This window comes from Pseudomonas sp. PDM13, assembly GCF_025685765.1.
In the GTDB taxonomy this organism is placed as follows: Bacteria; Pseudomonadota; Gammaproteobacteria; order Pseudomonadales; family Pseudomonadaceae; genus Metapseudomonas; species Metapseudomonas solani.
Map to the genome: position 1 here is coordinate 1 of NZ_JAOTQU010000007.1, position 54,790 is coordinate 54,790.

The 54,790-nt window shown below is 67.7% G+C and carries 55 protein-coding genes and 1 pseudogene (1 of these 56 cut by a window edge); 23 read left to right on the forward strand and 33 right to left on the reverse strand.

What is annotated here, in order from left to right; all coding sequences use genetic code 11:
* Positions 1-269: 269 nt before the first annotated feature.
* From OEJ36_RS09410 to OEJ36_RS09425, 4 genes are all read right to left on the reverse strand, one after another.
* A complete protein-coding gene (locus OEJ36_RS09410; RefSeq protein ID WP_263401291.1) occupies positions 270-632 on the reverse strand; it encodes a hypothetical protein in 363 nt (120 codons plus the stop codon).
* 115 nt (positions 633-747) lie between these two features.
* Positions 748-1,083: a DUF2388 domain-containing protein gene (locus tag OEJ36_RS09415; RefSeq protein WP_263401292.1), complete on the reverse strand. Its 336-nt coding sequence runs from the start codon at positions 1,081-1,083 to the stop codon at positions 748-750.
* Positions 1,084-1,160: 77 nt separating this feature from the next.
* Complete coding sequence (locus tag OEJ36_RS09420; protein WP_263401293.1) at positions 1,161-1,739, reverse strand: cupin domain-containing protein; 579 nt, start codon at positions 1,737-1,739, stop codon at positions 1,161-1,163.
* 95 nt (positions 1,740-1,834) lie between these two features.
* Entirely contained in the window at positions 1,835-2,158 is a 324-nt protein-coding gene (locus OEJ36_RS09425; RefSeq protein ID WP_263401294.1) for a hypothetical protein, read from the reverse strand.
* 340 nt (positions 2,159-2,498) lie between these two features.
* On the opposite strand from OEJ36_RS09425, the gene OEJ36_RS09430 reads away from it, so the two are divergent.
* From OEJ36_RS09430 to OEJ36_RS09460, 7 genes are all read left to right on the forward strand, one after another.
* Positions 2,499-3,332 carry an STAS domain-containing protein gene (locus tag OEJ36_RS09430; RefSeq protein WP_263401295.1) on the forward strand — a complete coding sequence of 278 codons (834 nt, stop codon included), beginning with the start codon at positions 2,499-2,501 and terminating at the stop codon, positions 3,330-3,332.
* 12 nt (positions 3,333-3,344) lie between these two features.
* Positions 3,345-3,770: an STAS domain-containing protein gene (locus OEJ36_RS09435; RefSeq protein WP_263401296.1), complete on the forward strand. Its 426-nt coding sequence runs from the start codon at positions 3,345-3,347 to the stop codon at positions 3,768-3,770.
* Entirely contained in the window at positions 3,730-4,128 is a 399-nt protein-coding gene (locus tag OEJ36_RS09440; RefSeq protein WP_263401297.1) for an anti-sigma regulatory factor, read from the forward strand. The genes OEJ36_RS09435 and OEJ36_RS09440 overlap by 41 nt, the downstream gene beginning before the upstream one ends.
* Positions 4,119-5,102, forward strand: a complete 984-nt coding sequence (locus OEJ36_RS09445; protein WP_263401298.1) for an ATP-binding protein — start codon at positions 4,119-4,121, stop codon at positions 5,100-5,102. Before OEJ36_RS09440 ends, OEJ36_RS09445 begins: the two co-directional genes overlap by 10 nt.
* The gene (locus OEJ36_RS09450) at positions 5,095-6,852 is read left to right on the forward strand and encodes an ATP-binding protein (protein ID WP_263401299.1); all 1,758 of its coding nucleotides are present in this window, start codon (positions 5,095-5,097) and stop codon (positions 6,850-6,852) included. The genes OEJ36_RS09445 and OEJ36_RS09450 overlap by 8 nt, the downstream gene beginning before the upstream one ends.
* On the forward strand, positions 6,842-7,957 hold the full coding sequence (locus OEJ36_RS09455) for a response regulator (protein ID WP_263401300.1): 1,116 nt from the start codon (positions 6,842-6,844) through the stop codon (positions 7,955-7,957). The genes OEJ36_RS09450 and OEJ36_RS09455 overlap by 11 nt, the downstream gene beginning before the upstream one ends.
* Positions 7,958-8,220: 263 nt before the next feature.
* Complete coding sequence (locus tag OEJ36_RS09460; RefSeq protein WP_263401301.1) at positions 8,221-8,682, forward strand: hypothetical protein; 462 nt, start codon at positions 8,221-8,223, stop codon at positions 8,680-8,682.
* A 206-nt stretch (positions 8,683-8,888) separates the two neighbouring features.
* Here OEJ36_RS09460 and OEJ36_RS09465 read toward each other — a convergent pair whose 3' ends face one another.
* The 6 genes from OEJ36_RS09465 to OEJ36_RS09490 form a co-directional block, all read right to left on the reverse strand.
* On the reverse strand, positions 8,889-10,016 hold the full coding sequence (locus tag OEJ36_RS09465) for an acyl-CoA dehydrogenase family protein (protein ID WP_263401302.1): 1,128 nt from the start codon (positions 10,014-10,016) through the stop codon (positions 8,889-8,891).
* 11 nt (positions 10,017-10,027) lie between these two features.
* Positions 10,028-11,221 (reverse strand): acetyl-CoA C-acyltransferase, encoded by a 1,194-nt coding sequence (locus OEJ36_RS09470; RefSeq protein ID WP_263401303.1) that lies wholly within the window; start codon positions 11,219-11,221, stop codon positions 10,028-10,030.
* A 10-nt stretch (positions 11,222-11,231) separates the two neighbouring features.
* Positions 11,232-11,999, reverse strand: a complete 768-nt coding sequence (locus OEJ36_RS09475) for a 3-hydroxyacyl-CoA dehydrogenase (RefSeq protein WP_263401304.1) — start codon at positions 11,997-11,999, stop codon at positions 11,232-11,234.
* 19 nt (positions 12,000-12,018) lie between these two features.
* Positions 12,019-13,656 (reverse strand): AMP-binding protein, encoded by a 1,638-nt coding sequence (locus tag OEJ36_RS09480; RefSeq protein ID WP_263401305.1) that lies wholly within the window; start codon positions 13,654-13,656, stop codon positions 12,019-12,021.
* Positions 13,657-13,773: 117 nt separating this feature from the next.
* Positions 13,774-14,808 carry an AraC family transcriptional regulator gene (locus tag OEJ36_RS09485; protein ID WP_263401306.1) on the reverse strand — a complete coding sequence of 345 codons (1,035 nt, stop codon included), beginning with the start codon at positions 14,806-14,808 and terminating at the stop codon, positions 13,774-13,776.
* Between the two features lie 100 nt (positions 14,809-14,908).
* The gene (locus tag OEJ36_RS09490) at positions 14,909-15,265 is read right to left on the reverse strand and encodes a VOC family protein (RefSeq protein ID WP_263401307.1); all 357 of its coding nucleotides are present in this window, start codon (positions 15,263-15,265) and stop codon (positions 14,909-14,911) included.
* A 123-nt stretch (positions 15,266-15,388) separates the two neighbouring features.
* Here OEJ36_RS09490 and OEJ36_RS09495 point away from each other — a divergent pair, with 123 nt between their 5' ends.
* The 3 genes from OEJ36_RS09495 to OEJ36_RS09505 all read left to right on the forward strand — a co-directional run bounded on the left by OEJ36_RS09495 (position 15,389) and on the right by OEJ36_RS09505 (position 17,880).
* Positions 15,389-15,766 (forward strand): hypothetical protein, encoded by a 378-nt coding sequence (locus tag OEJ36_RS09495; protein WP_021221042.1) that lies wholly within the window; start codon positions 15,389-15,391, stop codon positions 15,764-15,766.
* Positions 15,763-15,960, forward strand: coding sequence for a helix-turn-helix transcriptional regulator (locus OEJ36_RS09500; protein WP_263401308.1), 198 nt, complete (start codon positions 15,763-15,765; stop codon positions 15,958-15,960). The genes OEJ36_RS09495 and OEJ36_RS09500 overlap by 4 nt, the downstream gene beginning before the upstream one ends.
* 114 nt (positions 15,961-16,074) lie before the next feature.
* Positions 16,075-17,880: a monovalent cation:proton antiporter-2 (CPA2) family protein gene (locus OEJ36_RS09505; protein WP_263401309.1), complete on the forward strand. Its 1,806-nt coding sequence runs from the start codon at positions 16,075-16,077 to the stop codon at positions 17,878-17,880.
* Between the two features lie 18 nt (positions 17,881-17,898).
* Here OEJ36_RS09505 and OEJ36_RS09510 read toward each other — a convergent pair whose 3' ends face one another.
* The gene (locus tag OEJ36_RS09510) at positions 17,899-18,819 is read right to left on the reverse strand and encodes a pyridoxal-phosphate dependent enzyme (protein ID WP_263401310.1); all 921 of its coding nucleotides are present in this window, start codon (positions 18,817-18,819) and stop codon (positions 17,899-17,901) included.
* 152 nt (positions 18,820-18,971) lie between these two features.
* Here OEJ36_RS09510 and OEJ36_RS09515 point away from each other — a divergent pair, with 152 nt between their 5' ends.
* Together OEJ36_RS09515 and OEJ36_RS09520 are read left to right on the forward strand one after the other, a co-directional pair.
* Entirely contained in the window at positions 18,972-19,289 is a 318-nt protein-coding gene (locus OEJ36_RS09515; protein WP_263401311.1) for a hypothetical protein, read from the forward strand.
* A gap of 123 nt (positions 19,290-19,412) precedes the next feature.
* A complete protein-coding gene (locus OEJ36_RS09520) occupies positions 19,413-21,605 on the forward strand; it encodes a putative bifunctional diguanylate cyclase/phosphodiesterase (protein WP_263401312.1) in 2,193 nt (730 codons plus the stop codon).
* A 75-nt stretch (positions 21,606-21,680) separates the two neighbouring features.
* On the opposite strand, the gene OEJ36_RS09525 is transcribed toward OEJ36_RS09520, so the two are convergent.
* From OEJ36_RS09525 to OEJ36_RS09540, 4 genes are all read right to left on the reverse strand, one after another.
* Entirely contained in the window at positions 21,681-21,884 is a 204-nt protein-coding gene (locus OEJ36_RS09525; RefSeq protein ID WP_043244323.1) for a hypothetical protein, read from the reverse strand.
* 461 nt (positions 21,885-22,345) lie between these two features.
* Positions 22,346-23,563 (reverse strand): MFS transporter, encoded by a 1,218-nt coding sequence (locus tag OEJ36_RS09530; RefSeq protein WP_263401313.1) that lies wholly within the window; start codon positions 23,561-23,563, stop codon positions 22,346-22,348.
* Between the two features lie 112 nt (positions 23,564-23,675).
* Positions 23,676-24,569 (reverse strand): LysR family transcriptional regulator, encoded by an 894-nt coding sequence (locus OEJ36_RS09535; RefSeq protein WP_263401314.1) that lies wholly within the window; start codon positions 24,567-24,569, stop codon positions 23,676-23,678.
* An 85-nt stretch (positions 24,570-24,654) separates the two neighbouring features.
* A complete protein-coding gene (locus OEJ36_RS09540) occupies positions 24,655-25,518 on the reverse strand; it encodes a sterol desaturase family protein (protein WP_263401315.1) in 864 nt (287 codons plus the stop codon).
* 67 nt (positions 25,519-25,585) lie between these two features.
* Here OEJ36_RS09540 and OEJ36_RS09545 point away from each other — a divergent pair, with 67 nt between their 5' ends.
* The gene (locus OEJ36_RS09545) at positions 25,586-26,542 is read left to right on the forward strand and encodes an AraC family transcriptional regulator ligand-binding domain-containing protein (RefSeq protein ID WP_263401316.1); all 957 of its coding nucleotides are present in this window, start codon (positions 25,586-25,588) and stop codon (positions 26,540-26,542) included.
* Between the two features lie 55 nt (positions 26,543-26,597).
* Here the strand turns inward: OEJ36_RS09545 and OEJ36_RS09550 are convergent, their stop codons facing one another.
* Positions 26,598-27,248, reverse strand: coding sequence for a helix-turn-helix transcriptional regulator (locus OEJ36_RS09550; protein WP_263401317.1), 651 nt, complete (start codon positions 27,246-27,248; stop codon positions 26,598-26,600).
* A gap of 231 nt (positions 27,249-27,479) precedes the next feature.
* Here OEJ36_RS09550 and OEJ36_RS09555 point away from each other — a divergent pair, with 231 nt between their 5' ends.
* The 3 genes from OEJ36_RS09555 to OEJ36_RS09565 all read left to right on the forward strand — a co-directional run bounded on the left by OEJ36_RS09555 (position 27,480) and on the right by OEJ36_RS09565 (position 29,460).
* On the forward strand, positions 27,480-27,947 hold the full coding sequence (locus tag OEJ36_RS09555; protein WP_263401318.1) for a protein activator: 468 nt from the start codon (positions 27,480-27,482) through the stop codon (positions 27,945-27,947).
* A gap of 109 nt (positions 27,948-28,056) precedes the next feature.
* Positions 28,057-28,686, forward strand: coding sequence for a LysE family translocator (locus tag OEJ36_RS09560; protein WP_263401319.1), 630 nt, complete (start codon positions 28,057-28,059; stop codon positions 28,684-28,686).
* 153 nt (positions 28,687-28,839) lie between these two features.
* Positions 28,840-29,460: a ferric reductase-like transmembrane domain-containing protein gene (locus tag OEJ36_RS09565; RefSeq protein ID WP_263401320.1), complete on the forward strand. Its 621-nt coding sequence runs from the start codon at positions 28,840-28,842 to the stop codon at positions 29,458-29,460.
* Positions 29,461-29,520: 60 nt separating this feature from the next.
* On the opposite strand, the gene OEJ36_RS09570 is transcribed toward OEJ36_RS09565, so the two are convergent.
* Entirely contained in the window at positions 29,521-30,723 is a 1,203-nt protein-coding gene (locus OEJ36_RS09570) for an NAD(P)/FAD-dependent oxidoreductase (RefSeq protein ID WP_263401321.1), read from the reverse strand.
* Between the two features lie 358 nt (positions 30,724-31,081).
* Here OEJ36_RS09570 and OEJ36_RS09575 point away from each other — a divergent pair, with 358 nt between their 5' ends.
* On the forward strand, positions 31,082-31,630 hold the full coding sequence (locus tag OEJ36_RS09575) for an RrF2 family transcriptional regulator (protein WP_263401322.1): 549 nt from the start codon (positions 31,082-31,084) through the stop codon (positions 31,628-31,630).
* A gap of 12 nt (positions 31,631-31,642) precedes the next feature.
* Here the strand turns inward: OEJ36_RS09575 and OEJ36_RS09580 are convergent, their stop codons facing one another.
* The 5 genes from OEJ36_RS09580 to OEJ36_RS09600 all read right to left on the reverse strand — a co-directional run bounded on the left by OEJ36_RS09580 (position 31,643) and on the right by OEJ36_RS09600 (position 38,338).
* Positions 31,643-34,006 (reverse strand): DNA polymerase II, encoded by a 2,364-nt coding sequence (locus OEJ36_RS09580; protein ID WP_263401323.1) that lies wholly within the window; start codon positions 34,004-34,006, stop codon positions 31,643-31,645.
* 71 nt (positions 34,007-34,077) lie between these two features.
* Complete coding sequence (locus OEJ36_RS09585) at positions 34,078-34,389, reverse strand: DUF2845 domain-containing protein (protein ID WP_263401324.1); 312 nt, start codon at positions 34,387-34,389, stop codon at positions 34,078-34,080.
* 20 nt (positions 34,390-34,409) lie between these two features.
* On the reverse strand, positions 34,410-35,231 hold the full coding sequence (locus tag OEJ36_RS09590; RefSeq protein ID WP_263401325.1) for a class I SAM-dependent methyltransferase: 822 nt from the start codon (positions 35,229-35,231) through the stop codon (positions 34,410-34,412).
* A 43-nt stretch (positions 35,232-35,274) separates the two neighbouring features.
* Positions 35,275-36,432, reverse strand: a complete 1,158-nt coding sequence (locus OEJ36_RS09595) for a murein transglycosylase A (protein ID WP_263401326.1) — start codon at positions 36,430-36,432, stop codon at positions 35,275-35,277.
* A 370-nt stretch (positions 36,433-36,802) separates the two neighbouring features.
* Positions 36,803-38,338, reverse strand: a complete 1,536-nt coding sequence (locus OEJ36_RS09600) for a nucleobase:cation symporter-2 family protein (protein ID WP_263401327.1) — start codon at positions 38,336-38,338, stop codon at positions 36,803-36,805.
* A gap of 298 nt (positions 38,339-38,636) precedes the next feature.
* On the opposite strand from OEJ36_RS09600, the gene OEJ36_RS09605 reads away from it, so the two are divergent.
* Together OEJ36_RS09605 and OEJ36_RS09610 are read left to right on the forward strand one after the other, a co-directional pair.
* On the forward strand, positions 38,637-38,903 hold the full coding sequence (locus OEJ36_RS09605; protein WP_021221063.1) for a hypothetical protein: 267 nt from the start codon (positions 38,637-38,639) through the stop codon (positions 38,901-38,903).
* A 240-nt stretch (positions 38,904-39,143) separates the two neighbouring features.
* A complete protein-coding gene (locus OEJ36_RS09610; RefSeq protein WP_263401328.1) occupies positions 39,144-39,374 on the forward strand; it encodes a hypothetical protein in 231 nt (76 codons plus the stop codon).
* A gap of 6 nt (positions 39,375-39,380) precedes the next feature.
* Here the strand turns inward: OEJ36_RS09610 and OEJ36_RS09615 are convergent, their stop codons facing one another.
* Positions 39,381-39,746 (reverse strand): hypothetical protein, encoded by a 366-nt coding sequence (locus OEJ36_RS09615; protein WP_263401329.1) that lies wholly within the window; start codon positions 39,744-39,746, stop codon positions 39,381-39,383.
* A gap of 335 nt (positions 39,747-40,081) precedes the next feature.
* Between OEJ36_RS09615 and OEJ36_RS09620 the strand changes: the two genes are divergently transcribed.
* A complete protein-coding gene (locus OEJ36_RS09620) occupies positions 40,082-40,309 on the forward strand; it encodes a hypothetical protein (RefSeq protein WP_263401330.1) in 228 nt (75 codons plus the stop codon).
* Between the two features lie 9 nt (positions 40,310-40,318).
* On the opposite strand, the gene OEJ36_RS30610 is transcribed toward OEJ36_RS09620, so the two are convergent.
* The 3 genes and pseudogenes from OEJ36_RS30610 to metC all read right to left on the reverse strand — a co-directional run bounded on the left by OEJ36_RS30610 (position 40,319) and on the right by metC (position 43,279).
* Positions 40,319-41,182, reverse strand: coding sequence for a methyl-accepting chemotaxis protein (locus OEJ36_RS30610; protein WP_411860988.1), 864 nt, complete (start codon positions 41,180-41,182; stop codon positions 40,319-40,321).
* A pseudogene (locus OEJ36_RS30615) lies at positions 41,174-41,950 on the reverse strand (CHASE3 domain-containing protein); the annotation flags it as partial. The pseudogene OEJ36_RS30615 and the gene OEJ36_RS30610, both read right to left, overlap by 9 nt.
* A gap of 147 nt (positions 41,951-42,097) precedes the next feature.
* Entirely contained in the window at positions 42,098-43,279 is a 1,182-nt protein-coding gene (gene metC, locus OEJ36_RS09630) for a cystathionine beta-lyase (RefSeq protein ID WP_263401332.1), read from the reverse strand.
* A gap of 595 nt (positions 43,280-43,874) precedes the next feature.
* Here metC and OEJ36_RS09635 point away from each other — a divergent pair.
* A complete protein-coding gene (locus OEJ36_RS09635; RefSeq protein WP_021221068.1) occupies positions 43,875-44,066 on the forward strand; it encodes a hypothetical protein in 192 nt (63 codons plus the stop codon).
* A 22-nt stretch (positions 44,067-44,088) separates the two neighbouring features.
* Here the strand turns inward: OEJ36_RS09635 and OEJ36_RS09640 are convergent, their stop codons facing one another.
* On the reverse strand, positions 44,089-45,033 hold the full coding sequence (locus OEJ36_RS09640; protein ID WP_263401333.1) for a p-hydroxyphenylacetate 3-hydroxylase reductase component: 945 nt from the start codon (positions 45,031-45,033) through the stop codon (positions 44,089-44,091).
* A gap of 68 nt (positions 45,034-45,101) precedes the next feature.
* Complete coding sequence (locus OEJ36_RS09645) at positions 45,102-46,274, reverse strand: p-hydroxyphenylacetate 3-hydroxylase oxygenase component (RefSeq protein WP_263401334.1); 1,173 nt, start codon at positions 46,272-46,274, stop codon at positions 45,102-45,104.
* A gap of 277 nt (positions 46,275-46,551) precedes the next feature.
* On the opposite strand from OEJ36_RS09645, the gene OEJ36_RS09650 reads away from it, so the two are divergent.
* Positions 46,552-47,763, forward strand: a complete 1,212-nt coding sequence (locus OEJ36_RS09650; protein WP_263401335.1) for an MFS transporter — start codon at positions 46,552-46,554, stop codon at positions 47,761-47,763.
* A 145-nt stretch (positions 47,764-47,908) separates the two neighbouring features.
* Here the strand turns inward: OEJ36_RS09650 and OEJ36_RS09655 are convergent, their stop codons facing one another.
* The 4 genes from OEJ36_RS09655 to OEJ36_RS09670 all read right to left on the reverse strand — a co-directional run bounded on the left by OEJ36_RS09655 (position 47,909) and on the right by OEJ36_RS09670 (position 52,049).
* Positions 47,909-49,081 carry a Bcr/CflA family multidrug efflux MFS transporter gene (locus OEJ36_RS09655; RefSeq protein WP_263401336.1) on the reverse strand — a complete coding sequence of 391 codons (1,173 nt, stop codon included), beginning with the start codon at positions 49,079-49,081 and terminating at the stop codon, positions 47,909-47,911.
* 91 nt (positions 49,082-49,172) lie between these two features.
* Positions 49,173-50,495: a TRAP transporter large permease gene (locus OEJ36_RS09660; RefSeq protein ID WP_263401337.1), complete on the reverse strand. Its 1,323-nt coding sequence runs from the start codon at positions 50,493-50,495 to the stop codon at positions 49,173-49,175.
* Positions 50,492-51,025 carry a TRAP transporter small permease gene (locus tag OEJ36_RS09665; RefSeq protein ID WP_263401338.1) on the reverse strand — a complete coding sequence of 178 codons (534 nt, stop codon included), beginning with the start codon at positions 51,023-51,025 and terminating at the stop codon, positions 50,492-50,494. Before OEJ36_RS09665 ends, OEJ36_RS09660 begins: the two co-directional genes overlap by 4 nt.
* A 4-nt stretch (positions 51,026-51,029) precedes the next feature.
* Positions 51,030-52,049 carry a TRAP transporter substrate-binding protein gene (locus OEJ36_RS09670; protein ID WP_263401339.1) on the reverse strand — a complete coding sequence of 340 codons (1,020 nt, stop codon included), beginning with the start codon at positions 52,047-52,049 and terminating at the stop codon, positions 51,030-51,032.
* 339 nt (positions 52,050-52,388) lie between these two features.
* On the opposite strand from OEJ36_RS09670, the gene OEJ36_RS09675 reads away from it, so the two are divergent.
* On the forward strand, positions 52,389-53,645 hold the full coding sequence (locus tag OEJ36_RS09675; RefSeq protein WP_263401340.1) for an OprD family porin: 1,257 nt from the start codon (positions 52,389-52,391) through the stop codon (positions 53,643-53,645).
* A 417-nt stretch (positions 53,646-54,062) separates the two neighbouring features.
* Here OEJ36_RS09675 and hpaA read toward each other — a convergent pair whose 3' ends face one another.
* On the reverse strand, positions 54,063-54,790 hold the 3' portion of the coding sequence (gene hpaA / locus OEJ36_RS09680; protein WP_263401341.1) for a 4-hydroxyphenylacetate catabolism regulatory protein HpaA. It continues 166 nt past the right edge of the window; the window shows 728 of its 894 coding nt (coding positions 167-894); the start codon falls outside the window, past its right edge — the gene reads right to left on this strand; the stop codon is at positions 54,063-54,065.

Genomic DNA, 54,790 nt, shown 5'->3' on the forward strand with positions numbered 1-54,790 from the left:
AGGGAACCCGACGCAGTCGGGCCGGATGATGGGGCAAGCCCTTTTGGTTCCTTTTGAGGCGACTGTCAAAAGGAATTCGCCCGGGGGGGCGAAACCAAAAGCACCAGCAAAACTCGGAAATCAGCTGGGCTCATATCCTCTAGCAACACTTAACGCAGACAGAGCCAATTCATTCGCCAAGCGATGCGCAGCATCGCCGCCCCATCACCGTCTCCACGCCGGCCAGGAACAAAAAGGCCCCGCCTGAGCGGGGCCTCGTTCCTCCTCGATCACCAGCGGCGCGGGCCGCCGCCGTGCCAGTGACGCGGCGGGCCGTAGTAAGGGCCGGGGCCGTAGTAGACGGGTTGGGCGACCACCGCCGGCTGGTAGTACACCGGTTGTGCCGGGTAGTAATAGACCGACGGGGGCGGCGGCGGTGGAGGCGCATAGACGACCGGAGGCGGTGCCACGTACACCGGGGCGGGCTGCACATAGACCGGGGCCGGGCGCGACGCGACGATGGCACCGCCGACAACGGCCCCCACGACCGCCCCGATCACGGCCGGGCCGGCATCATGCCCGTGGGCCGAAGCCTGGCCGGCCAGGGCGGCGGCTCCCAGCAACAGGGCAACCTGGGGCAAACGACGAAACATGACTCCTCCTGCGCCCGGTGAAGGAATGGACCGGGACACAGGATCAGACAACGTCGCGGAATCGCCGCTCACTGGCGCTGGGTAAAGGTTGTGTAAGGCTGACCGATGGTTGGCGTCAGGGCCTCGCCGCGATGGCCTGGGCCCAGGCCATGTCGCTAGTGGCCGAACCATCGCGCAGCAGCCCCAGGGCCTGCTCCAGGTGTGGCCCGCGGATGATCCCGGCAGACGCGACGAAGGCCAGGGCATCCCCACGGGCACGGCTCAGCTTGAGCTGCTTCTCGTCACTGCTGAGGTCGGTGGTGGCGATGATGCTGATCATCGGCGAGACCAGGGTCATGGAGAACGCCGCCTCGAAGGCGTTGGCCGGTTGCTTGCCGTCCGGTGGCGGCTCGGCAGCCTGCACCTGGGCGGCCAGCAGCACGGGCAACAGGGCCAGGGGCCTGGTCAGCATGGGGTCCTTCCTCGGTCGCGGCGCTCAGGGGCGATGGCCGAGGGTGCACCGATGGCAACGGCCGATCAAGCCCGGCGTCAGGCCACGCGCCACGCCTGGGTCAGCACGCCGTCGCGCCCGGTCAGCGGGTCGGCCACCGGGGTCGGCACCTGGGCGATGCGCCGCACCGAGGCCAGGTAGCGGTCGGAGCCGGCGCGCTGGATGTCATAGTCCTCCTGCCCGCGCGGGTAGGCGCCCACCACGAGGAAATCCCCGCTGGCTTCCAGGCAGCAATGACCGGTACCGGCCGGCAGCACCAGAGCGTCGCCGGCACGGACGCGAACCTCGCGCCCGGCTTCGCCGCCAAGCATCAGCCGGGCATGGCCGCTGGCAATGCCCAGGGCTTCGTGGGCACTGGCGTGGTAGTGGTGGTAGTCGAACACCCCGGCCTGCCAGAGGGGCGACCAGCGATGGGCGGCAAAGCGCTGCTCGAAGGCGGCGGCGCGGTCCGGCTCGCGCCAGAGCACGCCCCGGTAGAGCAGCACCGGGAAGCGGCTGTTGGGAGTGCGACCGTCACCCTCGAAGAACAGCAGTTCGGGTTCGGCGGGCCCCACGGCGGCGGAAATCAGGGGGCGGCGTGTGGGGCGAGCGGCGAAGTGGGTCAGGCTGGCTGGCATCTGGCGGTCCTCCGACTCGGTGTTATCTGATCGGTGTTAAAGGGTGGGAGCCCCGTCATCGCCCTGGGTTCCCTTGCATCGACCGGGCGGTGCGTTCAATCCAGCCTCAGATCATCGTCGTAGCCGCACAACAGAGGGATGCGGAAGATTGCGCGACGCTCGGCCAAGCGCAGGCGTGCCAGTGGCAGATCGATGGGGTTGTCGCACATGAAGGCCAGGAAGGGCCGGTCGATCCGGTAGGTCCCGCAGTCGGGGCAATCGACGTGGGCATAGGCGTCGGTGAGCAGCAGTCCGGGCGCCGGGCTGCCGCAGATCGGGCAAGCGTCGCCCAGGACGCCAGGCCACTCTATTTCGATGTCGGAGCGGCTTATGGCTGGCCTCCCCTTACAGCCGATGACGATATTGGAAAGGCGTGGCAACAGACGTGGCGCATGGCGTTCTCCTCCGGCTTTCGAACTGAGTCCGCACCGTGCGCCACTCGTTCAACCTTTGAGACGCGCAGGCCAGGGCGAATTACACGCCTCCCGCTAAGCTGGCAGTCAGCCATCGCAATTTATTCACCTGTACATCGCACCAAAACGCCGCGCTGCAATCCTATTGCCAGAGCGGGCGGCGGCGTGTCGCGAAAATTGCGCCAACACCCGAGAAACTTCGCCGTTCCGTGTTCTTTTTACCCGTGCACCTTGCTAGTGTTGGGCACTTTTTTTGGTCGAGAAACCTCACGCTCGTCAAACGAGCCATTGCGACAGGGAGATACCGATGTCCACCGCCGTTCTAGCCGATCTGCTCAAGCAAAACGAAAAATCCATCCTTGACGAATGGATGGCCGCCCAGCGCAACGCTGGCATCCGCACCGACCTGATCGATGACCGCACCGTGCAGGAGAACTCCCGGGAGCTGCTCAAGGCCCTGATCGCCGCCATCACCGAAGGCGGTGACGACCTCCAGGCAGCCAGCTGGAAGCCCGTACGCTCGCTGCTGGAGCGCCTGTCCCAGACCCAGAGCCGCCAGGGCTTCACCCCGTCGGAAACCGCCACCTTCGTGTTCTCCCTGAAGGAACCGCTGTTCCAGCGCATCCAGGATCGCGGGGAGAACGCCATCGAGCTGGTCTGGACCACCACGCGCCTGCTCGACAAGCTCGGCCTGTACAGCATGCAAGCCTTCGTTTCCAGCCGTGAAACGGTGATCCGCGAGCAGCAGGAAAGCATGCTGGAACTATCCACCCCCGTGGTGCAGCTGTGGAAAGGCGTGCTGGCCATCCCGCTGATCGGCTCCCTGGACAGCAACCGCACCCAGGTGGTGATGGAAGCGCTGCTGCAGAAGATCGTCGAGACCGAATCCGACATCGCCATCATCGACATCACCGGCGTGCCCACCGTCGACACCATGGTCGCCCAGCACCTGCTCAAGACCATCACCGCCGCCAAGCTGATGGGCGCCAAGTGCATCATCAGCGGCATCCGCCCGCAGATCGCCGCCACCATCGTCCACCTCGGCGTGGAACTGGGTGACGTGCTGACCAAGGCATCCCTGGCCGACGCCTTCCAGCTGGCGCTCAAGGAACTGAACGTCCGCCTGGTCAGCGGCCGCTAAGGGGAACGCACCATGGTGGACAGAATCCCGATCCTGAAGATGGGCAAGTACCTCATGCTGACCATCCAGGTGGACATGCATGACCAGCTCGCCCTGGACCTCCAGGAAGACCTCACCGAACAGATCGTGCGGCACAACGCCAAGGGGGTGCTGATCGATATCTCCTCCCTGGAGATTGTCGACTCCTTCATCGGCCGAATGCTTTCCCACATCGCCAACGTTTCCCGCATCCTCGACGCCAAGGTCATTGTCGTCGGCATGCAGCCCGCCGTGGCCATCACCCTGGTGGAGCTGGGCCTCTCGCTGGAGGGCATCGCCACCGCGCTGAATGTCGAGAAAGGCATGCGCTGGCTGGAAAAAACCGTGGCACACGACGACCTGATCCTGGAGCAAGAGCGTGACGAAGACCGAAACGCTTCCGCTGAAGCAGGAGACTGACATCGTCGTCATCCGCCAACGCGTGCGCAAAGCCGCCGAGGAAGCCAGGCTCGGCCTGGTGTCCCAGACCAAGGTGGTGACGGCTGCCAGCGAGATCGCACGTAACGCCCTGATCTATGGGGGCGGTGGCGAATGCGTGATCGAGAGCTGCCTGCGCGATGGCCGCGCGGCGGTGCGCCTGAGCATCAGCGACCAGGGCCCCGGCATCGCCGACCTGGATCGCGCCATGGTGGATGGCTACACCTCCGGCGGCGGGCTCGGCCTGGGCCTCAGCGGTGCTCGGCGACTGGTGGACGAGTTCGCCATCGACACCCGCCCCGGCGAAGGCACGCGGGTGGAGCTGTGGAAATGGAAGTGATCCCCAGCTGCCACCTGCTGCTCGAAGTTTCCGACAGCGCCCATGTGGATGCCGTGCGCCGCACCGTGGTGCGCCACGCCAGCCAGCTGACCCGGGATGAAACCCTGCTCGGCCGCCTCACCGTGGTGGTGCAGGAAATGGCCCGCAACCTGATCAACCATGCCGGCCAGGGCGAGCTGCTGTTCCGCTGCGACGAAGCCGGCCTGGAGGTCACCGCGGTAGACCGGGGCCCCGGCATGACCAACGTGGCCCAGTGCCTGAGCGACAACTACTCCACCACCGGCACCATGGGCGCCGGCCTCGGTGCCATCCAGCGCATGTCCGATGGCTTCGACCTGTTTTCCCAGCCCGGCCTCGGCACCGTGGTGCAGGCCCGCTTCCACCTGGGACCGCGCCCGGCCGCTGGCGCCCTGCAGGTGGGCGCCGTGTGCACGCCCTACCCCGGCGAGACCCTCAGCGGCGATGCCTGGGCCGTGCTTGGCAATCGCGTGCTGGTCTGCGACGGCCTGGGCCATGGCCATGCTGCCAGCGCCGCCAGCCAGAAGGCGCGCGAGGTGTTTCTCGGCCACGACCCGCACATGCCCCTGCAGGCGCTGATGGAACAGCTGCACCGCGCCTTGATGTCCACCCGGGGCGGTGCCGCTGCCATCGCCGAGGTCCAGCCCGCGCAACGCCAGGTGCAGTTCTGCGGCATCGGCAACATCGCCGGCAGCCTGCTCACCGACAAGGCGCGCAGCATGGCATCAAGCAATGGAACGGTCGGCTACCGCATCGGTCGTATCCATACCTTCAGTTATCCCTGGGATGACAGCTCGATCATGATCCTCGCCTCGGACGGCATCAGCACCAAACTCGACCTCAACGCCTATCCTGGCCTGCGCGTTCGTCACCCGGGGGTGATCGCCGCGCTCATCCACCGCGATCACAAGCGCCTCAACGACGATGCGACCGTGGTGGTGGTGAAGCATGGCTAGCGACAAACGCCGCATAACCAGTGTCAGCATCATCAACGAAGTGGACGTGGTCAGCTGCCGCCAGAGCGCCAAGCAGATCGCCGCCTGGCTGGGCCTGTCGCCCCTGGAACAGATCCGCCTGGCCACTTCGGTTTCCGAACTGGCACGCAACGTCTACCAATACGCCGGCAGCGGGGTGTTCAACTTCGACCTGCGCCTCGACAGCCGTGGCCTGGTCAAGGGCATCTGCTTCGATGCGCTGGACCAGGGCGGCGGTATCGCCCATATCGACCGCATCCTCGATGGCAGCTATGTCTCGCCCACCGGCATGGGCGTCGGCCTGCGCGGGGCCCAGCGGTTGATGGACGAGTTCCAGATCGACACCTCGCCCCGCGGCACCCACATCCGCGCCTGCAAGGCCGTTTACCCACCCCGCGAGATGCCTAGTGAGACCTCGATCCAGCAGATCCGCCGCCAGCTGCAGGCCGAAGGCGCGGCCGACCCCTACCTGGAGCTCCAGGTGCGCGGCTCCGAACTGCTGCTGACCACCGCCGAGCTGCAGGGCAAGCAGCAGGAGCTGGAAGCCACCAACCTCGAGCTGGAGAACACCAACAAGGGCGTGGTGGCGCTCTATTCGGAGCTGGAGAAGGCCTCCTCCGAACTTAAGGATGCCAGCGAGGCGCGCAGCCGCTTCTTCTCCAACATGACCCACGAATTCCGCACGCCGATCAACATCATCGAGAACATCTCCAAGCTGTTGCTCAGTGGCGTGGACGGCACCCTCAACACCGAGCAGCACAAGCAGATGCGCTTCATCGCCGACGCTGCCAGTGACCTGTCGCAGCTGGTCAACGAACTGCTGGACCTGGCCGAGACCGAATCCGGGCGCATGGAAGTGGTGCCCGAGCGCTTCCAGCTGAGCGACTTCCTCGACCAGTTGCGCCAGTTCACCGGTGCCCTGGCCATGCGCTACCCGGAGCTGACCTGGGAGATTGTCGAGCCCGCCTTCGACCTGCCCCTGGATACGGACCGCAACCGCCTGTTCCAGATCATGCGCAACCTGATCAGCAACGCCTTCAAGTACACCCCCAGGGGCAGCGTGACCCTGCGCTGCTTCCAGCCCGACGAACACAACCTGGAGTTCGTCGTGGAAGACACCGGCCTCGGCATCTCGGTGGAGAACCAGTCGCGCATCTTCGAAGAGTTCGCCCGCATCCGCGCACCCGGCATGCAGGTCCACGGCAACGGCCTGGGCCTGCCCCTGGCGCTGCGCCTGGCCAACCTGCTCAAGGGCGACATCCACCTGAGCAGCGAGCCTGGACGCGGCAGCCGCTTCCACGCCCAGGTGGCACGCGAGTACAACCAGCGCCAGCCGGTGCTGGCCAGCCTGGCCGGCACCACCATCCTGGTCATCGACGACAGCCCGGCCGACCGCTACCTGATCAGCCACCTGCTGCAGCCCTACGAGCCGGTGATCATCGAGGCCGAGAACGCCAGCTCCAGCATCGACAAGCTGCATGCCGTGCGCCCGGACATCATCATCCTCGACCTCGACCTGCCGGACATTTCCGGCGAGGACCTGCTGGAAAGCATGGACTGGAGCATGCACTCACGGGTGCTGGTCAACACCGCCAAGCAGATGAATGACGACGAACGCGCCCTCCTCGGCAGCCGCTGCCAGGCGATCCTCAACAAGTCCCATCCCAACCATGCCGAGACGCTCCTGCACCATGTGCAGCGCCTGGCAGGGAGATACCACGATGCGAACTAGGCGAATCCTCATCATCGACGACATGGATGCCAACCGTTACGTGCTGCGCAAGATCCTCGGCGTCGAGCCCCATTACGAGGTGCTCGAAGCCGCCAACGGCGCCGACGGCCTTGCGCACCTGGAAAGCGGCGTGGACCTGGTGATCCTCGACATCAACCTGCCGGACATGAGCGGCTTCGAGCTGATCCAGAAGGCCGAGCAGCGGCTCGGCCACGACAAGCTGCCGGCGATCATCAACATCTCCGCCACCTTCATGAGCGGCAAGGACAAGGCGATGGGGCTCAACACCGGTGCCCGCGCCTACCTGACCCACCCGATCAACCCCGACGAGATGCTCGCCACCATCGCCAGCCTGATGAAGTCGGACATCAAGCTCGAACACGTCGAGAAGCAGCGCGAGGTGGCCGAGGCGCAAAGCGAGCATCTGCGGGCGGAGAAGATCATGCTGGAGCGCTTCATGCGCTCCTTCAGCCACGACCTGCGCTCGCCCCTGGCCGCCGCCGTGATGGTGGCAGGGCTGATGCAGAAGAACCCGGCGCGGCGCACCGAAGAGATGATCACCCTGCTGGAGGACAACCTCCGGCGCATCGACAAGATGGTCGCCAACGTGCTCGACATCTCCCACGTCAGCATGGGCGGCGGCATCCGCCTGATCGGCGAGCAGATGCCCCTCTCGCCATTGCTCGACGAGGCCGTGGCCAACCTCAAGCTGCAGGTGGAAAACACCCTCAACCTTCAGGTCGAAGGCACCGGGCAACTGGTGTTCTGGGACAAGCTGGCCTTCCTGCGCATCTTCGACAACCTGGTGCTCAATGCCGCGAAACATGGCGATGCGGGAACGGCCATCGAGGTGTCGCAGCACATGGAGAATGACCAGGTGGTGCTCGAGGTGAGCAACCTGGGCGCCTTTCCCGAGGAAGTGCTGACCAACCTCGCCACCCCGTATTTCATTTCCACCAAGAGCGAAACCAAGAGCTGGGGCCTGGGCCTGCCCATCGTCAAGGCGCTCTGCGAGAGCTATGGCGGCGGCGTCTCCTTCGCCAACCAGGACGGCTACGCCCGCGTGCGCCTGAGCCTGCCGGCGGCCCTGGTCAGCCCTGCCTGAGCCCGCGAGGGGCGCCGGCCCGGCCCCCTCGTTGCTTCCCGCGCACATTCCCGCTTTCTCACATTCGAGAAAGACGGCGCCTACCGCGCATCATTCTTGAGCCCCTACAAAGCCCCTCGCTAGAGTCCTGGGCTCATGGCCCCCGCCATGATCGACGCTCACCCGGCACGCCGGGCATCCATCTGTCGCCGAGGACCTTGCCATGCACCCTGTACCACCCGCAGCAGCCTCCCGTCGTTTCGACCGACACGAGGGCACGCGCCATGCCTGACATCAGGTACTTCCCCCGCCCGCACTTCGACGTACTCACGCGCGACGCCCGCGCCCCGCATCTGGACCCGTTCGAGGCCCCTACCCAGGCCTCGGCCAGCGCACACGACAGTGAGGAGATACATGTGATGGAAGACCCCTTGCAGTTCCCCCGGCTCGAAGACTTCTCCGAGTACGTGCTCGACGTCCGCCCCGACTCGTCCTGCGCCAGCTGCTACGCGCTGGGCAACTACCGCCTGGTGCAGGCCACGCACCTGATCCAGCGCATCCGCGACGAGTCCGACTACAACGAGTACAGCCACAGGGCCGTGCGCCAGGAGAAACTGCTCTCCGGCCTGGAAGCCCTGCTGCTGGACGCCTACCTGATGTTCCGGCGCTCCGGCCTGGCCGAGCCGGAGGAACGACGAGGCGAGCCGCCCTACGATTGCGAGGAAGAGCACACCGCCTACCGCTGAACCCGGGAGGCCTTCGGGCCTCCCTCCCGCCGTTTCATTGGAGCCTGGGAAGCCACGTCAGCAAGACATGGTCCATCAGTTCTGCCTGCGAAGATTCAAGCCGAGGACGGATGAACACCGTGCGCACCGCCGCACGGTGCTTCCGGCGAGCTCCGGGTGCGGCAGCACACCCTACGTCCGGAGTGAGCAGCGGCTGCATGCCGCCCTTACAGGCTCCGCGCGATGACCATGCGCTGTACGTCGCTGGTGCCTTCGTAGATCTGGCACACGCGCACGTCGCGGTAGATGCGCTCCACCGGGAAGTCCTTCAGGTAGCCGTAGCCACCCAGCGTCTGGATCGCCGCCGAGCAGACCTTCTCGGCCATTTCCGAGGCGAACAGCTTGGCCATGGATGCTTCGGTCAGGCAGGGCAGCCCCGCCTCCCGCAGCGCCGCAGCGTGGTGCACCATCTGCCGCGCCACGGCGATCTGCGTGGCCATGTCGGCCAGACGGAAGGCCACCGCCTGGTGCTCGATGATCGGCTTGCCGAAGGTGCGGCGCTCGTGGCTGTAGTCGCGCGCCGCTTCGAAGGCCGCGCGGGCCATGCCCACCGATTGCGCGGCGATGCCGATGCGCCCGCCCTCCAGGTTGGACAGGGCGATGCGGTAGCCCTCGCCCTCCCCGCCCAGGCGCAGGCTGGCCGGGATGCGCACCCCGTCGAGCTGGATCTGGCAGGTGTCGGAGGCGTGCTGGCCGAGCTTCTCCTCCACCCGCAGCACCTGGTAGCCGGGCGTGTCGGTGGGCACGATGAAGGCGCTGATGCCCTTCTTGCCGGCGGCCGGGTCGGTCACCGCGAAGACGATGACCATCCCCGCGTGGCTGCCCGAGGTGATGAACTGCTTGGCACCATCCAGCACGTAGTGGTCGCCCTCGCGGCGCGCGCGGGTGCGCAGGTCGCTGGCGTCGGAGCCGGCCTGGGGTTCGGTGAGGGCGAAGGCGCCGATCATCGAGCCTTCGGCCAGCGGCCGCAGGAAGCGGCGCTTCTGTTCCTCGTCGCCGAACTTGAGGATCGGCATGCAGCCCACCGAGTTGTGCACGCTCATGATGGTGGAGCAGGCACCGTCGCCGGCAGCGATCTCCTCCAGGGCCATGGCATAGGCCAGGTGCCCGGTGGCGGCTCCGCCCCACTCCTCCGGCACCAGCATGCCGAGGAAGCCCAGCTGGGCCATCTCGCGCAATGCCTCGGCCGGGAAGCGGTGCTCGCGGTCCCACTCGGCGGCGAAGGGCTTGAGCCGCTCCTGGGCGAACTGGCGGGCGACGTCGCGGATCTGGATGTCTTGTTCGGTCGGGATCATCGGGTTCTCCTTCAGTCCATGCGCTCGATGGCCACGGCCGTGGCTTCGCCGCCGCCGATGCACACCGAGGCAACGCCACGCTTGAGGCCGTACTGGCTCAGCGCGCCCAGCAGAGTCACCAGCACCCGCGCGCCGGATGCGCCAATGGGGTGGCCCAGGGCGCAGGCACCGCCGTGCACGTTGAGGCGTTCATGGTCGATGTCCAGATCACGCATGGCCACCATGGGCACCACGGCGAAGGCCTCGTTGATCTCGAACAGGTCCACATCGCCGAGGTTCCAGCCGGTGCGTGCCAACAGGCGCTGGATCGAGCCCACCGGCGCGGTGGTGAACAGCCCCGGCGCCTGGGCGAAGGACGCATGGCCGGCGATCCGCGCCAGGGGCGTGAGGCCGCGCTTCTCCGCCTCCGACAGGCGCATCAGCAGCAGCGCTGCCGCACCATCGGAAATCGAGCTGGAATTGGCCGCAGTGACGCTGCCGCCCTCGCGGAACGCCGGCTTGAGGGTGGGGATCTTGTCCAGCCGCGCCTTGGGCGGCTGCTCGTCGGCCTCGATGCTGCGCAGCTCGCGCCCGGCCCGTGCCTGCACCGCCACCGTCTCGGCAGCGAAGCGGCCTTCGGTCAAGGCCTTCTGCGCACGGGTGAGGGATTCGATGGCGAAGGCGTCCTGCTGCTCGCGGGTGAAACCGTAGGACTGGGCGCAATCCTCGGCGAAGGTGCCCATCAGGCGGCCCTTGTCGTAGGCGTCCTCCAGGCCGTCGAGGAACATGTGGTCGAGCACCTTGCCATGGCCCATGCGGTAGCCGGAACGCGCGCGCTCCAGCAGGTAGGGCGCGTTGGACATGCTCTCCATGCCGCCGGCTATCACCACATCGGCGCTGCCGGCCGCCAGCAGGTCATGCCCGAGCATCGCCGCCTTCATGCCCGAGCCGCACATCTTGTTCACCGTCGAGCACACCACGCCCTGGGGCAGCCCGGCACCCAGTGCCGCCTGGCGCGCCGGCGCCTGGCCCTGGCCGGCCTGCAGCACGCAGCCCATCAGCACCTCGTCCACCGCGTCGGCGGCCAGGCCGGCGCGCGCCAGGGTGGCGGCGATGGCGGCGGCGCCCAGTTCGGCGGCGGTCATTTCGCGCAGGTCACCGAGAAAGCCGCCCATGGGCGTGCGGGCGGCACTGACTATGACGATGGGGTCGATCTTCGCGTTCATGACGGGCTCCTTATTTCGCGGCCATGCGCAGCGCGCCATCCAGGCGGATGACCTCGCCGTTGAGCATGGGGTTGCCGATGATGTGAGCGGCCAGGGCAGCGTACTCGTCCGGGCGCCCCAGGCGCGGCGGGAACGGCACGTCGGCGGCCAGGGAATCACGCACCTCCTGGGGCATGCCGGCCATCATCGGCGTCTCGAAGATGCCGGGGGCGATGCACATCACGCGGATGCCGGAGCGCGCCAGGTCCCGTGCCAGCGGCAGGGTCATGGCGGCGACGCCGCCCTTGGAGGCGGAATACGCGGCCTGGCCCATCTGCCCGTCGAAGGCGGCCACCGAGGCGGTGTTGATCAGCACGCCGCGCTCGCCCTCCTCGTTCGGCTCGTTGCCAGCCATGGCTTCGGCGGCCAGGCGCAGCATGTTGAAGCTGCCGAGAAGGTTGACCTCCACCACCCGGCGGAAGCTCTCCAGCCCGTGCACGCCCTTGCGTCCCAGCACCTTCTCGGCGGGGGCGATGCCGGCGCAGTTGACCAGCCCGTGCAGCGCGCCAAAGGCTTCGATTGCAGCGGCCACGGCAGCCTGGGCTTCGTCTTCCCGGGTGATGTCGGCGCGCTGGAAGCGGGCCTTGTCACCCAGTTCGGCGGCGCGGGCAGCACCGGCTTCGGCGTTGATGTCCACCAGCAGCACCCGGGCGCCTTGCTGCAGCAGGGTGCGGGCGGTGGCCAGGCCGAGGCCGGAGCCGCCACCGGTGATCAGGAAGGTTCTGTTTTCTATCTGCACGTCTAGGGCTCCTTGGTGGTCAGTGGGCGGCACGCGCCTGGGCGCTGGCGACTTCCTGGTTACGCAACAGGAAGCGCTGGATCTTGCCGCTGGGTGTCTTGGGCAGTTCCGCGACGAACTCGATCTCGCGGGGGTAGGCATGGGCGGACAGGCGCTTGCGCACGTGTTGCTGCAGGGCCTCCGCCAGGCCGGCATCAGCGGCATGGCCAGGCTTGAGCACGACGAAGGCCTTGACCAGCTCGGTGCGCTCCGGGCACGGCTTGCCGATTACCGCCGCCTCGACCACGGCCGGGTGCTCGATCAGCGCGCTCTCCACATCGAAGGGCCCGACCCGGTAGCCGGAGGTGGTGATCACATCGTCCGAGCGGCCGACGAAGGCGATGCTGCCGTCCGCGCTCAACTCCACGGTGTCGCCGCTGAGGTAGTAGTCGCCGACGAAAGCCTTGGTGGTGCCGCCCAGGTAGCCGGGGAACCAGAACAGCGGCGAGCGGGTGCGGTCGATGGCAAGGATGCCCGGCTGCCCCGCCGGCAGCTCGCGATGGGCGTCGTCCAGCACCACCACGCGGTGGCCGGGCACGGCGAAACCGGCAGCGCCGATGCGCACCGGGTGCGCCAGCTCGTGGTGGTTGCACAGCACCATGCCCAGCTCGGTCTGGCCGTAATGATCGTGGATGGTGGTGCCCAGGCCCTCGCCGAACCAGCGGATCACCTCCGGGGTCAGCGGCTCGCCGGCGCTGCTCACCGCGCGCAGCCGGCCCTTGAGCTCAGGCTCCACCTGTTCCCGCGCCGCCAGCAGCAGGCGGAAAGCCGTGGGCGAGCCGGCCAGGTTGGTGATGCCCAGCTCGCGGATGATCCGGCAGGTGCTCTCGACGCTGAAGCCGCCCTCGAAGAAGGTCGTGGCGTGGCCCAGGGCCAGGGGGCCGGTCACTGCGTAGTAAAGCCCGTAGGCCCAGCCCGGGTCCGCCAGGTTCCAGAAGCGGTCGTCCTCGCGCAGGCCCACCGCATCGCGCATGTAGCCGACGAAGGCGAGGATCGCCCGCAGCGGCACTTGCAGCGCCTTGGGCAGCCCGGTGGTGCCCGAGGTGCACATCAGCAGGAAGGGGTCATCGGCACGGCGCAGCACCGGTTCGAAATCGTCGTCGTGCTGTGCCAGGGCATTCCAGAAGGCGCAGCCAGCCGGCTCGGTGGCGCCGACCGTGAGGATCGCCGGCACCTGGGCCACTTCATCCAGCTTGGCGCGGTTGGCGGCGTCCACCACCACCAGGCGCGATTGGCCGCATTGCAGGCGTTGCTCGATGGCCTTGGGGCCGAAGGCGGTGAACAGCGGCTGGTAGACGGCGCCGATGCGCCAGGTGCCGAGGATGGTGACCAGCAACTCGGGCGTGCGCGGCAGCAGGCCGGAGACGCAATCCCCCGGGCCGATGCCCTGTTCGCGCAGGTAATGGGCGAAGCGTGCGCTGGCCTCCTTCAGCCGGGCGAAGGTCCAGTCCTCGCGGCGGCCGTCGCGGCCTTCCCAGACCAGCGCCACGCGCCCCGGTTCGGCGTGGCGGTCGCAGCATTCGATGCAGGCGTTGAGGGCCTCCGGCGTGCCCGCCAGGGTGCCGGCGAAGGCGTCGGCAAAGTCGAATCGGCGTGCAGCCTCGTGGTAGTCGCGCATGGACGGTGACTCCGCATTGTTCTTGTAGTGAGCGGAATCTTCGGACCGACGTTGCCCAGGGGCAATGTCGAATGGCGCCAACCTGGGCGAGCGCTTTTGACAACGGCCAGTGGCCAGCTAGCCCGGCGACGGGCTCGGTTGCATCAGCTCGCGGTACTGGCCGGGCGTGGTGCCGGTCCATTTGCGGAAGGCCTTGTAGAAGGCGCTGGCGTCGGCGAAGCCCAGTTCGAAGGCCAGTTCGGCGAAATTGCCCTCGCCGCTGTCCAGGCGGGCGATGGCCAGGTCGCGGCGCACCTGGTCCTTGAGTGCCTGGTAGGACTGGTCTTCCAGGGCCAGCTTGCGACGCAGGGTCGAAGGCGCCATGTAGAAGTGGCTGGAGAGCGCCTCTAGGTCCGGCCAGCGCTCGGGGCGCAGGCTGCGCAGGTAGGCACGGATGCGCGCCGCCAGGCTTTGCGGGTCGCGGTAACGCACCAGGATGTTGGCCGGCGCACCGCCGAGGAAGCGCTTGAGCTCGCGCTCGCCACGGCGCACCGGCAATTCCAGGCAGTCGGCATTGAACAGCAGGCGCGTGCGCGGCCGGCCGAAGCGCAGGTTGTCGCTGAACATCACCCGGTAGTCCTCGATGTAGTCCGGCGCCGCGCAGCACAGGTCGATGGCGAGGATGGGGATGCGCCGCCCGGCCAGCCAGCAGGCCAGGCCGTGGACGATCATCCACAGGGTGAAATAGGCGAAGGCGCGCTGGGACTCGCCCGGCGCCTCCTCCAGCACGATCTCCGCCATGCCGCCCTGGCGCACCAGGCGCGGCGACAGGCCATCGAACACCAGGCCGAGGAAGCCGAGGATGCCCTCCAGCGCATCCCCCAGGCTGGCCTCCTTCAAGGCCGCGCGGGCCATGAAGGCGAAGCTGCCGGACTTCATCCGCCGCGGGTTCATGCCGAAGAACTCATCGTCCATCCGCTGCGCCAGGCCCAGCCAGAGCCGCGCGTATTGCTGCGTGGAGACCCGCCCATAGGGCCGCTCCAGCGCCTCGGCGGCGATCTCGGCGTGCAGCAGCAGGGGCTGCGCATCGAGGCCACGGGCACGCAGCTCCTGCAGGGCCTCGCGGACCAGCTGGACGGAAATGGTGCCTTTTTCGGTGAGGGTGCCGGTCATGGTTCCCTGGCGCGTGCAGTGGGGAGGCCGATTGTAGAGCGATCACGCCGGGAGGCGCAGCCCAGATGTAGCCCCCGGATCCGTGCAAACGCGGTTCCCGCTACAGGTGCTCCAGCACGTTCAGCAGGCGCCCCGCCGGGTCCCGCACGAAGAAGCGCCGCACGCCCCAGGGCTCGTCGCTCAGCGGGTAGGCGATCTCGGCACCCAGCGCCTGGGCCCGGCGGTGCACCTCCGCCACATCGTCCACCTCCACCGAGAGTTCCGGCACCGGCGTGCCCGAGCCGCCTTCGCTGGCCAGGCCCAACTGCGGGCGCATGCGCACGTCCTCCGGGGAAGCCAGGGTGACGATCCAGCCGTGGTCCATGACCACATCGAGGTCCAGCAGGCGGCGGTAGAAGTCCGCCAGCGCGGCGGGATCGGGGGTGGCGAAATTGGCGACCAGGCGCAGCACCTTCATGGTATCGGGCTCCTTGTTGAAGACCGCAGCAGCATAGCTGTGCGCGAATCGATGTAAAGCGTCCTTGACTCAAAAAAGCGCGCCGCATAATGTAAAGCACGCTTTCCATCCGAGGATCCCATCATGTCCCCACGCAAACGCTTCGCCCTGGAGTTCGGCCTCTCCATGACCCTCTACGTCGTCACGGTGGTGGTCACTTCCCTCTTCCTCGGCGACCTGCAGCCGGGCGTCGGCAAGACCCTGCTCGCCGTGCTGCCGGTGATCCCCCTGGTGGCGGTGGCCATCGCCGTGCTGCGGCAGTTGCGCCAGCTCGACGAGATGGGCCGGATGATCCAGCTCGAAGCCCTCGGCATCGCCTTCCTCGGCACCGCGCTGATCACCTTCTCCTACGGCTTCCTGGAAACCGCCGGCTTCCCACGCCTGTCGATGTTCATGGTATGGAGCCTGATGGGCCCGCTCTGGGCCCTGGGCGCCTTCATCGGCACGAGGCGCTACCGTTGATCAACCGCGTACGCGAACTGCGCACCGCAGCGGGCTGGTCCCAGGCCGAGCTGGCCGGGCACCTGGGGGTTTCACGGCAGACGGTGAACGCCATCGAAACCGGTCGCTACGACCCCAGCCTGCCCCTGGCCTTCCGCATCGCCAGGGTCTTCGCCCTGCCCATCGAGGCCATCTTCGACGCCCCCGAAGACTGACCCGCGCCAACCGGACACAGGGCCGCACCGTGACAGCGGCGGCCCCCACCCCCTATCCTTGCGCCCTCCGCCGCTCCGTCGGACCTTTCTTACCGTTTGCCCAAGGAAATTCCCATGCCCCATGAAGGCAGCCCGTTGCAGGTCGCCGTGGTCTTCCTGCTCGCCGCCGTCCTTGCCGTGCCTCTCGCCAAGCGCCTGCAACTGGGAGCCGTGCTCGGCTACCTGCTGGCCGGCGTGCTGATCGGCCCCTCCGTCCTGCGCCTGGTCAGCGACCCGCAGAACGTCGCCCACCTGTCCGAACTGGGCGTGGTGCTGCTGCTCTTCATCATCGGCCTGGAGCTCTCGCCCCGGCGCCTCTGGGTGATGCGGCGCTCGGTGTTCGGCGTCGGCCTGGCCCAGGTGCTGCTCACCGGCGCGCTGATCGCCGGCATCGCCTACCTGGCCTTCGCCCGTTCCTGGCAGAGCGCCGTGGTGCTGGGCCTGGGCCTGGCGCTCTCCTCCACCGCCTTCGGCCTGCAGATACTCGCCGAACGCAAGGAGCTGACCAGCCCCCACGGCCGCCTGGCCTTCGCCATCCTGCTGTTCCAGGACATCGCCGCCATCCCGCTGATCGCCCTGATCCCGCTGCTCAGCGGTGCCACCGCCGCCCGCGACGACGGCGGCCAGCTGGCCCACCTCGCCGAGGTAGTCGGCAGCATCGGCCTGGTGGTGATCGGTGGACGCTTCCTGCTGCGCCCGGTGTTCCGCATCGTCGCCCGCACCGGCCTGCAGGAGGTGTCCACCGCCACCGCGCTGCTGGTGGTGATCGGCACCGCCTGGCTGATGGAGCTGGCGGGCATTTCCATGGCCCTGGGCGCCTTCCTCGCCGGCCTGCTGCTGGCGGACTCGGAATACCGCCACGAGCTGGAAGCCCAGATCGAGCCGTTCAAGGGCCTGCTGCTGGGGCTGTTCTTCATCAGCGTGGGCATGAGCGCCGACCTCAGTCTGCTGCTGGGTCAGCCGCTGCTGGTGCTGGGCCTCACCGCGCTGCTGATCGGCCTCAAGTTCCCGGTGCTGTTCCTGGTGGGCCGCAGTGCCGGAGGCCTCACCCGCGAGAGCGCGCTGCGCCTGGGCGTGGTGCTGGCCGCCGGCGGTGAGTTCGCCTTCGTGGTGTTCAAGATGGCCCGCGACCAGGGCCTGTTCGACGCGCGCCTGCACGGCTTCCTGGTGCTGGCCATCACCCTGTCCATGGCACTGACGCCGCTGCTGATCCTCGCCATCAACCGCGTGTTCAAGGCCAAGCCCGCGCCGGTGAACGTGCCGCCGGAATACGAGAAGATCGAAAGCGACTCACCCCGCGTGGTGATCGCCGGCACCGGCCGCATGGGCCAGATCGTCGCCCGTGTGTTGCGCGCCCAGCGCGTGCCCTTCCTGGCCCTGGACACCTCGGTGGAAACCATCGAGCTGTCCCGCAGCCTGGGCCGCATGCCGATCTTCTATGGCGACCCGCTGCGCCCGGAAATCCTCCGTGCGGCCAAGGTGGACAAGGCCGAATTCTTCATCATCGCCACCGACGATCCGGTGACCAACCTGAAGACCACCGAGCTGGTGCGCCGCCTCTACCCACACCTGAAGATCATTTCCCGCGCCCGGGACCGCCAGCATGTGCACCAGTTGCTCGACCTCGGCGCCCTGCCGGTGCGCGAGACCTTCCACTCCAGCCTGGAGATGAGCCGCCAGGTGCTCATCGGCATGGGCCTGGACGAAGAGCAGGCCAATGCGCGCATCCGCCGCTTCCAGCGCCACGACGAGGAAGTGCTGGCGGCCCAGCACAAGGTCCATGGCGATGCCGCCGCGGTGATGCAGACCGCCCGCGAAGCCCGCGCCGAGCTGGAAACCCTGTTCGACGCCGACCGCATCGAGGACCAGGGCGTCAAGTAAGCCCCCAGCCGCCCGGCCTCAGGGCTGGGCGGCCTTCCAGGCGTTTATCTGCTCCAGCGTGGCGGTGACCCCGCCACACACCACCACCATCACCCGCCCATGGGCCCGCAGCGCCTCGTTCCCGGCATAGGCCAGGGCCAGCGCCGCGCCACAGGCCGGCTCGACGAGGATGCGCTGGTCATCGAGGAAGCGCTCGCAGGCTTCCAGCGCCGCCCGGTCACTCACCACCTGCGCCTGCACCGGGTGGCTGCGCCCCAGGGCGAAGGCCCGCTCGCACACCTGCCTGGCGCCGAGCGAGGTGGCCACGCTGTCGATGCGTTCCAGTTCGATGCGCCGTCCCGCTTCCAATGCCCGGGCGAAGGATGCCGCACCCGTGGTCTCGGCGGTAATCACCGGCACGGTATTCCAGCCGTTGCGCTGCAAGCCCTCCACCACGCCGCTGAACAAGCCGCCACCGCCCACCGAGAGCAGCACCGCGTCCGGGCGAAAGCCGCTGGCGGCCACCTCGTCCACCAGGCTCGCGTGGCCTTGCCAGAGCAGCGAGTCATCGAAGGGATGAATGAAGGCATCGGCCGCGCCCAGCATCGATTGCGCCAGGGCATTGGCCTCGTGCCAGGCGGCGCCGTGGACGATCACCTCGGCGCCCTCCTGGCGGATCAGCGCCTTGGCGCGCTCGGTGGTGGTTTGCGGCACCACCACCGTTACCGGGATCGACAGGCAGCGCCCGGCATAGGCCACGGCGATGCCCGCGTTGCCACCGGAGGACGAGATGAAGCGCCGCTTGCCCTGCCGTGCATGGGCCTCGCAGGCGGCACCGATGCCGCGCAACTTGAACGAGCCCGACGGCTGCAGGGCCTCCAGCTTCAGCCACACCTCGGTACCGGCGGCAAGGCTGAGGGGGCGGGAATGGATCAACGGGGTCTGGATATGCAGGGTCATCTCGGGCTCGCACGGCATTCTCGGGCCGCCAGTCTCGGCCGGCCAGGGCCGGGGCGTCTTGTATGTTCTTGCAGCGGAACAGCGGCGCGTCAAATTCCTTGAGCAACCCACGAGCGCAACGGTCTACCCCTTAACGCCCACAGGAAGCCCGCATGCAGAAGACGCCCGACCACGCCCATCTCGCCGGTCTGGAACTGGCCAGACAGCTGCTCGACACCGGCCCGCTCGAGGAGCTGACACAACGGCTCGACCTGGCGATCGCCCAGGCCCGCGCGGCGCAGCCTGCGGAGGGTGACGGCATCTACGAGCTGGAGCGCATCGCCGGCCAGCTGGAAGCCGGCGGGGCCATCGACCCGCCGCCGGTGTTCAGCGCAAGGCTCGACGCACCGGTGCGCCAGGGCACCTCCGTGGCGCTGATGCTGGTCCACCGACGCCTGGCGAAGTTGCGCGAGCAGCCCCCCGAAGGTTGAAGCAGAGGGATTCGCCGCCTGCAAACCGTCCGTCCGCTCGTGTGCGTCCGCCGCTGGCAGTACGCGCGGCCCATCTATCCTTAGGGCGTTGCATCAGGGAGTTAACATCGACAGGAGGTTGCCATGCGCTGTCCCTCGCAGTTGCCGAACGAAGCCGAACGCCTGCGTGCTCTCGTCGACTACGGTCTCGACGACGAACGCATGGTCCCCAGCCTGGATCCCGTGGTGCGCATCGCCGCTCGCATGTTCGGCATGCCCGTGGCCGCAGTGAACATGATCGGCAGCGACCATGTGTTCTTCGCCGCCAGCACCGGCGTCGGCGAAGTGGACATGGACCGCGACGTGTCCTTCTGCGCCCATGCCATCACCCAGGACCAGGTCATGGTGGTGCCGGATGCCACCCAGGACGACCGTTTCCACGACAACCCCCTGGTGCTCGGCCCCACCAACCTGCGCTTCTATGCCGGGGTGCCGCTGCTCTCCGCCGAGGGCCTGCCCCTGGGGGCGCTGTGCATCATCGACGACCAGCCCCACCAGGACTTCTCCGAAGAAGACCGCGAGCGCCTGCGGGAGCTGGCGCGCATGGCCACCGACCGCCTGGAGCTGCGCCGCATCGAAGTGAGCGCCGAGCGCAAGCGCCCCGCCTTCGAGACCTACGCCGGCCATTCGGACACCCCGGTGCTCTGGTTCGACCACCGGGGCCATATCCTCGCCTGGAACCCCGCCGCCGCCGACCTGCTGGGCTACGCCCCCGAGGAAGGCGCCGGGCTGCCGGTGGAGGCGCTGCTGGCCGTGGCCGAGCGCCCGCCCTTCCTGGCGCTGATCCGCCGTGCCGTGACCGCCGGCTACCTGGCTGACCTGAGCACGCCCACCACCCTCAAGGGCCTGCACAAGGACGGCAGCGAATTCGACCTGGGCCTGTCGCTGTTCTCCTGGAGCGAAAAGGGCTACCCGCGCTTCGAAGCCGTGCTCAGCGACGACAGCCAGCGCCAGCAGGAAGAGGCCGAGTTGCGCCGCCTGGCCACCTTCGACGCCCTCACCGGCCTGGCCAACCGCGGCTGCTTCTACCGCCGTGCCGAAGAGGCGCTGCTGGCGGCCGAGCCGGTGACGGTGACGGTGCTGATGATCGACCTGGACGGCTTCAAGGACGTCAACGACACCCTGGGCCACCTGATCGGCGACGGCATCCTGCGGGAAGTCGCGAACCGCCTGGCCGCCATTGCAGGCCCCAGCGACCTGGTGGCGCGCATCGGCGGCGACGAGTTCGCCCTGCTGCTCACCGGCATCACCCAGCCCGAGTCCGCGCTGCTGGTGGCGCATAACGCCATCAGCGACATCGCCCAGCCCATCCTGGTGGACGGCCATGAAGTGCGGGTCGCGGCCAGCTGCGGCCTGGCCCTGGCGCCCCTGCATGCTCTGGAGGCACTGGAGCTGGTGGGTGACGCCGACCTGGCGCTGTTCAAGGCCAAGGGCGTTGGCCGCAGCCAGGTGGCCGCCTTCACCCCCGAACTGCGCATGGAGGCGGTGAGCCGCCATTTGCACGCCATGGAGCTGCACCGCGCGGTGGAGAACCGCGAGTTCGTGCTCTTCTACCAACCCCAGGTGCGCCTCAGCGACGGCTCCCTGCGCGGCGCCGAAGCCTTGATCCGCTGGCAGCACCCCGAGCGCGGGCTGCTGCCACCTGCGGCCTTCCTGCCGGCCCTGGAGGGCGGCCCGCTGGCGGCCAGCGTGGGCAGCTGGATACTCGACGAGGCCTGCGCGCAATTGGCCTTCTGGCGCAACAACGGCGCCGAGGACATACGCATGGGCGTGAACCTGTTCAGCGCCCAGTTCCGCGTCGGCGACCTGGTGACCGAGGTGCTGGAGGCCCTGGCCCGCTACGGCCTGCCCCCGGAGTCCCTGGAGCTGGAAGTCACCGAGAACATCGTGCTGGATAACGACGACATCGTGCTGGAAACCCTGCAGCGCCTGCGGGCCCACGGCGTCGGTATCGCCTTCGACGACTTCGGCACCGGCTACGCCTCGCTGATCCTGCTCAAGACCTACCCCCTGAGCCGGATCAAGATCGACCGCTCCTTCGTCCAGGGCATCCTGGAGTCGCGCCGGGATGCCTCGGTGGTCCGCGCCATCCTCGACATGGCACGCAGCTTCGATCTGGAGACCATCGCCGAGGGCATCGAAAGCGACGCCCAGCGCGCCCGCCTGAAGATGGAACGCTGCGGCGAAGGCCAGGGCTACCTGTTCTCCCGCCCCATGTCCGCCCAGGCCTTCACCGAGGCGTACCACATCCGCCTGCCGGTGCGCACCGCCAGCTAGCCGGGCGGCGGGCCAACGCAGAAACGACGAAGGGCGCCTCGAGGCGCCCTTCTGCATCCATGGAACTCGATGGGATCAATGCCACCAGCGCGGCAGGCCCTTGCGCTGCTCTTCGCTGCTGTTGCCACGGTCGACCTGGGTTTCGCTGACGGAAGCGCGGTCGCTGGCAGCGTCCTTGAAGGCACGCTCGATGGTGGAATGGTGGTCGGCGGCGCTGACGCTGAACGCGCTGCTGGCGACGACGGCGGCAAGCAGGGTGGCGGTGAAGTAGCGGCTCATGTTGGATTCTCCTGTGGGGATGGGTGAGTGATTCGACGGGGCCAGTGTCGCGTCACCGCCCCGCCCGGAGAAACGCAATCGGTCACTAGTGGATATCAGCGAAATCGATTGCGGCCATCCCGGCCCGGTGCCGGCGGCAGATCTTTCGCGGCTGAAGCCGCTCCCACACCAACCGACGCACCGCGCCGCTGTAGGTCGGGTGCAACCCGACATGTGCCGGGATTTCGCGAGTTTCACCCGCCCTACGAATCCCGCACACGTCACGTCATAGGTCCTGGCACGCCCCGTAGGAGCGAGCTCTGCTCGCGAAGCTCTTGCTGGAACCCGTAGGAGCGAAGTGCGTAGGGTGGATGGCGCTTTTCTCATCCACCAGGCGGTGCCGCAGGGGGCACCGAGCCAGGGCAGTCCTGCGGCCTGCTGGGCGAATGAATTCGCCCCTACAGGTGCCACCCAACAGGCCGTTATCCCGCCTGGACCTGGCTCCGCGCGGCCAGGCGGGTGTGCAGGCCGAAGGCGACCAGGGCCAGCAGCGGCAGCACGGCACCGAGGGCGGCGATGGCCTGCCAGCCGCCTTGCTCGTACAGCAGGCTGGCGATGGATGAACCGACGGCGCCACCGATGAAGATGCTGGTCATGTACAGCGCGTTCAGCCGGCCGCGGCTGGCGGCATCCAGGGCATAGACCTCGCGCTGGCCCAGCACCATGTTCATCTGCACGGCGAAATCCAGCAGCACGCCGGTCAGCGCCAGGCCGACCACGCCCCAGGGCAGGCCGAACAGGGCCGGGAGAAAGCTGAGGATGGCCAGCAGCATGGCGCAGCGCGACATGCTCCGGGTGTGCCCAGCGTCGGCCAGGCGCCCGGCGATGGGGGCGGCCATGGCACCGATGGCGCCGACCAGGGCGAAGAGCGCGATCTGCGACTGGGACAGCCCATGGTTGCGCGCCAGCTCCACCGGCACGGCGGTCCAGAACAGGCTGAAGGTGCCGAACATCAGCGCCTGGTACAGCGAGCGCTGGCGCAGCACCGGCTCGCGGCGGAACAGGTGCCAGAGCGAAGCCAGCAACTGGCCGTAGCTGGCGCGGTGGTCGGGGCGCCGGCTGGGCAGCGCCATGGCCATCACCAGGGCGATCAGCAGCATCAGCCCGGCAGCGCCGAAGAACACCGCGCGCCAGCCGAAGTGGTCCGCCACCACGCTGGACAGCGGCCGCGCCAGGAGGATGCCCAGCAGCAGCCCGCCCATGATCCCACCGACCACCCGGCCCCGGGATTCCTCGGGCGCCAGGTGCGCGGCCAGGGGGATCAGCATCTGCACCGAGACCGAGCTGAAGCCGATCAGGGCCGAGACCAGCAACAGAACGGCGGGCGCGTCGGCCAGGGCCATGCCCCCCAGGGCGAGGACGCTGACGCCGAGGGTGGCGAGCATCAGCCTGCGGTTTTCCAGCAGGTCCGCCAGGGGCACCAGGAAGAACAGCCCGAGGGCGTAGCCGACCTGGGTCAGGGAGACGATCAGGCTGGCGCCGTGGGTGGAGATGCCGACATCGGGGGCGATCAGCTCGATGATCGGCTGGGCGTAGTAGATGTTGGCGACGATGGCGCCGCAGCAGAAGGCGAAGAGCAGCACCAGGCCCCGGCTGAGCGCCTGGGGGGCATGGGCGGCGAAATGGCTGGAAGGGTTCATCCAACGGTCCTCAGGGTGTAACGGTTCGAGGCGCCTATCCTGGGCAAGGTGGCGGGCGGAGGGAATCCGCCCGGGGCGCAAAGCGGCTTTGCCTTTTGCGCAATGCCAGCCGCTAGAGCAAGCCGCCGACGAATTCGATGAAGGCCGCGACCCGCCGCGAACCCCGCTGGCTGGGCAGGTAGAGCGCGCTGATCACCGCGCAGGTGTCGTCCGGGTTGACCAGGTGCTCGGGGAACAGCGGCAGCAGGCGGCCGGCAGCGATATCCGCATCCACCAGCCAGTCCGGCAGCAGCGCCACCGCCGACCCGGCCAGCGCCACGTCGCGCAGCACCTCGACGTTGTTGCTGCGCATGCGCCCACGCACCGGTACGCGGACTTCGCCATCCTCGCCGCTGAAGGTCCAGACCTGGCGGGCCGCACCGTAGTTGAAGCGCAGGCAGTCGTGCTCGGCCAGGTCCAGCGGCTGCTCGGGCGTGCCGTGCTCCGCCAGGTAGGCCGGGCTGGCCACCACATGGCGGCGGAACTGCCCCAGGCTGCGGGCGACCACGCCATCCATGGGCGCCGCCGCACCGAGGCGGATGGACAGGTCCACCCGCTCGCCGAGCAGGTCGACGATCTCGTCGGTCAGGGTGATATCCAGTTCCAGGCGCGGGTAACGACGCAGCAGCTCGCCGATCCTGGGCGAGATCAGGCAGCGGCCGAAGGCGCTGGGGAGCGAAACCCGCAGCGGCCCGCTGGGTTCCTCGCCGCCGTCCATCACCGAGGCATCGGCCTCGGCCATGTACTCCAGCACCTGGCGCGAACTCTGGTAATAGGCGGCACCGGCCTCGGTGACCGTCACCTGGCGCGTGGAGCGGTTGAGCAGCACCGTGCCCAGCTCCTGCTCCAGGGCATCGACCATGCGCGTGACCGAGGAGGTGGCCAGGCCCAGGCGCCGTGCGGCTGCCGAGAAGCCCTTGGCGTCCACGGCGGCGACGAACATCTTCAGGGCCAGCAGCTTGTCCATGGGCGCTCCGGGGAATGGAAAAGCCCGGCGCAGGGCCGGGCTGGGGATCGGCGGATGATACCTGGCGCCGCTCCAGGCTTCACCGTCAACCGGTGGCTTTACCCGCCTCCTCCCCCGGAGCCGCCTCCCGCTCCGGCGCGCGCTCGCGCACCAGCGGCCAGAACAGCTCATGCTGCCAGCTCACCGGCCGCAGGTGCTCGATGCCGTAGCGCTCGGGGCGGCGGCGGGTGATCTTGGCCGTGCCGAACAGCACATCCCAGAAGAACAGCAGGTTGCCGTAGTTGCCCTTGTAGTGGGTCACACCATCGTCGGCGCTGAGGCCGTGGTGGGCCGAGTGGGTGGAGGGCGTGGAGATGGTCCGTTCCAGCAGCCACATCAGCGGCCGCAGGGGGCGGATGCGGTAGAGCCTGTCGTCCCAGGGCACGCTGCTGTGGGCGCCGAAGATCACGCACATCTTGAGGATCAGGTAGACGTAGTAGACCGGCGCCAGCCCCATGTGGATGAGCATCCCGCTCAGCCACAGGCCCGGCATCAGCAGGTAGTAGAAGCTGTTGTTGCGGTAGACGATGCGGATGCTCATGTAGGGCGCCGAGTGGTGCGCCCGGTGCAGGGCATAGAGCAGCGGCACGCGGTGGGCCAGGCGGTGCCAGGCGTACTGGGTGAGGTCATCGAACACCAGGAACAGCGCGAACCCCGCCAGCCAGGGCAGGCCAGCCAGGCTGCCCTTCGCCTCGGGCACGAAGTGGTCCAGCAGCCTGGCGCTGACGGTCATCACCAGGGGGAAGGTGAAACCCAGCAGCAGACTGGAGCCGATGATCTCGATCAGCGCGTCACGGCGCCGACCCTGGGGTTGGCGGAAGCAGGCACAGGCTATTTCCAGCAGGATGAACCCCAGGAAGATGGCGGCGACTATCAGCGTGGGGTGGTTGGCGAGCGTTGTTGTATTCATGGCAATCTCGTTCCGGCCCGACAGGGGCATTGCCCAGCCATAAGAAACCAGGACACCCGCCCGACCTATGCGAGAAGAGGACAGAAACATCCGAATCGAGGCCAAGTCGCCAGTCCGGCGCTTCCATCGCGGCGCCATGGGCCAGGTGCTGGAGCGTTACCTCGATGCGCAGTCCCGTGGCCCACAACGCGACTACCAGTTGGTGGAACTGGAGCAGCTCTGGGCGGATGCCGCGCGCCACGACCCCGCCATCGGCCTGCACCTGTTCGCCCGGTTCAGCTCGCGGGACCTGCACGTGCTCACCCAGCTGTGCCTGTATTGCCTCGACGTCGCCCAGGCCGTCGCCTGCTGGGCGCGCTATGCACCGCTGGCCTCGGACATGGAGAACCTGGCCCTGGTGGAAGATGCCAGCGGCCTCGCCGTGGAGCTGCGCATCGACGCGCCCGAAGGCCTGGCCCGCTACGTGGTCGAGCACTACAACGTGATGGCCCTGACCCAGTTGCGCCGGGGCACAGGCGTCGAGGTGAAACCGGCACGGGCCTGCTTCACCTACCCCCGCCCCGCCTATCACGCCGAATACCGGGCCTGGTTCGGCGATGACCTGCAGTTCGGCTGCGACCACAACCGCCTGTACTTCGCCCCGACCACCCTCACCCTGCCGATGCTGGGACACAACCCCGGCATGCTCGACCTGCTGACCAGCGAACTCGACCGCCGCCTGGCCCGCCAGCACCAGCTCAGCGGCTGGGCCGCCCGGGTCGCCAGCGGCGTGCGCCGCAGCCTGGCACGGGGTGAGGCGCCGAGCCTGGAGAACCAGGCCGAAGCCCTGCACCAGAGCCCGCGCACCCTACGCCGACGCCTGGAGGAACAGGGCCTGACCTTCCGCCAGTTGCTCGACCTGGTGCGTGGCGAACTGGAACAGCACCTGGAGTTGCAGGGCCTGGGCCGCGCGGAGATCGCAGAACAGCTCGGCTACGCCGACCTGGCCGCTTACCAGCACGCCCGCAAGCGCTGGCGCGACTAGGGCCGTAGCCCGGGCTTCAGCTCGAGAGGATGAGAGTTATCAGAAGGAATGCCGCTCAGCGGGCGCTGATGCGGTAGACGCAGCGGGAGGCATTGGCCAGCAGGTGCTGCTCGCGGACCACCTCGGCCCCCTCGCCCACCACTTCCTGGAACAGTTGCAGCTCGGAGCGGCAGAACCCCTGGCAGCTGCGCGCCGCCACGCAGATGGGGCAATGGTCCTCGATCAGCAGCCAATCCTCGCCATCCCGTTCCACCCGCGCCATGTAGCCCTCGGTCGAGCGTACCGCCGCCAGCTGCTCCAGGCGCCTGGGCAGGCTGCGGCTGCTGCAGGCCTGGCGATAGACCGCGCGGGACTCCGCCTCGCGCTGGCAGATCAGGCGGTCCAGCCCCTCTTCGCCGAACAGCTGGCGCACCGAACCGATCAACTGCACCGTGAGCTGCGCGTGGGTATCCGGGAAACGGGCGTAACCGGCATCGGTGAGCACCCAGTTCTGCCTCGGCCGCCCGGCACCGGATGCCGGCTCCTGGCGACCTTCCACCAGCCCGGCCGCCACCAGCTTCTGCACCTGCTGGCGCGCCGCTTCCGGCGTCATCTCCAGGGCCTGCGCCAGGGCGGCGGTGGACACCGGGCCCCGGGTCTTGATCAGCAGCAGGGTGCGATCGCCGGTGGAGGCAGCGGTGTCGGTGATGGGGTCGGAGGTGGTCAAGGCGCGGTCCGGATATCCAAGCGAATGGTTGCATATTAGAGAGCCGCCAGAAGCGCGTCGAGCGGGGATCGCCCTGCGTCCTGGGTAGCTTCTTCCCATGGGCCAGGCGGGTTATCCGGCCACGCCATCCTTTGGCTGGCTGGGCAGCGCCTTGGATGGGTCTAGCCTGCGCCTACCGCCCCGGGCCAAGGACAGCCAACGGGGCATCGCATGCTGACAAGGATCGACACGATGAACCCTTACAAAGCCGCCCTGAAGATACTGGCCCTGCTCGGCCTGGCCATCTGGTCCCTGGTTTCCTCCGCCTTCACGCCCGGCGGCGCCTTCACCGCCACCGGCCCCTTCAGCGTGAAGTACAACCCGGTGCTGCCGGCGGTCGCCTGCACGCTCACGGTGCACGGGGTTGCCAACCCCGGCGGTGGAGCCTCCGTGACTGCCGCCACCCTGACCGGCAGCAACCCGCTCTGCGCGACCATTGCCCCGCAAGGCCTGCCCTGGCCCTGGCAACCGACCAGCGTCACGACCGTGAATGTCAGCAATATGGGCATCAAGATCGGCACCGTGACCTGCAGCGCCGCAACGCTGGCCACCAACTGGAGCAACACCAGCAACAGCCTTTCAGCGACCAGCCTGCCCTGGGGCAGTTGCACGCTGCAGAGTCTGACCCTGGTGACCACGCCGGCGCTCACCCTGCCCTGACACCGGGTGTGCCATGAAAAAACCGCGCAGCTGTAGCGGGTGATGCCGGCGACGGCCCGGTAGTGTTGCGCGACCGGCCGCACCTGCGGCCCTCGCCAGGACCGCTGCCATGCTCGACCTCGACACCTTCGTCATCTTCACCTGCGCGGTAGCGCTGCTGTTGATCTCGCCGGGGCCGAACATGGCCTTCGTCATCAGCCACGCGGTCTCCCACGGCTGGCGCGGCGGTGTCGCGGCAGCGCTGGGCATCAGCCTGGCGGATGCGACCCTGACCCTGCTCACCGCCGCCGGCATCACCGGCCTGGTGGCGGCCTGGCCGCCCTCCTTCGACATCATCCGTTTCGCCGGCGCGCTCTACCTCGCCTGGATGGCCTGGAAGACCCTGCGCAGCAGCGCGGCTGCCGACGGTTCCGCCGTGGAACCGGTGCAGCTGAAGACGGTACTGGTGCGCGCCACCCTCAACAGCCTGCTCAACCCCAAGGCGCTGCTGTTCTTCATCGTCTTCCTGCCACAGTTCGTGGTGCCCGAGCGCGGCCCCATCGCCGAGCAGCTCCTGCTGCTGGGCGCCCTGCTCACCCTGCTGGCCTTCCTCTTCCATGCCGCCCTGGGGCTGGCCGGCGGCTCCGTGAGACGCCGCCTCAGCGGCCGCAGCCGTTTCGCCAACCTGCAGAAATGGGGCCTGGCCAGCCTGTTCGGCGCCCTCGCCCTGCGCCTGGTGGTGATGCAGCGGCCGAACTGATGCCCGAAGCACCGTATCCCTCTGTAGCAAGGGGCCCGGCGTACACACCTGCTTGCACAACGGCCCCGGCCGGACACATGGCCGATCCCCCACGCTGATGGAATCACCCGGTCGGCGCTCCCTGTCGCGAGCGCGCCCAAAGGAGTGATTCCGATGAACCTGCCCTTTCCCCGTGGCTGGCGGCTGTTCTGGCTGCTGAGCCTGACGGTGCTGCTGATGAGCGCCACCATCCTCGCCCTTGCACCGGACCTGGTGGACGGCCTGCGCCAGGTGATCCGCGCCACCGCACGCAGTTCGCTCGCGCTGTTCCTGCTGACATTCGCCGCCTCGTCCCTCGCGGTGCTGCTGCCCTCACCGTCCACCCGCGCCCTGGTGAGTGAACGCCGCTACCTGGGCCTGGCCTTCGCCGCTTCGCACCTGGTGCATGCGGTCGCCATCTACGCCTACGCCCGCGTGGCGCCGGAGCTGTTCTTCAACGGCCGCACGCTGGCCAACAGCCTGCCGGGCAGCCTGGGCTACCTGATGATCCTGCTGCTGGCGATCACCTCCTTCCGCGCCCCGGCCCGCCTGCTGGGGCCCCGTGCCTGGAAGGCCCTGCACCGCACAGGCGTATGGGCGATCTGGCTGGTGTTCATGCTGGCCCTGGCCAAACGCGTGCCGATGAGCCCCTGGTACCTCCTGCCTCTGGGCATCACCGCCGCCACCGCACTGCTGCGCCTGGCCGCGTGGTGGCGGCGGCGTTCGGTGCGCGGGATGGCCAGGGCGCGGGCCTGACGCCAGACGAACAAAGCCCCGCCGGTCCTGCGACCGGCGGGGCTGGGGTGACGCCGTGGCTTATGCGACGACCGGGATCGCCGGGTCGGCGGCGGCCAGGGCTTCGGTGCGGTTGGCGGCCGGCGGGTAGATCCACACGCTGTTGATCTGGGTCTTCAGCTGCTTGCCTTCCTCACGCACCAGCTTGACCTGGCGGTCCCAGCCTTCGGTGAACACCGCGCCCCAGGCGCCCAGGTCCAGGCAGGTGACGTACTTGGGCTGGCTGTAGGGGATCGGTTCGACGCCGAGCAGGTTGGCGGCGACGTTGTTGCCGGCCGAGCGGCCCAGGGCGATGGCGTGCTGGCAGGACATCAGGGCGAAGTTGCCTAGGTCGTCGGAGGCGGCGTAGGCCACGTCACCGGTGGCGAAGACGTCGTCCTGGCCGATCACCTTGAGGTTGCGGTCCACGTGCAGGCGGCCCTGGGCATCACGCTCGGCGGGGATCTGTTCGGTCAACGAGCTGGCACGCACGCCCACGGTCCAGACCACGGTGCTGGCCTCGATGCGACGGCCGTCGGCGAGGGTCACGCCGCCTTCGTCCACCGAGGCGACGCTGGCGTCCAGGCACCATTCGATGCCCAGCTCTTCCGAGGCTTCGACGATCTGCGCACGCGGGCCGTCGCCCAGGGCGGCGCCGATGCGCGCGCCACGGTCGACCACCACCACCCGTACCTCAGCATCGGCGCCCAGCGCTTCACGCAGGCGGGCCGGCATCTCGGCGGCGGTTTCGATGCCGGTGAAGCCGCCACCGGCGACCACCACCGTGTTGCGCGCCCTGGAGGCCGGCAGCGCGCCCAGCGAGCGGATGTGTTCTTCCAGGCGCACGGCCTCTTCGATCTGGTCGACGTCGAAGGCGTGCTCGACGCCCGCCATCTTCGGCCGCACCACGCTGCTGCCGGTGGCCAGTACCAGGCGGTCGTAGGCCAGCTCGGCCGGAGCGCCCTGCTCGTCGCGGTAGGCCACGCGCTTGCCTTCCACATCGATGCGGTCCACCAGGCCCTTGACGAAGTTCACGCCGACGGCGGCGAACAGCTCGCCCAGAGGCGCCTTCATGCGGTGCACGCCGGCTTCGTAGAAACGCGGACGCACGCGCAGTTCGGCCTGGGGCGCGAGGACACTGACCTCGACATCGGTGCGGCCATGGATGTCCAGCAGGCGCGTGGCGCTGAGGGCGCTCCACATGCCACCGAAGCCAGCGCCGACGATCAGGATGCGTTGTTTCATGTTCGTGTCTCCAAGAGGTAAGGGTCGTGTTCGGTTCGAATAAGGACGGGGCTACGAGTGGCGCCAACTGCATGTCCGGGTACTGCTGTTTGTGTGGCGCCATCAGCCGCTCACATCTACGACTATATTGATCGTAGTTTATGGCGACAAGTATTTTTTCTTTGCCCTCCACTGCTTCGCTCGCCATGCTGCTGGCTGCACCGCTCAAGGGCGCACCTTTCTGCAGCCTCCAAGGCACTGAGCAACGGCGCTGGAGCGGACGGGCGGGAGCCCCGCCCATCTCCGAAGCCGTAGCGGGCCTTGAGATGCATGGGAACAGATCGCAGAATATATGCGACACAAACAGTCGGAGTTATGAATGTCTCTTTACAGCGCAGGGGTCGAGTACGGCATCCACTGCCTGCTCTTTCTCGTGGACGACCGTGGTGACAGCCGCGAAGCCAGCGTGCGCGACATGGCCGAACTGCAGGGCGTGCCCCAGGAGTACCTGGCGAAGGTGTTCACCAAGCTGGCCAAGGCCGGGCTGGTGGCCGCGACCGAAGGCGTGCGCGGCGGCTTCCGCCTGGCCCGCCCCTCGGACGAGATCACCGTGCTGGATATCGTCCGCGCCATCGATGGGCACAAGTCGATCTTCGAATGCCGGGATATCCGCGGGCGCTGCGCCCTGTTCGAAGGCTCGCCGCCGGAGTGGGCGCTGGAAGGCACCTGCTCCATCCATGCGGTGATGCTGACAGCGCAGAAGCGCATGGAAGAGGCGCTGGCCCAGCAGACCATCCTCGACATTTCCCGCCGTGTGGGCCGCAAGCTGCCCGCCGAGTTCGGTGCCCGGGTCGCCGAGTGGATGGACGAACGCCAGCAGAACCGCACCGGCGGCGAGTCGATCCCCCTGGTCAACCTGCCCGACTGACCCGGCCCCGGCTCAGAACAGGTCGAGCTGGCCGTCGATCAGCTTGCTGAAATCGCCCTGGACGAAGGGCAGGATGGCGTCCGCCACCGGCTGCAGCTGGCGGGTGACGTAGTGGTCGTAGTCGATGGGCGCGCGGCGGTTCTCCAGGGGCTCGGGCCCGGCGACGGTGATCAGGTAGCTGATCCAGCCGCCGTTCTGGTACTGACGCGGGCGCCCCTGGCTCTGGTTATAGTCGTCGGCCAGGCGCGCGGCACGCACATGGGGCGGGACGTTGCGCTCGTAGTCGTCCAGCCGCCGGCGCAGGCGCTTGCGGTAGATCAGCAGCTCGTCCAGCTCGCCGGCCAGGGTGCGGCGCACGTAGTCGCGCACATAGTCCTGGTAGGGCTCGCGGTTGAAGATGCGCAAATACAGCTCCTGCTGGAAGCGCTGGGCCAGCGGCGACCAGTCGGTGCGCACCGTTTCCAGCCCCTTGAAGACCATCTCCTCGCTGCCGTCGGCACGCGTCACCAGCCCGGCGTAGCGCTTCTTGCTGCCCTCCTCCGCGCCCCGCACCGTGGGCATCAGGAAGCGGCTGTAGTGGGTTTCGTACTGCAGTTCCAGCGCGCTTTCCAGGCCGTATTCCTGCTGCAGGTGTTTGCGCCACCACTGGTTGACCCGCTGCACCAGTGATCGACCGATGGCGGCCGCCTCCTGCTCGCCATGGGCGCGGCCGAGCCAGACGAAGGTGGAGTCGGTGTCGCCGTAGATCACCTGGTGCCCCTGCCCCTCGATCAGCTCGCGGGTGCGGCGCATGATCTCGTGGCCGCGCAGGGTGATGGATGAGGCCAGGCGCGGGTCGAAGAAGCGGCAGCCGCTGGAGCCGAGCACGCCGTAGAAAGCGTTCATGATGATCTTCAGTGCCTGGGACAGCGGCTGGTTGTGCTCGCGCTTGGCCGTCTCGCGCCCCTGCCATACGCGCTCGACGATGGCCGGCAGGCAGTGCCGCGTGCGCGAGAAACGCGCCTCGCGGAAGCCCGGTACCGAGTGTTCGTCATCGGGCTGGCGCAGCCCTTCCACCAGCCCCACCGGGTCGATGAGGAAGGTGCGGATGATCGAGGGGTACAGGCTCTTGTAGTCCAGTACCAGCACCGACTCGTACAGGCCGGGGCGCGAATCCATGACGAAGCCGCCCGGGCTGGCCTCGGGCATGCGTTCGCCCTGGTTGGGCGCGACGAAGCCCTGGCGGTGCATCAGCGGGATGTACAGGTGACAGAAGGCGGCCACCGAGCCTCCGCTGCGGTCGGCGGGCAGGCCGGTGACGGTGGCCCGTTCGAGGAGGAAGGTGAGCAGCTCGGTCTTCTCGAAGATGCGCGTCACCAGCTCGCAGTCCTTGAGGTTGTAGCGCGCCAGGGCGGGCTTGTCCTCGGCGAACATGCGGTTGATCTCGTCCATGCGCTGGTAGGGGGTGTCGATGGCCTTGCCTTCGCCGAGCAGGGTCTGGGCGACGTTCTCCAGGCTGAACGAGGGGAAGCTCCAGGTGGCCGAGCGCAGTGCCTCGATGCCGTCGATGATCAGCCGCCCCGGGGCTTCGGCGAAGTAGTGGTTGTTGCGGCTGCCGTGCTCGCGCCAGCCCATGGCCTCGCCGCCACGTCCCAGGCGCAGGGGCACCTTGAGACGCTTGGCGTGTTCGTTGAGCACGCGCAGGTCGAACTGCACCAGGTTCCAGCCGATGATGGCGTCCGGGTCGTGCTCCACCAGCCACTGGTTGAGGCGTTCGAGCAGCTGCGCGCGGTCGTCGCAGTACTCCAGGTCGAAGTCCACCTCGCTGGCATCGCCGTTGGGCGGGCCGAGCATGTACACCTGGCGCTGGCCGCAGCCTTCCAGGGCGATGGAGTAGAGCTCGCCGTGGAGGGTGGTCTCGATGTCCAGGGACACCAGGCGCAGACGCGGACGGTAGTCGGGCGCCGGCTTCATCTGCCCGTCCAGCAATGCGCCCTCGGCATCGGGCGTGCCGCCGAAGAGCACCGGGGCGGTGATGAAGCGCTCCATCAGGTAGCGCTCGGGCGGGCGGATATCGGCCTCGAAGACGTCGACACCGGCCTGGCGCAGGCTCTTGTCCAGGCCGATCAGTTGCCGGTGCTGCTGGCAATAGAGGCCGAGCACCGGGCGGTGGCGGAAATCGCAGAGCCCCAGGGGTCGCAGCTCGACGCCACGCTCGTTCTTCAGCAGCGCCTCGGCGCGCTCGCGCTGCTCGGCGGGGAGGAAGGCCACGGAGGTCTGCGGCGCCAGGCGCAGGTAGCGGGGGCCGTCATCGGTCGCCAGCCAGAAGCCCACTTCCGTGCCCGCGGGCGTATCGCGCCAGTGCCGGGTCAGGACGAAGCCCTGCTGTAGTTCCACCTTGCGACCTCGAGGAAAGATTCAGGGGCGCGATTCTACGTGGCCCAGGCGGCTCGCGCCCGCCCGATCGGCTAGTCGCGGGTGCTCCTGACTTCCTTCAGCTTGCCTTCGATGAAGTGCAGCTCGCGGGTCATGCCGTTGCGCGGGCCGTAGGTCCAGATGTCCACGGTCACCGCGTTGAGCTTGGGCACGCCGTTGTTGCGCAGGGCCGGCAGCGTGCGCACGCGCTTGTCCGGCTCGCCGCATTTGCGCAGCACCTCCGCCAGGCTGTCTTCCTGCAACACCAGGCCCTTGCTGCAACGCAGGGTCAGGGCCTGGGCCGGCGCACACCAGGCCGCGATGAGCAGCAAGGCGAGCAATGCACGGGGGATAAAAGGCTTCATGGGGAGTCCTCCAGCGCTCGTCAGCGCTTGATCGCCTGCAACGTATAGCTCAGGGGCAGGCGCCAGGGTGCCTCGTCCAGGCGCCATTCGCCATCGGCGTGCTGGCTCATGCGCCCGGGCAGCGCGTTCCACGGCAGGCTCTGGTGCTCCTCCAGGGCGGTGATCTCCATGCCGTGGCCGAGCAAGGCGGTGATGATTTCGCCCAGGCCGTGGTTCCAGATGTGGGTGACGGTGGCAGTGAGCGTGTCGGGGGACTCCACGTAGGTGGTGTCGCATTCCCAGACCAGCGGCTCGGCCCGTTCGAAGTACGGCAGGTCGACATGGATGGCGTCCTCCCGCTCCTCGTCTATCGCCCACATCATCGGGTGCCCCTCACGGATGAACAGGCGCCCGCCCGGCTTCAACAGCGAGGCCACGACGCGGGCCCAGCGCTCGATGCTGGGCAGCCAGCAGAGCGCACCGATACCGGTGTAGACGAGGTCGAAGGCGCCGGGTTCCAGCACCTGGTCGGCGTCGTACACATCCGACTCCAGCCATTCCAGCGGCGTGCCGCAACGCTCGGCCAGGGAACGGGCCTCGGCGATGGATTGCGGGGAGAAATCCAGCCCGCACATCTGCGCGCCGAGCCGGCTCAGGGACAGGGTGTCGGTGCCGATGTGGCACTGCAGGTGCACGCCGCGCAGGCCACTGATGTCGCCGAGGCGCGGCAGGTCGAAACGCACCACCTCGGACAAGTGCTGCGGGTCGGCGACGAAGGCCGCCGCGTCATAGCCGCGCGAGGTGGCGTGAAGCACCGCGCGCTGGTCCCAGTTGGCCTTGTTCAGGTGGATGTAGTCGCTCATGGAAATCTCCTTTTCCGGTGAATCATCGAGTCAAAACCAGGATTCAGGGCGACTCCGGCGGCGCCATGCCCTTGGGCCAGAGCATCCAGATGCGCCCTTCCTGCTTCATATTGCCGGCCAGCTCGCCGGCCTCGTGGCCGGTGCCCCAGAACAGGTCCGCGCGCACTTCGCCGACGATGGCGCCGCCGGTGTCCTGGGCCGCCACCGGGCGCACAACGGGCGCACCGTCCGGGCGGGTGGTGGAAAGCCAGAGCAGGCTGCCGAGGGGGATCACCTTGCGGTCGATGGCCACGCTGTAGCCGGCGGTGAGCGGCACATTGAGGGAGCCGCGCGGGCCTTCGTTGCTGTCCGGGCGGGCACTGAAGAACACATAGCTGGGGTTGCTGGCCAGCAGCTCATCGACCCGGCCGGGGTTGGCGACGGCCCAGTCACGGATGCGGCCCATGCTCACCTCCTCCTTCTGCAGCAGCCCCTGCTCCACCAGCCAGCGGCCGACGGGGCGATAGGGGTAGCCGTTCTGGTCGGCGTAACCGATGCGCAGTTGGCGGCCATCGTCCAGCTGGATGCGCCCGGAGCCCTGGATCTGCAGGAACTGCAGGTCCACCGGGTCGTTGAGCCAGGCCAGCACCGGCGCCTTGACGCCCTCGCCACGAATGGCGGCGGCATCGTCGTAGGGCTTGAGCACCCGGCCTTCGAGACGGCCGCGCAGGCGCTTGCCCTTGAGCTCGGGGTAGATCTCGTCCAGGGCAACGACGATCAGGTCGTCCGGCACGCCGTAGACCGGCACCTGCCCCTGCTCGGTGCGTTGCAGGTGGCCGGGGTAGACCGGCTCGTAGTAGCCGGTGATCAGGCCGTGCTCGCCCTTCTCCGCCGAACGCAGGCTGTAGGGCTGCAGGTTGGCACCGAGGAAGGCACGGACGGCGCTGGCTTCCATGGGCACCGGTGCCGCAGCAGCGCAGGTGCCGGACCAGACCGGGTCCTTGGCCAGGCGAGTGCAGGCCGAGCGCCAGGCGGCGAAGCCGTTGAGCAGCTCCTGGTCGGCCGTGGCGGGCACCTGGCCCCAGTCGACGGCGAGGTAGGTGGTGGCCTTGACCGGCGGCGTGGGCTTCTCGGGCTCGCCCTGGTCGCAAGCCGACAGCAGCGCAGCAAGGGGAAGGAGGCAGAAAAGGGTTCGGCGCCAGTGGCGGAAAACTGGGGACACGCGGGGGATTCCTGGGCAGTGGTGGCGAAGCGCGTAGCTTGGTGAAGGCAAAAGCCCAGGTCAAACGCAACGGCCCGGGCAGCGGTAACAAAGCGTTATCAGAGATTGCAGGAAGGCCCCGGGGTTCCCTGCGCCCTCCTCCCAACGCAATTTTCGGGGCGACTGTAGGGGCGAATTCAGTCGCCAAGCGATGCGCAGCATCGCCCTTGCCTCTCTTGCACCCTCCCCCTCGCAGACACACCCCATGATGGATCGCAGAAGCTTCGCGAGCAGAGCTCGCTCCTACAGGAATGTGCCGGCCGGTGTCGCCGATGCCCCAAATAAAGAACCCGGCCACTGGGGCCGGGTCCGGTTTATCGCGGGAGGTGCGTCAGTGCACCGCGTCCGCCTGGCTTCGCGTCGGCCTTGGGGCCGGGCTGCCGTGGTGGTCGTCATCGTCGGCCAGCGGCACTTCGTTACCTTCGGCGTCGTACAGCTTGCCGTTCTGGAAGTAGTCGCCATCGTTCAGCGCGGCGATGTCGGTGTAGCGCAGGCTGCGTTCGTGGCCGGCGGAGATCACCGAAGGCTGGTCGGGGTTACCGGCGGTGAACTGGTTGAACACCAGGTTCAGCAGGATGGCCATGATCGCCGCCGAGCTGATGCCGGAGTGGAAGATGGTTTCGAACCAGGCGGGGAAGTGCTCGTAGAAGCTCGGTGCGGCGATCGGGATCATGCCGAAGCCGAGGGAGGTGGAGACGATGATCAGGTTCATGTTGTTGCGGTAGTCGACCTTGGCCAGGGTGCGGATGCCGCTGGCCGCGACCGTGCCGAACAACACGATGCCGGCGCCACCGAGTACCGAGGTCGGCACGGCAGCGACCACGCGCCCCATCACCGGCAGCAGGCCCAGGGTGACCAGGATCAGGCCACCGGTGGCCACCACGTAGCGGCTCTTCACGCCGGTGACGGCGACCAGGCCGACGTTCTGGGCGAAGGCGCTCTGGGTGAAGGAACCGAACAACGGCGCCAGTACGCTGGACAGCATGTCGGCGCGCAGGCCGTTGCCGAGGCGCTTGGAGTCGACCTTGGTGCCGATGATCTCGCCCACGGCGAGGATGTCGGCCGAGGTTTCCACCAGGGTCACCAGGATCACGATGCACATCGACAGGATGGCGGCGACGTGGAAGGTCGGCATGCCGAAGTGCAGCAGCGACGGCAGCGCCACGATCGGGCCTTCAGCGACCTTGGAGAAGTCGGTCAGGCCCAGGGCCATGGCGATCAGGGTGCCGAGCACCATGGCCAGAAGGATCGACAGGCGCGAGATGGTGGAACTGCCGATCTTGCTCAGCAGCAGCACGATGCCCAGGGTCATGGCGGCCAGGCCGATATTGGTCATGCTGCCGAAGTCCGGGGACTGGCTGTTGCCGCCCATGGCCCAGCGTGCAGCCACCGGCATCAGCGTCAGGCCGATGGTGGTGATCACCACCCCCGTGACCAAGGGCGGGAAGAACTTGGTGACGCGGGAGAAGATGGGTGTGATCAGCAGGCCGATCAGTGATGCAGCCATCACCGCGCCCAGCACCGACTGGATGCCGCCCTCGCCGTTGTTGCTGCCGAGGATGGCGATCATGGTGGCGACGCCGGCGAAGGACACGCCCTGGACGAGGGGCAGCTGGCAGCCGAAGAACGGCAGGCCGAGGGTCTGAAGCAGGGTTGCGAGGCCGCCGGCGAACAGGGAGGCGGCGATGAGCAGGCCGATTTCGGAGGGAGTGAGCCCGGCCGCCTGGCCGAGGATCAGCGGGACGGCGACTATGCCGCCATACATCGTCAGGACATGCTGCAAGCCGTAGGCGAGGTTGGCGCCGATACCAAGGTTCTCGTCTTCCGGACGTGATGCGACGGACGTAGCTTCGGATAGCTTGTTCATGAGGAGGTGCACTCACTTCTTGTCGTTGTTGTGGCGCTATGTAAACAAAAGTGTCCGCATATATCCAGAGGGTTGTATACAAAAAATACACTTATGAAATCCTCATTTCCTGACCGAATGGTCATAACCCTGTATCCATGCGGGTTGCGGCCTGGCGGCAGCAAAAGCGGACGAGACGGACGGCACTTTTCGAGTCGTGGCACGGCTCACACTGACAGTGTTTACAGCGGCTGGATTTCGCCTACGCTGATGCCGTGACCAGGTGGTCAGCCCAACCGCAATCAAGGAGGAAACGCGCATGCCGCTCGCCATGGCCGATATCGGCAAACTCTTCACCCTCTACATGCCCGCCTACATGTGCGAGGCGACCCGCATGGACAACGGCACGGTCTCGCTGCAATTCACCCGCCGTACCGACCTGGACGTCATCACCATCCACGGCATGACCCAGGCCGAGCTGTCGTCGCCGCTGTCCATCCGGCAACTGAGCAAGGTGCTGAGCGAGGAATTCGCCATCGCCATCGCCAACCGCCGCAGCTTTCGACCCCGCGCCCTGAGCGCGTGACCCCAGCGGCGCGCCCGGGCAACCACCCGGGCACGCCGTCGCAACCCGCATCCTTCCGCCCTCTCCGGTCCGTGCTGCACGCGACCGGAACCCGCACGCCCCTGCATCGCTCCAATCTGCGGTCGCCGCCGGCATTCGCCGTTGCGACGAAAGATCGGCTACGCACTGGCGCAGGCCCCGGTTTCCGCTGCACTATCGCAACGGGAGAAAGAGCCAGGTTCGCCAACAAGGAAGGCTGCAATGCATTACTTCGATATCCAGTACAAGCTCAGGGGTGCGCCGAGAAGCCTTCGCGTGCGCCACACGGAAAAGGAAATGGGCCTGGAGCTGGCCCTCGCGCACATCATCGCCGAGCACCGCGGGCAGCTGGAGGTGGACCGCAGCCTGGGCGGCTCCTCTTTCGAGAACAAGGTGCTCGCCTCCCAGGAGATCGGCGTCTCCGGCGTCACCACCCACCTGGTGGACGGCTAGCCCGGCTCAGGCCGAGATCAACGGCCAACGGTCCTGGATGAACTCGCAGCCCAGCGGCGGCTGCCCGATCACCACATAGACCCTGCGCTCCCGCTCGGTCTCCAGCAGCACGCCTTGCAGGCACTGGCTCGCCACCAGGTCGAACCAGTGCGGCTGCTGCGCCCGGTCCTTCTCCATGTACCGCTGCACGGCGATCTTCACCGCCTGCGGGCGATAGGGCTCCCAGGCTTCCAGGGTCATGCAGTTCTCCCGCGCCCAGCCGCTGGCGGGCAAGGCCCCCGGCTGCCGTGGCCGACGGCCCCAGGGAACCCACTCGATGGAGCCATCGGGCCGCACCACGGGCAGTTCCGCCCTGGGGCTGAGGAAGTACACCCGCCTCGCCCTGCCGTTTTCCGTGAAACGACCCGCCACCTCGACGCCTCCGCACATGACGACCCCCGAACCCTGGCTACCGATAGGAAATCGACCGTTAAAAACGACTTCCGCTGCATGGCGTGACATGCCTTTCGTCGCCAAGTGCCGCCAATGCTCAAGGGCGCGGGTTGCAGCAGATTGCTAGCATTGCCAGCGCGGCGCGTTCTGCTAGGTTTGCCACTTCTGATATCAGGGGGTCATCGGTACGCCAGTGCACCGATGCAGTGCGATCGAGTCCGCAGACGCTTATGGAATGGTTGATCAGTTACCGGTTCAAGGGTGAACCCCGGCACATGAAGATGAATACCCGGGACATCCCCAACATCAAGGCCATAGGCTTCTCCATCTACACCCTCGAGTTCCCGGGCGAGAAACGGCCGTCCCGCTCCAGCGAGGCGATCCAGGATTGGCTCGCCGACTGCAGCATCGAAGTCACCGACGTGCGCCTGCTGCGGCGCACGGGCGGCCCTGGGCCCGAGGCACCCTATAGCCAGCTGCTGCCCGGGCGCGACTCGTCCTGAAGGCGCGTCTCAGAGGCTGAAGCGCGCCACCTGGCGTTCGAGCGACAGCGCCAGGTCCTCGATGCTCGCTGCGGTGCGCGAGGCACTGGAAATCTCCTGGTTGCTGCTCTCGGCCATCTGCGCGATGCGTTCCACGCTGCGGGCCACATCCTGGCTGGCGGCGGACTGCTCCTGCAGGGCCAGGGAGATCTGGTCCACCACCGAGACGATGCGGGTCGCACCGCCGCGGATCTCGACGATCGCCTGGTTGGCCGCCGTGGCCAGCTCCAGGCCCTTGCCCACCTGATCCACCCCCGTCTCCATCTTCGCCACCGCATCCCGCGCGCTTTGCTGGATCTTCAGGATCATCTCGCCGATCTCCTGGGTCGACTGCCCGGTGCGCTGGGCCAGCAGGCGCACCTCGTCGGCCACCACGGCGAAACCACGCCCCTGGTCACCGGCCCGGGCCGCCTCGATGGCCGCATTGAGGGCCAACAGGTTGGTCTGCTCGGCGATGGCGCTGATGACGTTGACGATGGAGGTGATCTGCTCCACATGGGCGCCCAGGTCGCCGATCTGCCGCGCCGAATTGCGCACCGTCTCGGCGATCCAGCCCATGCTCTCCAGGGTCTGCTGGATCACCGCCCCGCCTTCCTGGGACTGCTTGCCGGAATCGCTGGAAATACCGTGGGCCTCGCTGGCGTTGGAGGCCACGTGGCTGATGCTCACGGTCAGCTGCTCCACCGTGGCCGCCATGCTCGATGCCGCCTGGGACTGCTCCAGGGCCGCACCGGACAATTGCTCGGAGGTGCTGGAGATGTTCCGCGCCGCCACCAGCAGGCGCTCCGCCCCCTCGCGGATCTCGCTGATCATCTCCCGCAGCCTGACCTGCATATCGCGGAAGGCCCCCAGCAACTCGCCCACCTCATCGCCACCGCTGGCCTGAATCTGCATCCCCAAGCGCCCCTCGGCAATGGCCCGTGCCGCCTGCACGGCACTCGCCAGGCGCCGGCGGATGGAGGAAGACAGGGTCCAGGCGATGACCACCGAGGCGAGGATGGCGAGCAACCCGCCGAGCACCAGGCTGGTCAGCGCAAAGCGCTCGGCGCTGGCCAGGTCGGCGTTGCGCTGGTCGAGCAGCCGCTCCTCCTCGCCACGCAGGTCGCCCACCAGGCGGCGCATGCCGTCCATGCGCGTCTTGTCCTCACGGGCAACGATGCGCTGCACCAGCTGGTCCAGGCTGGCACTGCCGGCGCTGACCTGCCGCCGCAGCGCCAGCAGGGCTTGCACATCCTGCTGGTACCACTGGCGGTGCAGCTCGGCGACGTCCGCCAGGCGCTTCTGCTGCACCGGGTTGTCGGCGGTGAGCTGGCGCAGCTCGGCCAGGTCCTTGTCGAAGGCGGCGCTACCGACCTGCAGCGGCTCGAGGAATTCATCCTGCCCGGCCAGGGCAAAGCCGCGCATGCCGGTTTCGATATTGGTCAGTGCTTGCAGCAGGCTGCCAGCACGGTCGATCACCCGGTAGGTGTGGATGTTCCACTGCACCGACTCGTCCATGCGCTCGAAGCTGCTGCGGGTGGTCAACACCAGCACGAGAATGATCAACACCACGATGGCGAAGCCGCCGCCGAGCTTCTTGGCGATTGTCAGGTTCGAAAACATGCTGGTCGCTCCGCAGGGCGGGCCCGCCCGCCGGGCCCCTCATTGGTCCGACCCTGCCATGCCCGGTAGATTGCCCACCGTGCGTCGGATGGCCTGAAGGGGCGCAGCGTTGTGGCGCCACGCCCCGTGCAGAGCGGGTGGAGCGTCTCAGCCAGCCGCAGCCAGGCGGGCGAAACCACGGGCCAGGTCGCCCTTGAGGTCGTCCATGTCTTCCAGGCCGATCTGCAGGCGCAGGGCGAAGCCCTCGGCCTCCCAGCGGGTGGCGGTGCGGTAGGTGCTGCAATCGAAGGGGATCACCAGGCTTTCGTAGCCGCCCCAGGAGAAGCCCATGCTGAAGATCGACAGGTTGTCGAGCATCGCCGCCAGGCCATCGCGGGTGTAGCCCGGCGCCAGGACGATGGAGAACAGCCCCGACGAGCCCTTGAAGTCGCGCTTCCAATGGGCATGGCCGGGGCAGCTCTCGAAGGCCGGGTGCAGCACACGGGACACCTCCGGGCGCTCGCTCAGCCAGCGGGCCATCTCCAGGCCACGCCGCTCCGCTTCCTTGAGGCGCAGGAACAGCGTGCGCATACCGCGCAGGGCCTGCACGCAGTCCTCGGCACCGGGCAGCATCGACATGGCGTCGTAGGTGGCGCGCAGGGCCGGCCAGCAAGCCTCGTTGGCGGTGACCAGCCCCAGCAGGATGTCCGAATGCCCGCCCAGGTACTTGGTGCCCGCCTCCACTGTCAGGTCGATGCCGTGATCGTGGCCACGGAAGAAGATCGGCGTCGCCCAGGTGTTGTCGAGGATGGTCTTCACCCCATGCCGACGCGCCACCGCCACCAGGGCCGGGATGTCCTGCACCTCGAAGCTCTGCGAGCCGGGCGCTTCCAGGAACAGGGTGGTGGTGTTCGGGCCGATCAGGCGCTCGATATCGGCGCCGATCATCGGGTCGTAATAGGTGGTGGTCACGCCGTAGCGGGCCAGCATCTGGTTGCAGAAGTTGCGCGTGGGCCGGTAGACGCTGTCGGGGATCAGGATGTGATCGCCCGCCTTGGTGGTGCTGAACAGCGCCAGCGCCACGGCCCCCAGGCCCGAGGTGGACAGCACGGTGCCCTTGGCGCCGGTGAGCTGGGTCCAGGCGTCTTCCAGGTGGGCGATGGTCGGCGAACCGGCCGTGCCGTAGGAGAAGCGGCTGCGCCGGGCTTCGATGTCATCCAGCGTCTTGTAGATGATGGTCGAGCCCTTGTAGAGCGGCGCGTTGACGAAGCCGAACTGCTCCGCCGGGTCGCGGCCGAGCATGGTGAGCTGGGTGCTGATATTGAATGCCGGGATATCGTCTTTATTCATTGCGAGGCGGACCAGGGATCGTCGAAGCAACCGATGCTACCTGAAGCCCGCCCGTGGTTCACGAAGGCTTCCCATCGCCGACTGGCTTTAACGCCCAGGGCCAATACCGCGTTAGGACGTGGCGTTGCTTTTGCCCCCTGGCAGAGGGCGCAACCAGACCTCGGAGCATGCAGCCGCCGCTCACTCCGCACGTAGGGTGTGCTGCGCGCACCTGGGGCTCGCCGGAAGCACGGTGCGGCGGTGCGCACGGCACACCCTAGGATCCTGTCGGGTCCTCCGATTGAATCCTCACAGGCAGAGCCGACAGCTCATGACCACGTCCTGAAAACATGGCTTCCCACGCTCCAATAAAAACGTCACAAGCGCGACATGAAACCGTCATCCGATCCCCCGATCATGGCCCCGCATCCAACGGCAGATGGATGCATGCAGAATGCTTCTGATTGGCAGGCCCATATGGGTAATACCGACCTCTTGCAGGTCGGTTTTTTTTGCGCCGGGGAATCTGTTGCAGGCCATTGCCAGCCGGCTCGCTGCAACTTCACGGCAACATTCATCCCCCAGACTGCGCGCAGTTTTCCCCGAGGCCCTACCCGTGACACGCGCCACACGAGACTTCCGCAAGAACCTGGAACGCGTCGCCATCCACAACGAGGACGCCGCCATCGCCGTGATGCGCGCCGCCGACCGTATCGGTGACGAGTCCCTGCGCCAGCAGCTGTTCGACGTCATCCAGCGCATGCACCAGGACGCCCTGGACCTGCGCGCCATGCGGGACGCCGTCTAGGTCGCCCGCACGACACATCGCCTCAGGCCTCGCCCAGTCGGGCGACCGCCCGCAGCATTTCCTTGAAGGTGGCCAGCTGCTCCTGGCTGAAGCGGGCGAAGACGCGCTCCTGCTGGCGTTCGGCGATCTCCCAGAGGGTTTCCGCCTGGTCCATGCCCGCGGGCGTCAGGCTGCAGCCCTGGGCATCGCCGCTGAGCATGCCCTTGCGGGTCAGGGTGTCCACCGCCGCTTCGATCTCCCGCGTCGGCATGTTCACCAGTTGCTGCAGGGCGGCCATGCCCAGGCTCGCATCCTTCTCCAGCACCATCAGCATGCGCGCCTCGCTGGTGCGCAGCCCGGTGGACAGCTGCCGGGGCTGGTAGTCCTCCTGGTAGCCGCGCACGGCCTGGGTCATCAGGTAATAGAGGTTGTCGTTGAGGCGCCCCTGGAAGGCGGTGCGGGTGGCGGCCTCGTCCTTCTTCAACAGGCGCGGGTGGGGCAGTACCGTCGAATAGGCGCCCTGGTGGTAGAGCAGCGGCGCCCGGCCCAGGTCATCGAAGGCGACGACCTTGCCGATCAGGATCCAGTGGTCACCACCGTCCAGCTCCTGGTACTTCTCGCACTGGAAGCGCGCCGCGCATTCCTCCAGCAGCGGCGCACCCCCGGCGCCCTCCTCCACGCGCAGGCCGGCGAAGCGGTCGTCGCTGGGGCGGGCGAACTGGTTGGAAATGTCGATCTGGTCGGCGGCCAGCACGTTCACCGCGAAGTGCCCGGCGCGGGCGAAGACCTCGTGGCTGGTGGCGCGCTTGTCGACGCTCCAGAGCACCAGCGGCGGGTCCAGCGACACCGAGTTGAAACTGTTGGCGGTCATGCCCACGCGGCGACCATCGGCTGCGGCGGTCATGACGGTCACGCCGGTGGCGAAGTTACCCAGGGCACGGCGGAAGGCACGCGGGTCGAAGCCCGCTTCATTGTTCTGTTGGGTCATGGCGATTCCTCGCAACCGGGCCCGCGCCCGGTTGGCAGGTGAGCGAACGGAGTGTGGCGCGGAGCAGGTCAGACCATGCTCGGGTCGGGCTCGAGGCCCATCAGCTCGCGGCCGAGTATCTGCGCGCAGACGTCGTAGTCGGTGTACGCGTGGGCGCCGGTCATGTGCGAGTCGCGGAACAGCCGCTGCATCTCGTTGGCGTCGAACCAGGCGGTGCCGCCGGCAGCCTCGAACAGACGATCCACGGCCTGAATGCACATCTTCACCGCGTAGGCCTGGTTGGTGCGCCAGAAGGCCAGGGTCGGGCGATCCGGGTACTGGTGGCGCTCGGCGTGTTCGGCGTGCTCCTGCCAGGTCTTCTCCAGGAAGGCGCGGGCGGCGGCCACCTGGTGGGTGGATTCGGCCAGGCGCATCAGCGCCGGGGTGGCGGTGCCGACGCTGACGCCGGTGTAGGCACGCACGCGGTTCCTGGTCTTCTCGGCATAGGCCACCAGCATGCGCTCGGCGACGCCCAGGCTGATGGCGGCAAAGCCACTGGCGAAGTACGGGCGGTACGGGGCGTAGAAGATCTTGCTGTCCGGGTACAGGCCGAAGCCGGCGGAGCGGCCTTCCATCATGTCCTTGGCCGCCTCGATGCGGTGATCGGGGATGAACACGTCCTTGAGGATCAGCGTCTTGGTGCCGCTGCTGCGCATGCCGGCGACGTACCAGTCGTCACGTATCTCGTAGTCCGCACGGGGCACCACGCCGAAGCAATAGACCGGCGGCTCGCCCTCGCCCGCCGGGCGGCGGAAGCCGACGATGGCCCACTCGGCGTGGTCGCAGCCACTGCTCCAGCCCAGCTCGCCATTGAGGATGATGCCGCCCTCGACGTTCTCGGCCTTGCCGAAGGGCGCGATGCTGCTGCTCGCGGTGGCGTCGCGGTTCTCGCCCCACACCTCGTCCTGCATACGCTTGGAGAACATCGCCATCTGGTGGCTATGGGTGCACAGCAGGCTGAAGGCCCAGGCGGTGCCGCCGCAGGCGCCGGCCAGGGCCACCACGCAGTCGGCGAACTCGGGCAGGGAGATTTCCAGGCCACCGTAGGCCTTGGGCTGGAAGGCGCGGTGCATGCCGATGCCCTTGAGCATGGCGATGTTCTCGGCGGGCACCATGCGCTCCTGTTCCGCACGGGCGGCGTTGGCGGCGATGGCAGGCAGGATGGCACGGAGGTCTTCGAGCAGAGAATTTGGCTTTTTCATGCGGATACCCAGTCTATTTATTGTTAGTCGCCACCGGTTGGGCCAGCCCTCGCCACATGGGGAAAAGAGGCTGATTCCGGTGACCTGTGGCCCATTATGAAGATGTGAACGATGGCTAGACATGCACGATCCGGATACTCGATTGCACTTTCCATGGCGAAAATGCGCTCTCCGGAGAAATCCCCTGCGGGGAACGCTTAATGTGTTAACGATCCGCCTTTTGCTTTAGCATTCACCCCCGAGAAACCCGCCCCCAGCCCTGCCCGAAAGCCCGCCGATGCCCCAGCTGCCCAACGCCCTGCGCGCCTTGCGCCATCGCAACTTCCGCCTGTATTTCACCGGTCATTGCATTTCCACCCTGGGCACCTGGATCCAGCAGGTAGCGCTGGCCTGGCTGGTCTACCGGCTCACCGGCTCCGCCGCGCTGCTCGGCATCACCACCTGCGTCGCCCTGCTGCCGCAATTGCTGGTCGGCCCCTTCGCCGGAGCCTGGATCGATCGCCACGACAAGCGCCGCCTGCTGATCGCCGTCGAGGGCCTGCTCGGCCTGCAGGCCCTGGCGCTGGCTGGGCTCACCGCCAGCGGCCTGATCACCCCGGCGCTGCTGGTGGCCATGGCCGCCCTGCTCGGCGTGCTCAACGCGGTGGACACGCCGCTGCGCCAATCGCTGCTGAGCCGCTTCGTCGACGACAAGGCCGACCTGCCCAATGCCCTGGCCCTCAACGCCATGCTCTTCACCCTGTCGCGCTTCATCGGCCCGCCCCTGGCCGGCCTGCTGCTGGGGCTGGTTGGCGAGGCGGTGTGCTTCGCCCTCAACGCCGCCTCCTACCTGGCGCTGATGGCCGGGCTGCTGTGGGTGCGCATGGAGCCGACGCCACGGGCCACCGGCACCTTCCGCAATGTGTTCGGCGAGGGGCTGGACTACGCGCGCCGCGACCCGAAGATCCGCCTGATGATCCTCAGCGTGCTGGCCCTCAACCTCACCGCCTCCAGCTACGTGGTGCTGCTGCCGGTGTTCGCCAAGGACATCTTCGGCGGTGACGCCACCACCCTCGGCTGGCTCTGGGGCGCGGCCGGGCTGGGCTCGTTGCTGTCGACCATCGTCCTGGCCAACCACGGCGGCGGCAGCACCCTGTCGCGGCTGATCCTGCTCTCCTCCTGCGCCTGCGGCCTGGCCATGCTGGCCTTCGCCTGGAGCACCCAGTTGCCGTTATCGCTGGCGGCCATGGCGGTGCTCGGCTTCGGCATCTCCTGCAGCAATGTCGGCACCAACATCATCCTGCAGAGCAGCGCGCCGGAAGCCCTGCGCGGCCGCGTCGTGGCGCTCTATACCTCGACCCGCTTCGGCTTCGACGCCCTCGGCGGGCTTTGCGCCGGCCTGCTCGCCTCGCACCTCGGCGCCCCGCCGGTGCTGGCACTGGGGGGCGCATTGCTGCTCGCCTACTGTCTGTGGCTGGCGAACCATCAGCGCCAGCTGTTGAAAAACTAACTGCGTTGCCGCTGCGGCGTTGAACACGCTCTCAAAATGCTCATTTACCCACGTAAACTGCGCTTTTTCGGTCGCGTTCGCCTTGCATCGACTGCCTCGTCTACGGTTTTCAACGGCCAGCTAGGAGCACGGCGTAGCAGGCCTGCTAGCAGCGCCGGGCGAACAGCGCCGCCACCAGGCAACAGGCGCCACAGCCGGCCATCACCAGCGCCATGGGCAGCGCCGTGCCGTCATGCAGGCCGCCCACCAGCGCGCTGGCCGCGGTGCCCAGGCCGAACTGGGTGGCCACCGCCAACCCCGCCGCCGCACCGGCACGCTCGGGGAACTCGGCGAGCAGCGACGCCAGGCAGTTGGCCCCGAGCATGCCGGTGACGCTGACGTAGAGCGCCACGCACACCACGATCGCCGCCAGACCTCCCAGCCCCAGGCCCACCAGCAGCGCCAGGGCCAGCCCCGCCGTAGCCGCCACCAGCGCACCGAGAAACAGCAGCCGGCGCGGCCCCAGGCGCCCGACCAGCCGTGCATTGAGCGTGGTCGCCAGGATGATCCCGGCGATATTCAGGCCGAACAGCCAGCCATAGCCCTGGGGCGAAACCCCGAAGTGGCCGATGTAGACGAAGGGTGAGGCGGTGATGAAGGCGAACATCCCGGCGAAGCAGCTGCCCATGCAGAAGATGTAGCCCAGCGCGCGGGGCCGTAGCGCCAGGTGCCCATAAGCGAGGAAGGCCACCCCCAGCGAGCGGCTGCGCGCCTGGGGTGGATGGCTCTCGGGCACCTTCAGCGCCACCAGGGCCAGGCACAGGCCGGAGAAGGCCATCAGCAGCAGAAACAGCGAGCGCCAGCCGGCGAGCAGCATCAGGTAGCCGCCCAGCAAAGGCGCCACCAGGGTGGCGAGCATGGTCACCAGGTGCATCAGCGACAGCACCCGGGCGGCGTCCCCCAGGGGGAACAGGTCACGCACGATGGTCCGCGCCAGCACCGAGGCGGCCGCCCCGCCCAGGGCCTGCAACAGGCGCCAGGCCAGCAGGTGCTCGACCTCGGCGGCCAGCGCACAGCCCAGGCTGGCGGCCAGGTACAGGGCGATGCCACCCAGCAGGAGGGGCCGCCGGCCGCAGCGGTCCGACAGCGGCCCATAGAGCAGCATGCCGATGCACAGCCCGGCGAGGAACAGGCCGATGCTCATCTGCACCTGCGCCTCCGAAGCCGCCAGGTCGCTGGCGATCAGCGGCAGGCTCGGCAGGTACATGTCGATGGACAGCGGCCCGAAAGCCACCAGGGCGGCGAGCAGCAGGATCAGGCGCTTGGGGTGAGCAGTCATGGGTGGGTTCCTGGGCGTTCGATGGACGAGAGTGCGGGTGTGGCGGACGAAAAAAGGCCGCCCGCAGGCGGCCAGGTGCAGCGAGGGACAATCAGAGGCTCAGCAGCCACAGGCTCAGGCCCGGGAAGGCCACCAGCAGCACGATGCGGGCGAGGTCCGAGCAGAGGAACGGCACGATGCCCTTGGCGGTTTCGCCGTAGGGCACGTTGCCGGCGGCGCGCTGGACGATGAACAGGTTCATCCCCAGGGGCGGGTGGATCAGGCCGATCTCCACCACCATCAGGGCGAGGATGCCGAACCAGATGGATTTGTCGGAGTCGCTCAGGCCGAAGAAATCCAGGCCCATGATCATCGGGTAGAAGATCGGGATGGTCAGCAGGATCATCGCCAGGGAATCCATCACGCAGCCCAGCGCCAGGTAGAGGCCGAGGATGATCACCAGCACCAGCATCGGTGCCAGGCCGCTGCCGATCACCCAGGCGGCCAGCTCGCCAGGCATCTGGGTCAGCGCCAGGCCGGAGTTGAGCAGGTCGGCGCCCAGCAGCACGAGGAAGATCATCGCCGAGGTTTCCGCCGTGCCCAGCAGGCTGGCACGCATGCCCTTCCAGCGCATGCCGCCCTGGGTGAAGGCGAGGATGCCGCAGGCCGCCGCGCCGATGGAGGCCGCCTCGGTGGGGTTGGCCCAGCCGCCGTAGATGCCGACGATCACCACCAGGAAAACGCCGACCACCGGCAGCACATTGACCAGCGCCTTGCCCCGCTCGGCCAGCGAGGCCTTGGGCGAGACAGTGGCCTGGGACTCGTCCCGCGCCACCATGATCCGCAGCACCAGCAGGTAGCCGATGATGGCGATCACCCCCGGCACCACGGCGGCGACGAACAGCTTGGCGATGGATTCCTGGGTCAGTACCGCATAGATGATCAGCGGCACCGACGGCGGGATCAGGATGCCCAGGGTGCCCCCCGCAGCCACCGTGGCCGTGGCCAGGCGCCCGGAATAGTTGTGCCGGCGCAGCTCCGGCAACGCCACGTGGCTCATGGTGGCCGCCGTGGCCAGGGACGAACCGCAGATGGCGCCGAAGCCCGCGCAGGCACCGATGGCGGACATGCCCATGCCGCCCTTCCAGTGGCCGATGAAGGCCGAGGCGCAGCGGAAGATCGAGCGCGACAGCCCGCCATGGGTGGCGAACTGGCCCATCATCACGAACAGCGGGATCACCGCCAGGTCGTAGTTGGACAGGCGCGAATAGGCCAGGTCGTTGAGGGTGAACAGCAGGCTCGACAGGTCGCCGTCGTTGACCGCCCAGAAGCAGGCGGCACCGCCCACCAGCATGGTCAGGCCGATGTGTACCCGCAGCAGCAGCATGCTCATGGTGATCGCCAGCGCGATCAGCCCCAGGGCCAGGCCGCTCATGCTTCACCTCCCGCACCGCGCAGCACCTGGGCAACCCGGGCCAGGGCACAGATGCCCAGCAGCACCAGGCTCGGCACGATCAGCGACAGCGGAATCCACAATGGGATCGACAGCAGCGTGGTGACGTCGCCGAACTCGCGGTTGTCGAGCATCTGCAGGCTGGTGCGCCAGGCCAGCAGCCAGGCCACGGCGCAGCACAGCAGGTGGGCGAAGGCATCCAGGCACAGGCGCACGCCGGCGGGCAGCCAGTTGGTCAGCGCCTCCACGCGGATATGGGTGCCGCGCAGCTCGCACAGCGGCAGGAAGGCGGCGATGGCCACCGAAGCGCCTACCTCCATCAGCTCCATGTCGCCACGGATGGGCGTGGAGAACAGCTTGCGGCCGACGATGGACACCACAGACATGCCGATCAGCACCAGCAGGATGGCACCGCCGGCCAGGGCGAAGCCGTGAGTGACGCGCGACAGGGCCTGGCGTACCAGGCCCCCCTGCTCGCCGGCTTCGATATCGAAATGCAGCGACTCCTTCATGGCTTCAGCGCCCCGAACCGGTCAGGGAGCGCACGGCCTCGACCAGCGCCTTGCCGTCCAGGCCCTTGCCGTCCGCCTCGCTGATCCAGTGCTGCACCGCGCTGTCGGATGCCTGGCGCATCTCGCCGTAGGCGGCCTGGTCCAGCACCACCTGGCCCTCGGCCGGGGTCGCGTCGTGGGCCTTGTCGGTGGCCACGTCCCAGGCGCTGGCGAAGCGTTCGGACAGCGCCTTGCCGCTGTTGCGCTCGATGATCGCCTGCAGGTCGGCCGGCAGGCTGTCGAACTTGCGCTGGTTCATCAGCATGGTCAGCACCGTGTAGCCGAAGGCGGGCTGCCCGGCCGGCACGTCGCTGTGGTACTGGGTCACCTCGTCCAGCTTGGTCGCCGGCACCACCTCCCAGGCGGCCAGGGCGCCATCGACCACGCCCTTGGAGATCGCCTCGGTCATCTGCGCCGGCGGCATGCTCACCGGGGTCGCGCCCAGGCTTTCCACAGTCTTCGCCGCGGTGCGGCTGGAGGCACGCAGCTTGAGGCCGGCGAGGTCGGCCAGGCTGCGCACCGGCTTGCCACGGGTGTGCAGGCTCATGCCGCCGTCACCGTGCACCACCAGCACCTTGTAGCCCTTGAAGTCGTCACGGGCGTAGCGCTCATAGAAGTCCCAGATGATCGCGTTACCGGCCTTGCCGCCCATGGGCAGCACGAAGGGCAGCTCCAGCGCCTCGACACGGGGGAACTTGCCGGCGGAATAGGCCGGGGCCGTCCAGACGATATCGGCCACGCCGTTGCGCGCCATGTCCGCCAGCTTGGCCGGCGTACCGCCCAGCTGCATCGAGGGGTAGAGCTGGCACTTCAGGCGGTCGGCCGACTCCTGGCGCAGCTGTTCGCACCAGGGCTCGATGATGTTCGCCTGGGCATTGGAGGTGGACGGCAGGAAGTGGGCGACCTTCAGGGTGATGGTTTCGGCCTGGGCCGAGGTGGCGCCGAACAGCGCCGCGCAGAGGGCGGGAATTGCGAGGGATTTCATGGCGATAGCTCCGTCTTGTTGTTGTAGCCATGCGTGTGGGCGCTGGCGGCATTGGGAAGCGAATTACGTTAATACATTAATTTTTATCGCTTGCCTGTCAACAGAAAGAAGCCAAGACGGCGGGTATACCAAAGGCTAAGGTTTTACTTTAAGAATTTTAAATCGTTATTTTTCATATATTAAAATAGATATTTTGATGTCATTCCTCATTAAAGGCGTTCTCACTCGCCACCTCGCCATATTGTTAATATTTTAATTAATGACTAGATTGCGCGGGCCATCGCAGCGGCCAGACCGTGGCGACAGGCCTCCGACACACCTTTCCTAGAGACAAGAACAATGACCAGGAAAATACGCTCCGCCCCCGTACTCACCTGCCTGCTGGCGAGCCTCGCCGGCACCGCCCACGCGGACCTCGTCAAGGACAGCAAGGCCAGCATCGAAGCGCGCAACATGTACATGAACCGCGACTTCCGCCAGAGCGGCGCCGCCCAGGCCAAGGCCGAGGAATGGGCCCAGGGCTTCACCGCGCGCTTCGAGTCCGGCTTCACCGAGGGCACCATCGGCGTCGGCCTGGATGCCATCGGCCAGGTGGCGATCAAGCTCGACTCGAGCCGCGACCGTCGCGGCACCGGCCTGCTGGCCTATGGCGCCCAGAGCCTGGAGCCCGAGGACAACTACAGCGAGCTGGGGCTGACCGCCAAGCTGCGCGCCTCGAAGAGCGTGCTGCGCATCGGCACCCTGCAGCCGCAGTTGCCGGTGGCGGCGTACAACGACGTGCGCCTGCTCTCCTCCACCTACGCCGGCGGCCTGCTCACCTCCCAGGAAGTGGACGGCCTGACCCTCAACCTGGGGCGGCTGGAGAAGATCAACCTGCGGGATTCGTCGAGCAACGACGAGATGAACTACGGCGGCGTGGAAAGCGCGCACCTGGACCTGCTCGGCGGCAGCTACGCCATCAACCCGGCGCTGACCCTGAGCTACTACCACGCACAGATGCAGGACATCTATCGCCAGCACTACCTCGGCCTGGTGCACAACGCCACCCTCGGCGAGGGCGTCACCCTCAAGACCGACCTGCGCTACTTCGACACCGGCGAGGACGGCGAGCACCGCTACCGCAGCGCCGCACGGGTGGACGGTGGGCGCATCGACAACCGCTTCTTCAACGGCATGGTCACCCTCGGCATGGGCGCCCACAAGGTCGGCCTCGGCTACCAGAACCTCTCCGGCGACGGTGACTTCGCCTACCCGGGCCTGGACCCCTACTCGGTGAACCTGGTGACCTTCAACGTCTTCACCAAGGCCGAGACCGATGCCTGGCAGGCGCGCTACGACTTCGACTTCGTCGCCCTCGGCGTGCCCGGCCTGACCTTCATGACCCGCTACGTCAGCGGCAAGCACGTGCAGACCGCCACCGTGCAGGACGGCCGCGAATGGGAGCGCGACACCGACCTGGTCTACACCTTCCAGGACGGCTCGCTCAAAGGCCTCAACATCCGCCTGCGCAACGCCACCTTCCGCTCCGGCGAAGGCCTGCGCACCGATGTCGACGAAAACCGCCTGATCATCGGCTACACCCTGCCGCTGTTCTGATTGCCCCGTGGGGAATTGCGGCACAGCGCACGCGTAGGGTGGATCGCGCTTCACCGGTCCACCTTTCGTGCTCGCCGGCCACACCGCCGGTGGACGTAAAAAGCGACGTCCACCCACACGCGGATTACCCCTGTGGGAGCGGATTCATCCGCGAAGCGTTGTGCAAGGACTCCCCGGGCTGAAGCCCGGGCTACGGTGCTGTGCGTGGCCGGCTCACTCGCGAAGCGATACATCACAAGCGCTTCGCGAGCAGAGCTCGCTCCTACAAGAGCCATGCCCGGCGCACTCCACGTGGGAGCGGATTCATCCGCGAAGCTCTGTGCCACGACTCCCCGGGCTGAAGCCCGGGCTACGGTGCCCCATGCTCCATGCCCCTTGTAGCCTGGGCTTCAGCCCGGGAGCGGAGCCGGCACAAACCTACCCACCATTACGCGCCCGGTACTCGCCGGGGGTGATGCCGGCATGGCGGGAGAAGAAGCGGCTGAAATAGGCCGGGTCCTTGAAGCCGAGCTGGTAGCAGATCTCGTTCACCGAACTGCCGGTGAACAGCAGCAGGCGGCGCGCCTCCTGCATCAATCGCTCGTGCACCAGGCGCTTGGACGGCAGGCCGGCGATGCGTCGGCAGATGTCGTTGAGCCGCGCCTCGGTGACGCCGATCTGCCCGGCGTATTCGGCCAGCGCCCAGTGCTGCGGGTAGTGCTCCTCGATCAGCGCGTTGAAGCGGTGGAAGAACTGCAGGTCATCACGCCGCGCCGGCTGCGCCTTGAGCGAACGGGTGGACAGGCGCAGCAGGCTGATGAAGATCAGCCGCGTCAGCGCCTCCAGGCTTTCGCCCCGGCCGAAGCGCTCGGTGCGGAACTCCTCGCCCAGGTAATCGAACAGCTGGTCGAGGCGCTGCACCTCGGCAGCGAAGCTGTCATCCAGCTCATCGAAGGCCACGCACACCGCACCGATCTGCGGCCCGGCAGCCAGCCCGAGCCCGGCCTCCAGCAACGGCCACACCAGTTGCTGGCGCACGGTCAGCACATGGCCATCGGCATCCGCCTCGGTGACGAAGGCATGGGGAATGGTCGGCGGGGTGAGGAAGAACAGCGGCCCCTGGCGGTGGTACTGCTGCTCGTCCAGGTAGACGCGCACCGAGCCGC

Bases quoted from the DNA above. Each gene is read 5' to 3' on its own strand.
- OEJ36_RS09570 (WP_263401321.1), bottom strand. From the start codon at position 30,723: ATGAAACAACGCATCCTGATCGTCGGCGCTGGCTTCGGTGGCATGTGG.
- OEJ36_RS09605 (WP_021221063.1), top strand. From the start codon at position 38,637: ATGCCGCTCGCCATGGCCGATATCGGCAAACTCTTCACCCTCTACATG.
- OEJ36_RS09415 (WP_263401292.1), bottom strand. From the start codon at position 1,083: ATGCTGACCAGGCCCCTGGCCCTGTTGCCCGTGCTGCTGGCCGCCCAG.
- OEJ36_RS09525 (WP_043244323.1), bottom strand. From the start codon at position 21,884: ATGAGCCGCTACTTCACCGCCACCCTGCTTGCCGCCGTCGTCGCCAGC.
- OEJ36_RS09565 (WP_263401320.1), top strand. From the start codon at position 28,840: ATGAACCTGCCCTTTCCCCGTGGCTGGCGGCTGTTCTGGCTGCTGAGC.
- OEJ36_RS09515 (WP_263401311.1), top strand. From the start codon at position 18,972: ATGCAGAAGACGCCCGACCACGCCCATCTCGCCGGTCTGGAACTGGCC.
- OEJ36_RS09620 (WP_263401330.1), top strand. From the start codon at position 40,082: ATGAAGATGAATACCCGGGACATCCCCAACATCAAGGCCATAGGCTTC.
- OEJ36_RS09495 (WP_021221042.1), top strand. From the start codon at position 15,389: ATGTCCCCACGCAAACGCTTCGCCCTGGAGTTCGGCCTCTCCATGACC.
- OEJ36_RS09555 (WP_263401318.1), top strand. From the start codon at position 27,480: ATGAACCCTTACAAAGCCGCCCTGAAGATACTGGCCCTGCTCGGCCTG.
- OEJ36_RS09470 (WP_263401303.1), bottom strand. From the start codon at position 11,221: ATGAACGCGAAGATCGACCCCATCGTCATAGTCAGTGCCGCCCGCACG.
- OEJ36_RS09655 (WP_263401336.1), bottom strand. From the start codon at position 49,081: ATGACTGCTCACCCCAAGCGCCTGATCCTGCTGCTCGCCGCCCTGGTG.
- OEJ36_RS09485 (WP_263401306.1), bottom strand. From the start codon at position 14,808: ATGACCGGCACCCTCACCGAAAAAGGCACCATTTCCGTCCAGCTGGTC.
- OEJ36_RS09460 (WP_263401301.1), top strand. From the start codon at position 8,221: ATGCCTGACATCAGGTACTTCCCCCGCCCGCACTTCGACGTACTCACG.
- metC (WP_263401332.1), bottom strand. From the start codon at position 43,279: ATGAATAAAGACGATATCCCGGCATTCAATATCAGCACCCAGCTCACC.
- OEJ36_RS30610 (WP_411860988.1), bottom strand. From the start codon at position 41,182: ATGCAGGTCAGGCTGCGGGAGATGATCAGCGAGATCCGCGAGGGGGCG.
- OEJ36_RS09650 (WP_263401335.1), top strand. From the start codon at position 46,552: ATGCCCCAGCTGCCCAACGCCCTGCGCGCCTTGCGCCATCGCAACTTC.
- OEJ36_RS09410 (WP_263401291.1), bottom strand. From the start codon at position 632: ATGTTTCGTCGTTTGCCCCAGGTTGCCCTGTTGCTGGGAGCCGCCGCC.
- OEJ36_RS09670 (WP_263401339.1), bottom strand. From the start codon at position 52,049: ATGAAATCCCTCGCAATTCCCGCCCTCTGCGCGGCGCTGTTCGGCGCC.
- OEJ36_RS09545 (WP_263401316.1), top strand. From the start codon at position 25,586: ATGCGAGAAGAGGACAGAAACATCCGAATCGAGGCCAAGTCGCCAGTC.
- OEJ36_RS09665 (WP_263401338.1), bottom strand. From the start codon at position 51,025: ATGAAGGAGTCGCTGCATTTCGATATCGAAGCCGGCGAGCAGGGGGGC.
- OEJ36_RS09450 (WP_263401299.1), top strand. From the start codon at position 5,095: ATGGCTAGCGACAAACGCCGCATAACCAGTGTCAGCATCATCAACGAA.
- OEJ36_RS09675 (WP_263401340.1), top strand. From the start codon at position 52,389: ATGACCAGGAAAATACGCTCCGCCCCCGTACTCACCTGCCTGCTGGCG.
- OEJ36_RS09505 (WP_263401309.1), top strand. From the start codon at position 16,075: ATGCCCCATGAAGGCAGCCCGTTGCAGGTCGCCGTGGTCTTCCTGCTC.
- OEJ36_RS09435 (WP_263401296.1), top strand. From the start codon at position 3,345: ATGGTGGACAGAATCCCGATCCTGAAGATGGGCAAGTACCTCATGCTG.
- OEJ36_RS09535 (WP_263401314.1), bottom strand. From the start codon at position 24,569: ATGGACAAGCTGCTGGCCCTGAAGATGTTCGTCGCCGCCGTGGACGCC.
- OEJ36_RS09480 (WP_263401305.1), bottom strand. From the start codon at position 13,656: ATGCGCGACTACCACGAGGCTGCACGCCGATTCGACTTTGCCGACGCC.
- OEJ36_RS09610 (WP_263401328.1), top strand. From the start codon at position 39,144: ATGCATTACTTCGATATCCAGTACAAGCTCAGGGGTGCGCCGAGAAGC.
- OEJ36_RS09445 (WP_263401298.1), top strand. From the start codon at position 4,119: ATGGAAGTGATCCCCAGCTGCCACCTGCTGCTCGAAGTTTCCGACAGC.
- OEJ36_RS09575 (WP_263401322.1), top strand. From the start codon at position 31,082: ATGTCTCTTTACAGCGCAGGGGTCGAGTACGGCATCCACTGCCTGCTC.
- OEJ36_RS09645 (WP_263401334.1), bottom strand. From the start codon at position 46,274: ATGAAAAAGCCAAATTCTCTGCTCGAAGACCTCCGTGCCATCCTGCCT.
- OEJ36_RS09590 (WP_263401325.1), bottom strand. From the start codon at position 35,231: ATGAGCGACTACATCCACCTGAACAAGGCCAACTGGGACCAGCGCGCG.
- OEJ36_RS09510 (WP_263401310.1), bottom strand. From the start codon at position 18,819: ATGACCCTGCATATCCAGACCCCGTTGATCCATTCCCGCCCCCTCAGC.
- OEJ36_RS09490 (WP_263401307.1), bottom strand. From the start codon at position 15,265: ATGAAGGTGCTGCGCCTGGTCGCCAATTTCGCCACCCCCGATCCCGCC.
- OEJ36_RS09600 (WP_263401327.1), bottom strand. From the start codon at position 38,338: ATGAACAAGCTATCCGAAGCTACGTCCGTCGCATCACGTCCGGAAGAC.
- OEJ36_RS09585 (WP_263401324.1), bottom strand. From the start codon at position 34,389: ATGAAGCCTTTTATCCCCCGTGCATTGCTCGCCTTGCTGCTCATCGCG.
- OEJ36_RS09430 (WP_263401295.1), top strand. From the start codon at position 2,499: ATGTCCACCGCCGTTCTAGCCGATCTGCTCAAGCAAAACGAAAAATCC.
- OEJ36_RS09660 (WP_263401337.1), bottom strand. From the start codon at position 50,495: ATGAGCGGCCTGGCCCTGGGGCTGATCGCGCTGGCGATCACCATGAGC.
- OEJ36_RS09560 (WP_263401319.1), top strand. From the start codon at position 28,057: ATGCTCGACCTCGACACCTTCGTCATCTTCACCTGCGCGGTAGCGCTG.
- OEJ36_RS09455 (WP_263401300.1), top strand. From the start codon at position 6,842: ATGCGAACTAGGCGAATCCTCATCATCGACGACATGGATGCCAACCGT.
- OEJ36_RS09520 (WP_263401312.1), top strand. From the start codon at position 19,413: ATGCGCTGTCCCTCGCAGTTGCCGAACGAAGCCGAACGCCTGCGTGCT.
- OEJ36_RS09540 (WP_263401315.1), bottom strand. From the start codon at position 25,518: ATGAATACAACAACGCTCGCCAACCACCCCACGCTGATAGTCGCCGCC.
- OEJ36_RS09530 (WP_263401313.1), bottom strand. From the start codon at position 23,563: ATGAACCCTTCCAGCCATTTCGCCGCCCATGCCCCCCAGGCGCTCAGC.
- OEJ36_RS09640 (WP_263401333.1), bottom strand. From the start codon at position 45,033: ATGACCCAACAGAACAATGAAGCGGGCTTCGACCCGCGTGCCTTCCGC.
- OEJ36_RS09465 (WP_263401302.1), bottom strand. From the start codon at position 10,016: ATGATCCCGACCGAACAAGACATCCAGATCCGCGACGTCGCCCGCCAG.
- OEJ36_RS09420 (WP_263401293.1), bottom strand. From the start codon at position 1,739: ATGCCAGCCAGCCTGACCCACTTCGCCGCTCGCCCCACACGCCGCCCC.